Here is a 57,671-nt window from a genome sequence, read left to right as displayed (position 1 = left end):
AGCGACACTGGAACCGGCCGAGACCGAGGCCACCCTGTTCCACGTGCTGCAGAAGCCGACACCGGAGATCGTCCGGGCGGCGATCGCCCCCAGCGGCTGGGGTGAGGGCGTGGACGTGCTGGTCGGCGCGGAGGAGGTGGAGGGCCTCAACCATCCCGACCCCGGCACGAACAAGCTCAGCCGGCTGGAGAAGGCGCTGTCCACCGTGCACGACATGCTGGAGGAGGACGAGCAGCCCTACCAGCTGGTGCTGCTGGACTGCCCGCCCTCCCTGGGCCAGCTGACCCGCTCGGCGCTGGTGGCGGCGGACCGGGCGCTGCTGGTCACGGAGCCGACGATGTTCGCGGTCTCGGGTGTGCAGCGGGCGTTCGAGGCGGTGCAGGCGGAACGGGAGGAGCACAACCCGGACCTGCAACCGCTGGGCGTGGTGGTCAATCGGGTACGCCCCCGCTCGCACGAGCACCAGTTCCGCATCGACGAGCTGCGGGACATTTTCGGCCCGCTGGTGATGCCGGTGGCGCTGCCGGACCGGCTGGCCGTGCAGCAGGCGCAGGGCGCGTGCATGCCCATCCACATGTGGAACACGCCGGGTGCCCGCGAAGTGGCGTTGGCGTTCAATCTGCTGCTGGCGCGGGTGTTGCGGTCCAGCCGGCGGCGTACCCGGTCGGTGTTCGCGCAGGCCGAGGAACAGGCCCCGGAGGTCGAGGAGACCGAGATCGAGGAGACCGAAGTCGAGGAGGCCGTGGAGGAAACGCCGGCCGCGCCCGACGCCGGTCCGGTCGGCCGGCCGCAGTTCATGGAACCGCACCTGCCCTGATGCCCGAGGGCGACACGGTTTTCCTCACGGCTCACCGGCTGAACGACGCGTTGGCCGGAAAGGCGTTGACGCGCGGGGAGATTCGCCACCCCGCACTGTCCACAGTGGACCTTGCCGGCCGGGAGGTGGCCGAGGTCGGCTCGGTGGGCAAACACATCTTCACGCGCCTCGCCGACGGCCTCAGCCTGCACAGCCACCTGCGCATGGACGGCAGCTGGCACCTGTACCGCCCCGACGAGCGCTGGCGCCGGCCGTCCCACCAGGTCCGAGCCGTTCTGTCCACTTCGGACCGTAGCGCGGTCGGTTTTCTCCTGCACGACCTGGAGTTGCTGCCGACCGCCGAGGAGTCCCGGCTCGTGGGCCACCTCGGACCGGACCTGCTGCACCCGTCCTGGAACGCGGAGATGGCGGCCGAGGCCGTGCGACGGCTGGCCGCCGAGCCGTCCCGGCAGATCGGGCTGGCGCTGCTCGATCAACGGGTGATGGCCGGGGTGGGAAATCTCTACAAGGCCGAGGTCTGCTTCCTGCTCGGCGTCTCTCCCTGGTCGCCGGTGTCGGCGACCGATCCGGTTCGCGCGGTCGAGCTGAGCCACAAGTTGTTGCTACGCAACGCATGGCGCCCGGAGCAGTCCACCACCGGCGAGCTGGCCCGCGGCCGCCAGCACTGGGTGTACGAGCGGCAGGGCAAGCGATGCCTGCGCTGCGGCCAGGCGGTCGTGCGGGCGATGCAGGGCAGCGGGGTGCAGCAGCGGCCCACCTGGTACTGCCCGCGCTGCCAACCCGGCCCGACCGCGTGACTGCTCCGCCCGGATGGCGAGCAGCACCACACCGAACTTCGCCGCCCCGGGTCCGCCGGCTTTGCTACCGTGGGGCGATTGCCGTGAGGAGGCGTGAGGCATGGATCCGATCCTGATCGCGATCGCCGGCGCGTTGGCCAAGGAGGCCGTGCCCGCCGGCGCGAAGTACCTCGGCCAACTCGTGCAGCGGGTCAAGGAGAAGTTCGCCCAGACCCCGGGCACCGGCGTCGTGCTGGCCACGGCGCAGCGGGATCCCGAAGACCCGAAGATGATCGAGATGCTGGCCGGGGTGCTGGACGAGACCGAGCAGGCCGATCCGGCCTTCGGCGCGGAGCTGCGCACGCTGTGGGAGACGGCGAAGACGGAGATCACGGTCATCCACACCGGCGATGTCATCACCAACAACTTCAGCGGCCGGGCCGACGGCTTTTTCATCCAGGCCGGCAAGATCAGCGGCGGCGTCGACAAGCACGACCACTGACCACAGTGGTCGAACCACCCTGGGTGCGGGTTCCCGTCGGCCCGCACGCGCCGACCTGGCGCACCGTGGCCGCCCAGCGCCAGGTGCTGGCGGTCGTGCACAACGTCACGGCGCTGACGCGGCTGCTGGACGTGCTCGCGGTGTTCGAGGCCGATCCGCGGGTGCAGGTGGTGTTCACCTGGACCAGGTCCTCGCCGTTCATCGACGGCGTGCCCGAGGCGATCACGGCCGTGGGCGGCGTTTTTGTGCCCTGGGAACAGGCCGTGCAGCTGCCCTTCGATCTGGCCATATCGGCCAGCCAGGGCGGTGACCTGCACGAACTGCTGGCCCCACTGGTCATTGTCGGCCACGGAATGGGGTACAATAAATACTCGCCTCGAAAAGCGAAAAGCGAAAAGCGAAAAGCGAAAAGCGATTCGCGGTCGGCGGCGGCCGGACCGGACCGCGGAGCCGAGAGCTGGCCGCGGGCCTCGTTCGGGCTGGGCGCGGAGCAGTTGCTGCGGGACGGGGAGCCGATCGCCGAGGCCTTCGTGCTCACCCACGACGAGCAGCTGACCCGACTCGCCCGGTCCTGCCGGCCGGCGGTGGAGAACGCCGTGGTGGCCGGGGATCCCTGCTTCGACCGGCTGCTGGCCAGCCGGCCGTGGCGGGCGGCATACCGGGCGGCCCTCGGCATCGGTGACAGCAACGTCGGTGACGGCGCCATCGGCGACGGCCGGCGGCTGGTGGTGGTCAGCTCGACCTGGGGCGACAGCTCGCTGTTCGGGGCCCGGCCGGAGCTGTTCTCCCGGGTGGTCGCGGAGCTCCCGGTGGACTCGCACCGCGTGGTCGCCGTGCTGCACCCGAACATCTGGCACGGCCACGGCGCCTGGCAGGTCCGCAGCTGGCTGGCCGAGGCCATGCGGTCGGGCCTGATGGTGGTGCCGCCGATGGACGGCTGGCGGGCGGCCCTGGTCGCCGCCGACTGCGTGATCGGCGATCACGGCTCGACCACCTTCTACGGGGCCGCGCTGGGGATTCCGGTGCTGCTGGGCCAGTTTCCGGAGGGCGCCGTCGACCCGTCCTCCCCGGTCGGGCAGCTCGGGGCGGTCGCCCCGGCGCTGGCCGACGACATTCCGGTGGCGGCGCAGGTCGACGCGGCGATCCGGCGGCCGGTGGACTTCGGCGCGGTGACCGAGCTGACGACGTCCCACCCCGGCAAGGCACTGTTGCGGTTGAGGGCCGCCTGCTACGGCATTCTCGGGCTCGACGAGCCGACGCGCGAGCCCGCGGTGCTGGCCGTGCCCTCGCCGACCCCGGTCGAGCCCTATCCGAAGGATGGCGCGCTGGTCGTTCAGGCCGTCGTCGAGGGTCATGCCGTGCACGTCACCCGGTTGCCAGCGGCCGTCACGCTCGGCACCAAGTGGGAGCCGGCCGACTCGCACCTGGTCGCATTTGAGTCCTCTGTGGACACTCGTTGGGTCAACATGGCCGATGTGGTCATCGGTTCCGGCCGGCACCCGGGCGCGCGGGTGGTCGCCCGTGTCGACGGGAACGACTGCGTGGCCCACGTTCGCGACGCCGGCACGATCCGGCTGACCGGCCCGGATCCGACGGTGCTGGCCTCGGCCGCGCATGCCTGGCATCTCGCCGGCCGACCTCTGTCGGAGCTGCCCTCGGCGCGGGTGACCGTCAGCTGAGGTCGTCGACCCGTTGCCGGGCAACGGGTTCGCGCGGATGCTCCAACACGTGCAGGATGGCGTGGGCCTTGCGGGCCTGCTCCAACGCCGCGACCCGGTCGCCCGCCCGCTCGTACGCCTGGCTGAGCAGGCCGCGCACGACCGCTTCCTGGAACATGCGGCGCATCTCCACCATCACCGGCAGCGCCCGCCCGAGCTCGGCGGCGGCCTTGGCCGGCTCGCCGGCGCGCAGGAACGTCTCGCCGATGCTGGTCAGGACCCGGGCCTCGTTGTAACGGTCGCCGTTGTCCTGCATATGCTTGAGCGCCTCGCCGAGGCCGGCGAACGCCTCGTCGTAGCGGCCCAGCGCGGACAGGAAACGGGCCCGGTGGTGGCCGAGCAACGCGCGCTGCTGCGCTTGGCTGGCAAGGGGAATCGCCCGCTCGACACAGTCCAGCGCCGCCGCGTGCTCGCCAAGACCGTAGTGCGCCAACGCCAGGGACTCCAGGTCGGTGGCCAGGCCCTGGTGGTGATCGGCCGGCTCCACCGCGACCGCCGCGGCGAACTCCTCTTTGGCGGCGGCGAAATCGTCCAGCTCGTAGTGGCGGAACCCCAGCTGGCACCGCATCCGCGCCTCGGCCCGCGCATCGCCGCGCCGATGGGCCGCGCGGATCGCGACCTCGTTGACGGTCTTCCAGTCGGTGTAGAGCTTGCGGCCGAAGTGCAGGCCCCACAACGCTTCCGCCAGCGCCAGCACCGCGTCGTCCATTTCGGACTCGTACGCCGCGGTCGCCACCTGCACGAAGTTGGCCCGATCCGGCTCCAACAGGTCCATCGCCTGGGCCTCGTCACCCTCGAAGGCCGGCACGTCCCGATACCGCGGGCTCAGCCGCCACCGCCGCGCCGAGATCACTTTGTCCGCGGCGATCGCCCGATCCACGTACCACCACACCATGGCCTGAAGCGCCGCCAACTGCTCGGCCGCGCTGTCGGTGCGGTGCAGCTGCTGCAACGCGTGCCCATGGGCGAGCGAGTTGAAGGAGTAGCGGCCGCCGTGCGCGGCCCGCAGCAGGCCGGCGTCCTCCAGGGTGCCGAGCAGATCCTCGCCGTCGGGGTCCAGGGCCTCGGCCAGTTCCCCGGCGAAATCGGCGCCGGGATGCATGGCCAGCAGCCGGTACAGGCGCGCCGCCGCGGGCGGCAGACTCTGGTACGACACTTCGTAGATCGCCCTGCCTTCCCTGGCCAACAGCTTGATCACGGCACTGCTATCAGACAGTTTGCGCTCCGCCTGCTGTTCCGTCAGCCGCTTGTCGGCGATCACCCGACTGAGCACCCGCAACGCCTCCGGCAACCGGCCGCAGACCGCGATCAGCCGCTTGTTGCGCACACCCAGCAACGTGTAGGCGTCCTCGTCCTCGAACTCGCCCAGCGGCACGGACGGCAGCCCCAGCCCGCTCAGCGGCCGGTGGCTGGTGATCACGACCCGGCTCCGGCCGCCGGGCAGCAGCACCTCCGCCTGGGCCTCGGTCAGGGCGTCGTCCAGGAGCAGGGCCACCGGGTTGGCCTCGGTGAACGTGCGGAACAGCCCCACCTTGCCGGTCAGCGTGCGGGGGAGGTTGGATCCCTTGATGCCCAACAGGATCAGCAGATCCTCCAACACCAGCTCCGGATCGGTGGCGCCGAGCGTGGCGTGCAGCAGCCGGCCCTCCGCGCGATAGAGCAGCCGCCGGCCCAGCCAGGTCTTGCCCACGCCCGGCTCGCCGTGCAGCACGATTCCGGGGGCGTCGCCGTACAGCTGCACCTCGTCGGTCCGGTCGACCAGATCCGGCGCGGTGAACATGCGGGGGATCGGCCACTGCTCGCCCGTGTTCAGGTAGAGGTCGCGGCACTGGACCAGGTATTCGGCGCTGCCGCTGAACTCGTTGTGCACTCCCCCATTCACGACGATCTAGGCTACTCCCGGCGTCGGCTGCGTCACACCACCGGTGGTCGCCGTCCGTGCGCGGCCCGTGACCAGGCACGATAGGGGCCGTGGTGTACAAGCAGCTGGTCCGCAGAACGTTGTTCCGGTTCGGTGGGGGCGACCCCGAGGTGGCCCACGAACGCACGATGGGCGTGCTGCGGCGGGTCGCCGGGATGCCACCGGTGCTGTCGGCGCTGCGCGCCCGGTACGGCGTGGTCGCGCCGCGCACCGTGTTCGGCGTGCACTTCCCCAACCCGGTCGGGCTGGCCGCCGGCATGGACAAGGACGGCGTCGCCCTGCCGGCGTGGCCGGCCCTCGGGTTCGGCTTCGTCGAGGTCGGCACGGTCACCCGGCACGCCCAGCCCGGCAACGACCGGCCGCGCCTGTTCCGGCTGCCCGACAGCGAGGCCGTGATCAACCGGATGGGCTTCAACAACCGGGGGGCGCAAGCGCTTGCCGACCGGCTGGCCCGGCTCGGGCCGCTGAGTGTGCCGCTGGGCATCAGCCTGGGCAAGTCCAAGGTCACGCCGGTGGAGCGGGCCGTCGAGGACTACCGGCACTCGATGCGGGTGCTCGGCCCGCACGGCGACTACTTCGCCGTGAACATCAGCTCCCCCAACACCCCCGGCCTGCGGTCGCTCCAGGACCGGGCCGCGCTCAACGAGCTGCTGGCCGGCGTGCAGGAGGAGAACGCCGGCAACCGGCCGCTGCTGGTCAAGATCGCCCCCGACCTGACCGACAGCGCCATCGGCGAGCTGCTGGAGGTCTGCGGCGAGCACGAGATCAGCGGCGTCATCGCCACCAACACCACCCTGAGCCGTGACGGCCTCAAGGCCGCCGACCAGGCCAAGGCCGCCCAGGCCGGCGGCCTGTCCGGACGTCCACTGGCCGCGCGGGCGCTGGAGGTGGTTCGGCTGGTGCACAAGGAAACCGGCGGCCGGCTGCCGGTCATCGGCGTCGGCGGCATCTTCGACCCGGACTCGGCCCAGCGCATGATCGACGCCGGCGCCGACCTCGTGCAGGTCTACACCGGCTTCATCTACGAGGGCCCCGGCCTCATCCGCCGCATCAACCGCTCCCTGCGCTGACCCCCTCGACGCTTGGAAGGGGGCTTTCCTGCACTCGGAGTGGAGGAAAGCCCCCTTCCAAGCGACAGGGGCTTGGCGTGTTGACGGGTGGGCGGGAGACGCGTGTGGCGCCTGCCCCGGGAGAGCCGGGCAGGCGCCACACGGGCTTGGCGCTACTGGATCAGATCAGGCCCAGGAAGAGCAGGCCGTTGGGCGTGCCCAGACCGGTGACGTTGTCGTAGCCACGGGTGGTCTGGATGGTCTGGTCCGGGTGGTTGAACGAGCGGACCGTGCGGTTGAAGCCGTTGCTGTCGTCGATGCCGTTGACGTAGTCGACACGGACCTCACCGGCGCCGGTGACCGGCTTGACGTCGCTCACCGCGGGGGTGTGCGACAGGGCCTTGTACAGCCACGGGTTGATGAACCCGTGCCGGCCGCCGAGCTGGTCGGCGACGGCCATCAGGCCGGCCAGCAGCGGGGAGGCGAGGCTGGTGCCGCCGATGCGGTACTCGCTGTACTTCACCGTGCCGTCGGGGAAGGTCTGGTGCAGGCCGATCAGCATGCCGGTGGTCGGGTCGGCGTCCATGGAGATGTCCGGCACGACACGGCCGCGGTTGTTGCCGGTCTGGTTCTGCTTGGCCAGCGCGTCCGGCACGACGCCCTTCTGGTAGTTCGGCTCCGGGAACAGCACCGAGGTGCCGCCGCCCGCGCCGTACAGCCACGCGCCCGGAGCGGCCGGGCTCCACGCGCCGGCGGTGAGCGTGGACTTGCCGGTGGACCAGCCGGTCTCCAGGTTCTTGCGGCCGTCCTTGCCGATGCCCAGGCTGGTGCCGCCGACGGCGGTCACCCACGGGCTGGAGGCGGAGAAGTCCGCGGCCGGGGCCGGCAGGCGGTGGCTCTCGTCGCCGTTGTCACCGGAGGAGAAGTACACGCCGATGCCCTCGGCCGCCGCCTGGATGGCGATGGACTCGAACGCCTGCACCTCGTCGGCCGGGATGTCCTCGCCGGTGTTGCCATACGAGTTGGAGACGATCTGGGCCAGGTTCTTGGACACGATCGTGTTCAGCGCCTTGTCCAGGCCCTCGTCGGAGCAGTCCGCGCCGCCAACGTAGAGGATCTTCGCGGCCGGGGCCATGGCGTGCACGGCCTCGACGTCCAGGCTCTGCTCGCCGTACCAGCCGGAGGCGTCGCACTGGTCGGGGTCCTCGGAGCCCGGCGTGGGCGGGAAGACGATCTGGCTGTACTGGCTCTTGGTCAGCGGGTGCGACGGGTCGTGGCGCTTGGCGTACTCGGCCGCGTCCTCGTACAGCGTCGGCGAGGCGAAGGCGTCCACGATCGCCACGGTCACGCCGCGCCCGTCGAAGCCGGCGCGGGCGGCCAGGTCGAGCTGGCTGGCCGAACGCAGCTGGGACGGGGTGTAGCCGCAGACCGCGTACGGCAGCTGCTTGCCGGCGTAGGCCGGGTCGGTGGTGTCGACCTTCTGGCCGAAGTAGTCCGAGCACGGGCCGGCGTTGACGAAGGCGGCCGGCGGCGGGGCCACCGCCGGGGACGTCGTCTTGGGCTGCGCCACCGCGTCGGGCGTGGCGTCGCCGGCCGCGCCGACGCTGGCCGGCTTGAGCAGGGAGACGGCCTGGTCGATGTTGATCACACCGGAGACGTACGGCGCGACGCTGGCCGGGACCGACAGGTTGCGGTCCTGGGAGCGCAGGGTCTGGCCCTTCACCCGGTACTCGCCCAGGGTGACGCCGAACGCCTTCTGCACCTGGTCGACGGAGCCGGTGGCCTCGACGTAGGCGTTGTTGGCGGGCGCCTCACCGGCGGCGAAGCCGGCGGCGGTGAGCCAGTCGCGCACCGCGGTGACCGCGCCCGCGGTCGGCGCGAAGCGGGTGCGCACCTGGTCGGTGCTGAGGAACTTGCGGTACGACGGGCTGCTCGGGTCGGACACGGCGTTGGCCGCGGCCTCGAGGCCGGCCTGGTCGGCCAGCTTGAGGTACACCCGGAAGGTCAGCTTCTTCGCCGTGTCGACATTGCCGACCTTGGCGTTCGGACTGGCCCAGGTCGGGTGCGAGTCCGGAATGGCGGACTGGCCGGCCGCGGCGGCGGACGGCACGAGGCTGGCCATGCCAGCCCCGGTCATCGCCAGCGCGAGCAGCAGCGCAGGTGTTCTTCGCACGAAATCGGCCCCTTCTGAAGTCCCCGTGACAAACCAGTCACGGAGGTAGATTTCAGCCCCCGACCGAGAAAGGGTCCCGCAGCCCTCCCCTTCGGGTAGCAGGAAGGCTAACCCTGAGCAGAAGCTGAGGAAACAGGCAGATTTTCAATGTGATGCGGGTTTTTAACAGAACCGATCACACCCGGCGGCGGGCCGCGTGCAGCGTTCGGAGCAGGGGATGTCCTACCACGATCAGCAGTGAGCCCCAGGCGATCCCGCCCAGCGCCACGCCGCCGATCGACATCGTGAGGTTGCCGACGCCGGCCACCAGGGCGGCCCCCGCGATCATCAGATTGACCGGGTTGAGCAGGTCGACGCGATTGTCCACCCAGATCCGCACGCCGACCAACGCGATCAGTCCGTACAACAGCAACATCGCGCCGCCGAGAACTCCGGTGGGCATCGTGTTGAGCAGCGTGCCGAATTTCGGGCAGAAAGACAGCCCGATCGCGCACACGGCGGCCACCGCGTAGGCGGCGGTCGAGTAGACCTTGGTGGCGGTCATCACGCCGATGTTCTCGGCGTACGTCGTGGTGCCCGATCCGCCGCCGACGCCGGCCAGCGCGGTCGACAGGCCGTTGGCGATCAGCGCGTCGCCGACGTTGCCGTCGAGGTTGCGGCCGGTGACCGAGGCGACCGCCTTGACGTGGCCTACGTTCTCCGCGACCAGCACCACCACGACCGGCAGCACCGTGAGCACCACGTTGGGCCGCAGTTCCGGCGCGGTCAGCTGGGGGAAGCCGAACCAGGCGGCGTTGGCCAGGTCGTTGAGACGGTCCGAGTCGATGCCGCCGAACAGCGCCGCGGCCAGCCAGCCCGACAGCATGCCGACCAGCACCGAGGCCCGGGAGAGCAGGCCACGCCCGAGGATCCCGCAGAGCAGGATCACGGCCAGCGTGAACACCGCCAGCCCGGGCTGGGCCTCGAAGTTGCGGGTCGCCGTCGGGGCGAGGTTGAGGCCGATCAGCATCACCACCGCGCCGGTGACCACCGGCGGCATCAGCGACTCCAGCAGCCGCACGCCCAGCGCCTTGACCGCGATGCCGACGAACACCAGCAGCACGCCCACCGCGAGCACGCCGCCCAGCTGCGCCGGCAGGCCCTCCAGCCGGGAGGCGGTCAGCGGCGAGATGAAGGCGAAGGACGAGCCCAGGTAGCTGGGGATCCGGTTGCGGGTGACCAGCAGGAACAGCAGCGTGCCGAGGCCGGAGAACAGCAGCGTGGTGGCGACCGGGAAGCCCGTGCTGGCCGGGACCAGGACGGTGGCGCCGAACATGGCGGCGACGTGCTGGAGGCCGAACCCGACGGTCAGCGGCCAGCTCAGCCGCTCGTCGGGGGCCACCACCTCGCCGTCCGTCACGCGGCGGCCGTCGCCGTGCACGGTCCACAACGCCACGTCCGACCTCCCCGAAGGTCCGGCTGGCCCGCGAGGGCCCGGCTCCACTGGCTCGTCCGATCCTGCCACGCCGGGTAGCGGTCTCGGCTAGATAACAAAGTGATAATCACACGGATGCTCGAAGAATCTCCACCGACCCCCACGCTGCGCCGCCGAACTTGTCACCCAGAGTCACGGATCGCGAGAAAGTGGCGGCGACACGCCCGAACAGCGCAATGGTTCGCCCCTGGTCGGCGGAGAGGATTCGGGCAACCCGGACTGCCCGGCCCGGGTTCGCCGAGGCCGCCCCGCTGTCCCGCCCGGGCGATCAGCCCCTCCGACCCGGTGTCATGAAGGGCCCCTTACTGACGTTGAACGAGAGGAAAGGTCCCTTCACAACACCCAACAGGCCGGGTCAGGACAGGGAGTCGGGGCCGGCGAGTTCGCGCAGGGCCGAAGCGAGGCCGGAGAGGCGGTCGCTGGCGTCGAGCAGGGCGGCGTCGGGCGATGCGGCACTGCTGGCGATGACGGCCTGGCCGGCGGTGCCGATGAGGGCGACGTAGCCGTCGATGCCCTCGGTGAGGCGGCGCCGGAGTTCGGCGATGCCCTGGTCGAGGGGGCCGCACTGGGAAGGGGGCGCGATGGCTCGGGCCCGTTCCACCGCGGACAGCTGGGCGGCGACGGCGCGTAACGCGGTGGCGGCCTCGGTGGCGGACTCCTGGGCATGGGCCAGGGACTCGGCCGGCAACGGGGCCAGCCCGCCGGGACGCGGCGTGCCGAGCTGGACCAGCAGCTCGGCCAGGCTGGCCTCGGCCTCGGCCAGCCGGCGCATGGGCTCCCGGGCGGCGGACCCGGCCGGGGGCAGCCGGACCGGCGGCGGCAGGGCCGGGGGCAGCGGCTGGCGGTTCAGCGTGATCAGCTTCCGCACGGAGCCGGTGGTGCAGTAGGCGAACACCGCGGTCACGATCAACGCGGTGACGCCGGTGAAGCTCAGCAGCTGGGCGTGCTCGACGCCGATCCACAGCCCGCCGAGCGCGGTGCCTCCGCTCCACGCGGCGGTGGCGCGCCTGGCCCGGCGACGACGGCGCAGCAGCTTGGCGCGGGGGTCGCGCCAGCCGTGCACCTTGGTCCGGACGGTGTCGGCGACCGGACCGCGCAGTTGTTCGCTCACGGACTGGCCGAGCTTGATCAGCTCCCCCAGGTCACGCCTGCGCGGTCCGGCCGCCATCGTCCTACTCCCCCGTGATCAAGCTCAGGACTGCTTCTCCTGCGCCACCCGCTGCGCGATCTCGGCCTGGATGTTCGCGGCCGGGCTGGCCGCGGCCGGGGCGCCGCTGGTGACCTCGCCGGCCACCGAGCCGCCGCGCAGCGAGGCGCGGATCTGCTCCAGCCGGGCGTTGCCGGCCATCTCGGTGGTGGACGCCTGGACCTCGAGCATGCGGCCCTGCACCGAGTTGCTGGCCAGCTCGGCCGAGCCCAGCGCGGTGGAGTACCGCTTCTCGATCTTGTCCCGGACCTCGTCCAGCGAGGGCACGTTGCCGGGGGCGGCCAGCTCGCTCATCTGGTTGAGCGACTTGGACACCTGCTCCTGCATCTTGGCCTGCTCCAGCTGGCTGAGCAGCTTGGTGCGCTCGGCCAGCTTCTGCTGGAGCATCATCGAGTTGCGCTCGACGGCCGTCTTGGCCTGCGACGCGGCCTGCAGGGCCTGGTCGTGCAGGGTCTTGAGGTCCTCGATGTTCTGCTCGGCGGTCACCAGCTGGGTGGCGAACGACTGGGCGGCCTGCTCGAACTGGGTCGCCTTGGCCTCGTCGCCCTTGGCCCGGGACTCATCGGCCAGCACCAGCGACTGCCGGGCCGACGCCTGGAGCTTCTCCACCTCGCCCAGCTGCCGGTTCAGCTTCATCTCCAGCTGCCGCTGGTTGCCGATCACCGCGGCGGCCTGCTGGGACAGCGCCTGGTGCTGCTTCTGAGCCTCCTCGATGGCCTGTTGGATCTGCACCTTCGGATCGGCGTTCTCGTCAATCTTGGCGGAGAACGCCGCCATCAGGTACTTCCAAGCCTTCACGAAAGGGTTGGCCATCTCCTCCGCCTGCCTTCTGCTAACTCCTGGATGTGCGAGAACGCCGCGACCAGGCCAACGAGCCGGTGGCGGTGCGGGTTCCATCGTGTCAGGTGAGCTGGGCCGCTACCACCGACACCACCGAATATCAGGGTCGCCCCTGAGCGGTAAGGTCCGGCAGCTGGGCCGCCAGCACCCGGACCTCGGCCAGGTTGGCCCGCAGTTCGACCAGCTCACGGGCCCGGACCGGGTCGGCCGGGTGGTCCGAATCACGAACTCGTTCCAACCCGGTGACACACGCGTGCGCGCGTGTCGTCAGGGCGTCCCTGGTGGCCCTGAGTCGCGCCACGGTAGCGAGACGATCACTCACCGCACGGTGGGCGGCGCTCAGCTCGGGACCGCCGGCCGCGTCAACGGCCAGCCGGGCGGCCAACTGGTCCCGGGTCCGGCGCAGCCTGGCGGCGGGCAACGCCGCCAGCGCGCGATCGATCGTCTGGATCTCGGTCGCTGCGGCGCGCAGCTCGGCCAGCACGCGCTCGGCGTCGTCACCACATGGACGGTCGGCCAGCTGGCCGACCACGAGTTCGGCGCGCGCCACCCACGGGACGTCGTGCGGGCGTTCCCGGATCGGCCGGCCCGTCCGGGCGACGGGCCTGCGCCTGGTCAGCACCAGCAGCGATCCGGCGGCGGCCACCAGCAGCAGGAGCACCGCCAGCAGCGCCACCAGCTCGAATTCGTCCAGGGTGGAGCGCCTCCTCCCGTACCTACGCGGCGACCACGACCTCTCCCCGCGGCGGGGCGAGGGTGGGCAGTCGGTGCGTGAGCGCCGGCTGGAGTCGGATGTCGCTGAGCTGGTCGCCGACCGACTCGCCGAGCAGCCGGCCGCCCTCGTAGGGGGCGCCCGCCGTCTCACGCGGCTTGGCGGCGTCCTGCGCGGTGGGCGCGTTCGCGACCGCGGCCAGCGCGCTCATGTCGGAGGCGACTGTGTGCAGCAGATCGGCCATGGGCAGGTCCAGCGCGTCGCAGATGGCCGCCAGCAGCTCGCTGGAGGCTTCCTTGCGGCCGCGTTCCACCTCGGACAGGTAGCCCAGGCTGACCCGTGCGGAGCGGGACACCTCACGCAGCGTGCGGTGTTGAGTGGTGCGAGTGTGGCGAAGCCGATCACCGATCGCCTCGCGAAGCAGCACTGTCATCGCGCGCCTCCTTCCAGCCGGGCCCGTACCGACCACGTTACCCAGACGGCACCCCCGGTGGCACCGACTTCTCGCCTCGTACGCCCAAGGCGAACGAGTGAATCAACCCGGATGTTCCCCGGCCGCCGGTGACCAGGCAAGATCCCCGACAGGGCTTTGACCTGGGCTTGAGTGGCTCCAGAAGAGCATCCTCCCGATCTTGGAACGCGTCGCGGCCGGCTTGGGTTCACCACTCCATCGAGCGGCTTGCCACACTTTGGGACGGCCGATAGGGGCACGTTTGGCTACCCGCGGTTCACCCCAGATGGTGACGCAGCAGCTCCAGCGCCGCGGTCACGCTGCCCGAACGGACCTCGTTCCGGCTCCCGGCCAGGCTCAGCCGGCGCACCTGGGACCCGGTCGGGCCGGCCACCGCCACGTACACCGTGCCCGGCTCGACGCCGTCCTGCGGATCCGGCCCGGCGACGCCGGTCAGACCCAGGCCCCAAGTCGCCGCGCAGCGCTCCCGCGCCCCGGCGGCGAGCTGGGCGGCCACGTCCGGGTGCACCGCCCCGTGCTCGGCCAGCAGCGCCTCGTCCACGCCGGCGAGCTTGGCCTTCAGCTCGGTGGCGTACACGATCAGGCCGCCCCGCAGCACCGAACTTGCCCCCGGCACCGAGGCCAGCTCCGCCGCCACCAGACCAGCCGTCAGCGACTCCGCCGTCGCCACCGTCTGCCGCAACTCGCGCAGCCGGGCCACCAGGTCCGCCGTCACGGCGCTCCCGCGACCGAGCGGCGGCCCACCGCCCGCAGCCGGAAGGCCCTGACCACGTAGTCCACGCCGGTCACCACGGTGAGCAGCAGGGCGACGCCCATCGTCACCCAGCGCACGAACAGCAGCCACGGCGGCAGCGGCAGCAGGTAGAAGCCGATCGCCACGATCTGCATCAGCGTCTTGGCCTTGCCGCCACGGCTGGCCGGGATCACGCCGTGCCGGATCACCCAGAACCGGAGCAGGGTCACGCCCAGCTCGCGGACGGCGATCACGATCGTCACCCACCACGGCAGGTCGCCCAGGATCGACAGCCCGACCAGGGCCGAGCCGGTGAGCGCCTTGTCGGCGATCGGGTCGGCGATCTTGCCGAAGTCGGTGACCAGGCCGTGCTTGCGGGCCAGGTCGCCGTCGATGCGGTCGGTGATCGAGGCGATCACGAACAGGCCGAACGCCACCATCCGCCACAGCAGGTCCGCGCCGCCGCCGGTGAACAGCGCCAGCAGGAAGAACGGCACGATGACCAGCCGCGACACCGTCAACACGTTGGCGATGTTGAACAGCGGCACGGCTCTCGGCTCCTCGGCCCCCGAGGAGCTCATCGTGGCAGCACTTCGATCGGGCGAACGATGAGGTCCACCCCCTCGCTGTCGATGACCTCGGCACGGACCAGGTCGCCGACCTTCAGGCCTTCGGCCTCGACGACCACGCACTCGCCGTCGACCTCGGGCGCCTGGTGGGCGGCCCGGCCGACGCAGTCGCTGTCCTCATCCTCCTCGTGCTCGACCAGCACCACCACCTGCTGGCCGATCCGGTCCTCGGCCCGCTGCGCGGTCAGCTCCTCGACCAGCGCCGAGAACCGGGCCACCCGCTCGGCCACGGTGTCCGCGTCCAGCTTGCCGTCCAGGGTGAGGGCCTCGGTGCCGTCCTCGTCCGAGTAGCCGAACACGCCCACCGCGTCCAGCCGGCCCTCGGTCAGGAAGCGCTCCAGCTCCTTGAGGTCGTCCTCGGTCTCGCCGGGGAAGCCCACGATCACGTTGGTGCGGATGCCGGCGTTCGGGCTCAGCTCGCGGATCTGCTCGATCAGGGCCAGGAAGGAGTCGGTGGAGCCGAAGCGGCGCATCCGGCGCAGCACGGCCTCGCTGGAGTGCTGGAAGGACAGGTCGAAGTAGTCGGCCACGCCCGGCGTCGTCGCGATCGCCTTGACCAGGCCCGGGCGGGTCTCGGCCGGCTGCAGGTAGGAGACCCGGACCCGGTCGATGCCCGGCACCTGGGCCAGCTGCGGGATCAGCGTCTCCAGCGCCCGGACGTCGCCGAGGTCCTTGCCGTACGAGGTGGAGTTCTCGCTCACCAGGAACAGCTCGCGGACGCCCTGGGTGGCCAGCCACGCCGCCTCGCCCAGGATCTCCTCCGGGGAGCGGGACACGAAGGCGCCGCGGAAGCTCGGGATCGCGCAGAACGAGCAGCGGCGGTCGCAGCCCGAGGCGATCTTCAGCGGGGCCACCGGCGCGTTGTCCAGGCGGGTGCGCAGCACCTGCGGACCCCAGGCCGTGCCATGACCCGGCAGCGCCACCTCCGGGGCCTTCTGCGGCCGCTGCACCGGGCTGATCGGCAGCAGCGTGCGCCGGTCCACCGGCTTGTGCGAGTCCAGTTTGCGGCCGGCCAGCACGTCGTCCAGCCGCTCGCCCAGGGTCGGGTAGTGGTCGAAGCCCAGCACCGCGTCGGCCTCGGGCAGGCTCTCGGCCAGCTCCGCGCCGTAGCGCTCGGCCAGGCAGCCCACCGCCACCACCTTCGCCCCGGAGTCCGAGGCCGCCAGCAGCGTGTCCACCGAGTCCTTCTTGGCCGACTCCACGAAGCCGCAGGTGTTGACCAGCACGACGTCCGCGCCGCCCTCGTCCGGGTCGACCAGCTGCCAGCCGTCGGCCGTCAGCCGCCCGGCCATCTCCTCGGAGTCGACCTCATTACGGGCGCAACCGAGGGTGAGCAGGGCGACACGGCGGGACGTGGAGGGGGAAGACACGTGCTCAAGGGTATCTGGCTTCACGCGCACTTCAGTCCGGGAGGACCTGCCGGACCAGTTTCCACACTCCCGTGGACGGGTTCCGATCATGGTCCCGCCCGGTCGGGTCCAGCCGCTCGCCGCGTCGCGTCGCGTCCGCCACCCCCGGCTCGTACTGCGCGAACTCGACGCGGCACTTGTCGTAGCCGGGCACGTGTTTGATCAACTTGGGTCGCAGGTCCCGATAGCTGGGGCTGGCGACCCGGTGCTCCGTGAAATGCAGCAGAAGCCACAGCTCGAAGCACGGGTTCGACACCGCCAGCCGCACCCCCAGCTCGTCGGCCAGCCGGGCGGCCTTGGCGATGTCGAACTCGTCGGTGTCCACGACGCACCACACCTCGTCGTAGTCGCCGCCGACGCGTTGCGCATGACGGACGAGTTGATCGGGCGCGACCCCTTTGGCGATCACCCTCACCCGGACGGTCGGATCCCGTCGAGACCTCCGCAACCCGTCGAAATAATCCAGCTCGGTCCGGGTGCCACCACACACGATCAGGATCTCGCGGTGCAGCCGAAGCGAGACGTTGCCGTCCCTGGCTGTGTCACGACGCACGGCGGCTCGGCGCTGCGTCGGCGAACTGCCACTCGTTCATGTCCGGCACACCGTCGTAACTGCCGAAAAGGTAGCGTTTCTGCATGCTCTCCCCCTTGCGGGGACGGAATTCCGCCAGTGCGGAGAGCCGGCTCGCCCCGTCGATTCCCTTTTCCACGAACCACACCTGGTCGCGTCGGAGCACTTCCTCCCCCGGCTCGACGCCGAGCAACGGGGAACCAAGCAGTGCGGCGTCGTGCGTGATCAGCACGAGCTGCGCCCGACGGGGGTTGGTCTCCGGCTTCTGGAACAGCCGGACCACCTGCGCCGTCAGCAGCGGGTGCAGGTTGGTGTCGACCTCGTCCAGGACCAGTGTCTGCCCCCCGTCCAGCGCGTCGAGCAGGGCGGGGACGAGGTGGACCCAGTCCCTGGTCCCACCCGACTGCTCATCGAACGACAGCGGCTGAGACCACTTCGAGTGCGTGAACCACAACTCCTGGCCGGCGGCTGGAACCGGGTGGCCTTCACGCTCTATCAGGTCACGCAGACGGGCCTCGGCCGGAGACAGCGGCTTCACCTCGATGCCGACGATGCCCAGGTCCGCGTGGCGAACCAGATCGACAACGCGATCCCGCCCAGCCGGATCCTGAAGCATCTGCTTGATGCGGGCCAGGTCCCGCCGCCGCACGTCGCGGGACTGGAAGGCCAGCTTGTCCGTCAGGAAGCGGTGGGCCGGCGCGACCTGCGCGACGTTGGACTGCGCGGCCACGCTCAGGAAGAGGGCGTTGGGCCGCACGAGGGCCTTGAGCACCTCGAGCTTGGCCCGCAGATCGCCGACCGTGGTGCCGACCTTGATGCCGCCGTCCTCACGCTCGAAGACGACCCGCTTGCGCTTCTCCGGGTAGCTGTAGAGCCATTCCTCCCGCACGACCCGGTCGTCCACGACGAAGCCGTACGTGTGGCGCACGCCCTCGGCGATGAACTCCGCGACGAACCCCGACGGCTGCTCAGCCGCCTTCGGGTCGAGCTTGAACGGCCGGCGCGGCACGCGGCCATCCGGCCGCCAGCGGCCGAAGGAGTCGCGCACCGCCGACGACATGAACTCCAGCGCGCCGAACAGGTTCGACTTGCCCGACGCGTTCGCGCCGTAGACCGCCGCGACGGGGACCGCCGGCTCGTCCCCGTAGACCGGCGTCAACTGCAACTCCTGCTCGTCCCGGATCGACCGGTGGTTGACCACCCGAAAGCCCAAAAGCATCTCTGACACCTCCCTGAAGAAAGCTTCAGGTCGTTTTGCGCAGACAATCCGCGCGAACTGGCTCGAAGCCTAGCAGATGGGCTGGTCAGGGCTCCTCCGACTTGATGCCGACCGAGAGGGCCGCCGAAATGTCGACATCTCGACACGGCGATGGCGGGCCCCGCGACCGGGGCCCGCCATCGACAGGGGTGTCGGGTCAGCCGACCGACTGGACGATGACCGAGGAGCGGCCGACGACGGCGCCGTCGGCGAGGACCAGGGTCAGCTCACCGCGGAGCACCCGGCCGGCGCCGGGCTGTGCGCCGGCGGTGACGGCGCCGGTGACGGTCCAGGAGCTGCCGGACGGACGGGCGGTGGTGGTGTCGTTGACGGTGACCGCGCCGAGCGACGGGGCGACGTAGGTGTCGCTGTAGTCGTAGGCGGTGGAGCCGGCCGGCACGGCATAGCCGTCGATCTCCACCCGCCAGAGCCCGGCGGCGGGGTTGGCGATGGTGACCTGTTCCTCGGCGGTGGAGCCGCCGCTGGTGCCGGCCTGCACACACGAGCCGCCGGTGCAGTCGTAGACGATCATGTCGATGTCGGCCCCGCGGTCGGCGGGGTTGCCGGTGCGGGCGGTGAACGAGGTGGCGCCGGCCGGCACGGTCACGTCGAACGTCTGCACGGCGCCGTTGGCGATGGTCGGCCGGGTCACGGCCGAGCTGCCGAGCGGACCGCCGGTGAGGCGGCCGGTGATGGCGGCGAGCTGGTTGGACACGCTGTAGCTGCGCGCCACCGGGCTGCCCAGCGGGGCCGACGCGATGGTGTCGGCCTCCGGGCTGATCTTGGTGCCGATCAGCGAGGTGGTCAGCGTGAACGGGATGACGGCGGCGTCGGAGGTGCGCCGCGCCTCGACGGCGATCTCCCACACGCCCGGCATCGGGTTGACGACCGTGCGGCTGGTCGGCGTGCCGCCGGCGCACCCGGCACCCGCGTCGGGCAGGTAGCAGCTGGTGGAGGCGTTGGAGTCCAGCGGAACGCCGGTCGGGTCGTTGCGCAGGAACCGGACCTGCCCGGTGCTCGCGGCCAGGTCGACCTTGAGCGCGGAGGCGCCGGCCGGCACCCGGACGAACACGCTGGTGCTCTCGTTGCGGCTGGCGTTGGCCTGGTGGCTCAACGAATAGCCGTTGGCGGCGGTGAAGTCGTTGACCGCGATCACGGTGTTCAGGGTGAGCAGCGTGGTGCCGCCGACCTTGAGCAGCGCCGAGTGCACGCCCTCGCCGCGCGGATCAATCTTGACGTCGAAGGCCACCGGCTTGTTCAGCGGCAGCACCACGGAGCCGGCGGAGCGGAAGGTGCCGTCGTTGCCGGTCCACTGCACGTCGTAGCGGGTGTTCCGGTTGGGGCCGGAGGTCCGGGTCAGCGTGTAGGTGCGGGTGTAGGACTTGCCGGCGGTGACGCCCTCGCGGTCGTAGATGCCGACGCCCTGGCCCGGGGTCTTGAGCTGCCCGGCGAGCACGGTGTTGACCGGCACGGTCGCGGTCACCGACACCGGGGAGACGTTGTCCTGCAAGCGGTGGAAGGCAGCGGAGACGTCCAGCAGGCCGGCGCCCTGCTCGTACGCGCCGACGCCGGGCACGAACTTCGCGGTGGACTTGATCGCCTCGCGCAGCGCGGCGACCGGCGGCCGCTGCCCGTGGTGGGTGGCCTTGTACGCGCTGATCAGCAGGGCCGCCGCGCCGGCGGCCTGCGGGGCGGCCATCGAGGTGCCGTTGAACATGGCGTACCCGTTGGGCAGCGGGAAGGTGCCGGCGACCGGGCCGCCCGGCTGCCAGCCGGGGATGGTGGAGATGGCCGATCCGGGGGCGACGATGTCCGGCTTGAAGCCGCCGTTCTCGGCCGGGCCGCGGGAGGAGAACGGGTGCAGGCCCTGCTTGGCCGCGGTCACCGAGCCGTAGTTGGACAGCCAGGTGGCGTCGGTGATGTAGGAGCCGACGCTGATCGCGTCGGTGGCCACCGACGGGTCGCCGACGGTGTTGGCGCCGGCGCCGCTGTTGCCGGCGGAGATGAAGACCTGCACGTTGTACTGGGCGATGGTCCGGTTGTAGAGGTCGGCGCGGGCGTTGTTGCCGTCGTTGAGGGCCGGCAGGCCGCCGATGGAGATGTTGATCGCGTCGGCGCCGTTGCGGGCGGCGTAGAGCAGGCCGTCGATCAGGCCGCTGGCGGTGCAGGACGAGCTGGTCAGGCACACCTTGACCGCCATCAGCTTGGCCCCGGGGGCCGCGCCGGCCATCTTGCCGCCGAACAGCGAGTTGCCGGCGACGATGCCGGAGACGTGGGTGCCGTGGGCCGCGCCGGCGATGCCGATGTTGACCAGGGCGGTGCCGCCGTTGTCGTAGATCGAGCGGTCGGTCTGCACCACGAAGGGCACCGGGCCCAGGTGGCCGACCTGCTGGGCGACCTTGTAGTCGATCATCGGGGCGTTGTTGGTGAAGTCACCGTCCCCGTCGACGTCGACGCGGACCTCCTTGGTGGTCACGTCCTGGAGCACGCCGAAGGAGTCGGTCTTGTCGCCGTCCCGGTTGAGGTCGCCGGCCAGCTCGCCGCCGCGCAGGTCGCCGGCGGTCTCGGCCAGCGTGCCGACGGTGTACGGACCGCCGGTGGCCGGCGCGGTCCAGGTGCGGCCGCCGGCGGTGAACTTGCCGGTGTAGCGGGTCTTGGACATCGCGACCCAGGTGCCGTCGCCGGAGTCGGTGGAGTTGGCGTTGTACCAGTCGACGATCTTGCGCTCGCCGGTCGTGGTCTTGGCCAGGGCCGGGGTGTCCAGGTCGATGCCGGAGTCGAGGATCGCGACAGTGGCGCCGCGGCCGTCCCACTTGGGCACCTGCTGCGCGAACTGGGCCGCGCCGGTGTCCCCGGTCGGCAGGTACGGGTTGACCCGCGGCGTGTCCTTGCCCGGGGCCTTCTGCGGCAGCGGCGCGCTCGTGCCCTCCGGCCGCGGGTCGTCCTGCTTGATCAGGCCGTCCACGTCCACGGACTTCACGGCGCCGAGCTCGGCCGCCTTCTCGGCCTTGCCCCGGGGGACCTCGACCTTGATGTAGTCCACGTCCTTGGCGGCGGTCTGCACCACGCCGCCGAGGTCGCGCAGCTGCTGGGCCGCCTGGTCGGTGCGGCCCGGCTCGGCCGCGACCACCAGCGTCACGGTCGGCTTGCCGGCGCGCTCCGCCTCGGCGAGCAGCTCCCGGTCCTGCTTGTCCAGCTGTTTGGCCGAGCCCGGCGGGGTGGGGGCGGCCGCGGCGCTGGCAGCAGGGGTGGCCAACGCGAAGGCGCTCGCACCGAGCACGCCGGCCAGCGCGATGGCGCCGGCCCGACGTCTGAGGTGTGCGGTCACGGGGGAATCCCTTTCCTGGGGGACAAACGCCCCAGAAGCACACCTTTCGCGACAGGCCCCCACAATCGGACATAAGGCGCATCTTCCGCCGATCGTCGTGAACCGGTCGGCCGAATGGTCGCCTCGGCCGGCCCGTTCGATGTCATGAAGGGCCCCTTCCTGACGTTGAACGTCAGGAAGGGGCCCTTCATGACATTCCTCAGCCCGGCAGGTCGACGGCGTGCAGCGTCTGCAACTCCTCGTCGGCCAGGTTGTCGAGGTCGACGTCGGGCCCGGCCAGCCGCACGGCCTGGCGCGCCACGGTGCGTTCCAGCAGGCCCCGCGCGGAGCGGCCGTTGGCGAAGCCGACGCCCCGGTCGATGGCGGCGACGGCGGCCGGCAGGGCGGCGCGAAGGTCGTCGGAGAGCAGGTAGCTCTGGCTGCTGGCCATGACCTCGAAGATGCCGACCAGTTCCTCGTCGGTGTAGTCGGGGAACTCGACGGTGGCCCCGAACCGGGACCGCAGGCCGGAGTTGGCGTCCAGGAAGCGGTCCATGTCGGCGGGATAGCCGGCCGCGATCACCAGCAGGTCGTCGCGGTGGTTCTCCATCTGCACGAGGATCTCGGCGATGGCCTCGGGACCGTAGTCGTGCTCGCCGCCGCCGGCCAGGGTGTACGCCTCGTCGATGAACAGCACGCCGCCGATGGCCTGCTCGCACACGGCCCGGGTCTTGGCGGCGGTCTGGCCGAGGTACTCGGCGATCAGGTCGGGGCGGCCGGTCTCCACGAGATGCCCGGACGACAGCACGCCCAACTCCCGGAACAGCTGGGCGATCAGCCGGGCCACGGTGGTCTTGGCGGTGCCTGGATTGCCGGTGAACACCAGATGCCGGCTGCGGGCGGCGACCTTGAGCCCGGCCGAGCGGCGGCGGGCGTCGACCCGCGTCTCGGCGACGAGCGTGCGCACCTGCTCCTTCACCGGGGCGAGGCCGATCATGCCGTCCAACTCGGCCAGCAGGTCGGCCAGGCTGCGCCGCCGACCGCCGTCGCCCTGCTGCACGCCGCTGTCCTCGGGGGCCGGCAAGTCGTCGGCCACCAACATGTTCAGCGCCGACGCGTCGACGTCGCCGGCGGCCGCGAGCCGTCCGGACTGCTTGGTGATGGCGGCTTCCAACAGCTGCCGCGCCGACCGGCCATTGGCGAAGCCGCGGCCGCGCGGGATACGGGTGATCCGCTGCGGCAGCGCGGCGACGAGGTCCTCGGCCAGCCGATAGCCCTGGCCGGTCGCCATCGCCTGGAAGATCCGGGCCAGCTCGTCGTTGCTGTAGTCGGGGAACTCGACGCGGTTGGCGAACCGGGACCGCAGGCCGGGGTTGGCCGCCATGAACTCGTCCATCTCCTGGGGATAGCCGGCGGCGATGACGATCAGGTCGTCCCGGTGGTTCTCCATCTGCACCAACAGTTCCGCCACCGCCTCCGCCGCGAAGTCCTGCTCCCCCTTGCCGACCAGCGTGTACGCCTCGTCGATGAACAGGATGCCGCCGATCGCGCTCTCGCACACGGCCCGGGTCTTCGGCGCGGTCTGGCCGATGTGCTCGGCGACCAGATCGGACCGCTGCGCCTCCACCACATGCCCGCCGCTGACCACGCCGAGCTCCCGGTAGATCTGCGCGATCAGCCGGGCCACGGTGGTCTTGGCCGTGCCGGGATTGCCGGTGAACACCAGATGCCGGCTGCGTTCCCCAGTTTTCATGCCGGCCGCGCGGCGCTTGGCGTCGATGTCCATCTCGGCGACCATCGCCTTCACCCGCTGCTTCACGGGCTCCAGGCCGATCATGCCGTCCAATTCGGACAGCAGCTCCGGCAGCGTCCGGCGCCGACCGCCACTTCCCTGCGCCACACCGGCTTCGTCGGGCGCGGGCAGGTCGGCGGCGGTCAGCGCGTTGAGCGTCGCCGCGTCGGCCCGACCGATCCCGGCCAGCCGCGCCGACTGCTGGGTGAGCGTCGCCTCCAGCAGCTGCCGCGCCGACCGGCCGTTGGCGAAACCCCGGCCGCGCGGGATGAGCCGGATCCGGTCCGGCAGCGCCGCGACCAGGTCGTCGGAGGTGGTGTAGCCCTGGCCGTGGGCCATCGCGAGAAAGATCCTGGCCAGTTCCTCGTTGCTGTAGTCCGGGAACTCCACCCGGTTGGCGAAGCGCGAGCGCAGGCCCGGGTTGGTCTCCATGAACTCGTCCATCAGCTTCGGGTAGCCGGCGACGATCACGATCATGTCGGCGCGGTGGTTCTCCATCTGCACCAACAGTTCCGCCACGGCCTCGGCCCCGAAATCGCCCTGGTCGCCGGTCAGCGTGTACGCCTCGTCGACGAACAGGATGCCGCCCAGCGCGTCCTCGCAGACCGCCCGCGTCTTGGGCGCGGTGGCCCCGATGTGCTCGGCGACCAGATCGGACCGCTGCGCCTCGATCACGTGCCCCGAAGTGACGACGCCGAGCTCCCGGTAGATCTCGCCGATCAGCCGGGCCACGGTGGTCTTGGCGGTGCCGGGATTGCCGGTGAAGACCAGATGCCGGCTGCGCGGCGACACCGGCAGCCCCTGGGCCCGGCGCTGCCGGTCGACGTCCATCTCGGCGACCATCGCGCGGACCCGGCGCTTCACCGGCTCCAGGCCGATCATACCGTCCAATTCGGACAGCAGGTCGGGCAGGCCGCGCTGCGCCCCGCCATCGCCCATCCGGATGCCGATGTCCCCGGGGGCCGGAATGTCGTTGGCCAGCAACATGTTCAACGACGCGACGTCAGAGTTCGGGTCGGCCGCCAGCCGTGCCGACTGGCGGCTGATGGTCGCCTCCAGCAGCTGCCGCGCCGACCGGCCGTTGGCGAAGCCCTTGCCCCGGCTGACCCGGCTCATCCGCACCGGCAGCCCGGCCAGCAGGTCCGGCCCCAGCTCGTAGCCCTGGGACTTGGCCATCAGCTGGAAGATGCGGGCCAGTTCCTCGTTGCTGTAGTCGGGGAACTCGATGCGGGTCTGGAACCGCGAGCGCAGGCCCGGGTTGGAGTCCAGGAAGGTGCTCATCTCGCGCGGGTAGCCGGCCACGATGACGATCAGGTCGTCGCGGTGGTTCTCCATCTGCGCCAACAGTTCCGCGACCGCCTCGGGGCCGTAGTCCTCGTCACCGCCCTGCACCAGGTTGTAGGCCTCGTCGATGAAAAGAACGCCGCCGTAGGCCTGCTCGATCAGCTTGCGGGTCTTGCCGGAGGTCTCGCCGATGTACTCGCCGACCAGATCGGCCCGCATGCACTCGACCAGCTGCCCGCCGGCCAGCACGCCCAGTTCCCGGTACAGCTCGGCGATCACCCGGGCCATGGTCGTCTTGGCCGTGCCGGGGTTGCCGGTGAACACCAGATGCCGGCTGCGCTGCGGGATCGGCATGCCGGCCGCGCGCCGCCGCTCGTCCACCTGCAACTCGGAGACCAGGTTGTTGACCTGGCGTTTCACCGAGTCCAGGCCGACCATGGCGTTCAGCTCGGCGAGCAGCTCGGCGGCCGACTTCCGGTCCCCGCCGGCGGCCGCCTGCCGCAGTTCGGCCAGGTCGGCCTCGTCCACGCGGACCAGGCCGGGCATGGCGCTGCGCATGATCGCGTTCTGGCAGGCCGTCTCCAGCAGGGCCTCGACGCGGCGGGCCCCGCCCATCGTGCGGTGCGAGCGGCCGCCGGTGACCAGATCGGCCAGGCCGGCGCGGGCCGCCGGCGACATCGACACCTGGCGTTCGCCGGCCAGCACGTCCAGCAGGGCCTCGGCCGCCGGGCGCTGCTCGAAGTCCGGCAGGTGGTAGACCAGCGCCCGCTGGGCCACCGCCGGGGCGGCGTCGGTCAGCTGCTTGAGGAAGGCCGGGCTGCCGGCCAGCACCAGCACCGCGCACTCGTCCTGGTCGTGCGCCACCTCGACGATGATGTCGATCATGCTGGCCCGGTCGCCCGCGTCGGCCAGCAGCGCGTCGGCGTTCTCGATCATCAGCACCGGCGTCTTCTGGCACGCCGCGCTGATCGCCGCCCGCACCACCGCCTCGAGCGGCTTCTCCTGCTCCTTGGCCGACAGGATCAGGCTGGCCGCCGTCTTGATCACCGGCTCCGGCTCGCTGATCGCCTCGGTCGCCTTCATGAACGGCGCGAAGGCGCGCATCAGCCGGCGCTGGCCGCTGTGCTGCGGGCCGACCAGCAGGATGACCGGATTGGCCTGGCCCGCGGTGTTCTCGGCGTGGCGGATGCCGTCGGCCCAGAGGATCACTCGCTTGGCCTTCTCGAAGAAGGCCGCCACCGGCTCGCCGGTGCGCACGAAGTGCCCGCCGCCGTAGAGCGGGTCGGCCACCGCGAGCGGCCCCTGCGGCTGGGGCACTCCCTGCTGGGGCAACGGAGGTGGCTGGACCTGGGGCAGCCCCTGGTGAGGCAGGGGCGGCGGCTGGACCGGTTGCGGCGCGGGGAACTGCTGGAACGGCTGGGACACCGGCTGCTGCGTCGGAAACGGCTGCGAGACCGGGTACTGCTGCTGGGCCGGGAAGGGCTGCTGGGCCGGGAAGGGCTGCGACACCGGCGGTTCCGGGTACAGCGAGCCCGGCTGCGGCACCGGCTGGGACACCGGCTGCTGCGGCATGGGCTGCGGCTGCTGGGGCATGGGCTGCTGGGGCGGCCCGCCGGGCAACTGCGACGGGCGGGCGGTGGCGCGGAAGGCCGGGTCCGGCGGCGGGGCCATTGGCCGCCACTGGCCGACGCCGCGCCACCACAGCCACGGCTGGCCCGGGTTGAGCAGCCACCAGGCGCCGTCCGCGGTGGTCAGCACCGTCGTGCGCCCCACCGAAGCCGCTCGCTCGGCCTCCGCGAACGGGTCCCAACCCGCGCCGGTCATCGCTCCCCCCCTCCGCTGACTTGGGTCTGCCCGGCAGCTTACGGCGGTCGGAGTTCACCGCCGACGATGGCGTGCAACGTGCAACGACTAGGTTTGAGCACGTGGACAACGTTCTCGTGCGGCGGGCTCGCATCGCCGACGTGCGCACGATCAAGGCGCTCGTCGACCACTACGCGGGCAAGGTGTTGCTGACCAAGCAGTTGGTCACACTCTTCGAGTCCGTGCAGGAGTTCTGGGTGGCCGAGCTGGACGGCCGGGTGGTCGGCTGCGGGGCGCTGCACGTGCTGTGGGAGGACCTGGCCGAGATCCGCACCGTCGCCGTGGACCCGCTGGCCGCCGGCCGGGGCGTCGGGCACGCCATCGTCGGGCAGCTGGTGGCGCTGGCCCGGGAGCTGGGGCTGGCCCGGATCTTCGTGCTCACCTTCGAGACCCGGTTCTTCAGCCGGCACGGCTTCGTGGAGATCGAGGGCACGCCGGTGTCGCCCGAGGTCTACGACGAGATGCTGCGCTCGTTCGACGAGGGTGTGGCCGAGTTCCTGGACCTGACCTATGTGAAGCCGAACACCCTCGGCAACAGCCGAATGCTGCTCCAACTCTTCTAGTTACGACTAGAAGAGTATTGACTGACCAAGTCGTGGCGCGCGAGGATGGTCGCGTGTCCGTGGAGGAGCTCGCCGCCGAGGTCGGCCTGCCGACCAGCACGATCCGCATGTACCAGACCAAGGGTCTGCTGCACGCGCCGCGCCGCGTGGGCCGGACCGCGCGCTACGACGTCAGCCATGTGCAGCGGATCCGGCTCGTGCAGCGCCTCCAGGACCGCGGCTTCTCGCTGCCCGCCATCGCCCAGCTGATCGAGGCGCGGGACCGCGGCGACTCCGTCGCCGACGTGCTCGGGCTCGCGCCCGACGGCCCCGAGGACTGGATTCCCATCGGCGTCAACGAGATCCGGGCGCTGGTCTCCGTCCCCGAGCTGCGGCCATCGCTGCTGCGCCGGGCCACCCAGCTCGGCCTGGTCAAGTGGCGGCACGGCCGACCGCACACCCGGCGCTGGGCCCTGGAGAGCGGCTCCCGGCTGCGCCAACTGGCCATCGGACCGCAGGAGGTGCTCAGCCAGTACGAGAGCCTGCGGGAGACCACCGACCGCGTGGCCGCCGACTTCGTCGACGTCTTCGAACGCCACCTGTGGCCCAGCATCGCCGCCACCAGCGGGCAGGCCGACCAGCTCGACAAGGTCCGCTCCCTGCTCATCGAGCTCACCAGCACCGCCGAGTCCGTCGTCGTCGGCGCCCTGCGGGAATCCATCCGCGACGCCACCGAACAGTTCGCCTACAAGTACGGCCTGCTGGAGGACGACCCGGCCTGGTTGCAGGAGCCGGTGCCCACCCTCGCCGAACGGCTCACCGAGCCCGGCGGCGAGGAGCCGGACATCGAAGGATTCCTCGCGGGGGAGGAATAGCGGTCGGGTGCGTCGTCACCAGGGGGGACGACGCACCCGCCGGCTCACGGGTGCCCGATCCGGTCCAGCAGACCGAGCAGCTCGCCGACCAGCTCCTGATCGCCGGCATGCAGCCGCACCCGGGCAACGGCCAGGTCGTAGCACTCGCCGTCGGCCTGCTTGCCGATCACCCAGACGACAACCACCGTGCCGTCCGCCTCGATGCGGTAGACGACCCGGTAGTCCCGGTCGCCGACCACGAGTTTGCGGAAGGTGGCCAGGTTTCCGGCGGCGCGGCTGCCCAGCGGAGCGCCGCGCTTGTCCGGCTCCGTCTCCAGCTTCTTCAACGCCTTGAGCACTTGGAGCCGCGCCGAGCCGTCCAGGTCTCGAAGATCTTCTTTGGCTTCGGTGGTCAGCAGGACCCTCGCCACTGCTCAGTCCTCGTCCAGGTCCGCCGAGTCGATCCCGAACTCCGCCGCCACGTCGTCGAGGCTGTGTCGAGCGCCGTCGTCGGTGATGGTCCGCGCCAGGGCCAGGGCCAACAGGCGGAGGTCGTCCTCGAGCTCGTCGAGGCGTTGCAGCCGGGCGGCGTCCTGCGGGCTCACGATCGCGGCCAGCGGCTTGTTGTTCCGCATCACCAGCTTGCTGCGGCCCTCGTTCGCCTCGTTGAGCAACCGGGACAGCGAGCTGTTGGCCTCGGTCACACTCACCAGGTCATCGGTGTTGACGTTCACGGCACCTCCCCCATGAACAGTACCCGAATCCTGGCTCGAATTCTAGCAATCCAGGGGGTGGTCGGTTTCCCGTCGGGGTGGCCAACGGCGCCGATAGTCTGCTCGGATGGCCAGCGGTGGCAGGAAGACCTCGATCACCGGGGATGTGTCCGGATCGGTCGTGGCCGGCGTCGTGCACGGGGACGTGACGGTCAACTATCACTCGCCGCCCGCGTCGGCCTCGGCGCCAAGCGAGCCGTGGGCGAGGCTGGTGCACGGTTCGAAGGTGTGGCGGGAGGGCCAGGACCGCGCCGCCGCCGTGGCCGTCGCGACGCATCTGGCTTCGTTGCACCAGGATCTGCCCGACGACCCGTGGCTGGACCGCGGCCTGGTCGAGCGCTTCACCCGGCGCGTGAGCTGGCTGGCCCGCAAGCTCGACGTGGAGTTCGGCCAGGCCGAGGCGACGCTGCTGACCCTGATCCCGTTGCTGCACCAGGTGTTGTGGGCCCGCGCCGCCGTCGACCGTGCCGACGGCCCGCCACAGTCGTTCTACCAGGAGCACAGTCGCCTGGCCGCCCGGATGGAGGGCCACGACGAGGTCCGCTGGTGGCTGTTCCACCGGTGGCTGTGGCTACAGGCCGAGGTGCTCAAGCCGGAGTCCGTCGCCGGCCTGCTCACCGGCGTCGACGTCCCGCCCGTGCTCGCCGCCGCCCGGGTCAGCGGTCTGCTGCAAGGCCTTCGCATCGAGCCGAACGCCTTGTGCGGCCCGGAGATGCGGCAGCGGGAGACCCTGGGCGGCGGCACCGAGGACGAGGAGGAGGTCCGCACCCCGCTGCTCGCCCTGCTGCTGGCCGTCGCCTACAGCATGTCCATCGACATCACCGGCCTGTCCGACATCATCGTCTGGCACACCCCGGTGGATTTCGAGCGCCTGCACGAGACCATCGCCGAAGCCGGCTGGGTTCCCCGCGCCGACTGCCCCGTGCTGTCCGCCGCCTGCCACCACGCCTCCGTGGTCGAGGCCCTTCGCGACCACACCGTCCGCCTCGACACCCTGCTGCACGCCGTGCGCAAGGCCGCCGACGAGCACAGCGTGCTCACACCCCTGCGCGCCCTGCCCGAACGCGCCTCCAGCGACGACGTCCGTCCCGCCACCGGTCCCGACGGCAAGCCTGTTTTCAGCGGCTGGTCTCGGTTCCGTATGGACGAGCAGCGGGTGCAGGAGCTGCTCATGGGCGAGCAGCTCTACCGGGACCGGTCGCTGGCCATACGGGAGCTGTACCAGAACGCGCTCGACGCCTGCCGCTATCGCCGGGCCCGTGAGGAGTTCCTGCGCCGCACCACCGACCGCTCCGCCGACTGGACCGGCCGCATCGCCTTCTCCCAGGGCGTCGACTCTTCGGGCCGCCCCTACCTCGACTGCGCCGACAACGGCGTCGGCATGGGCATCTCCGAACTCACCGGAGTCTTCGCCCAGGCCGGCGCCCGCTTCGCCGACCTCGCCGAGTTCCGCGACGAACAGGTCGACTGGTCCCGCCTCGATCCCCCGGTGGAGCTCTTTCCCAACAGCCGCTTCGGCATCGGGGTGCTGAGCTACTTCATGCTGGCCGACGAGATCACCATCACCACCTGCCGCATGCCCCGCGACGGCGGCCTCCCCGGTCCGGTCCACGAGGTCGCCATCACCGGCCCCGGCCACCTCTTCGAGATCCGCAAGATCGCCGACCATGGCAAGCCCGGCACCACCGTCCGCCTCCACCTCCGCGCGGGCATTCGCACCTCCTGCGTGGAGACCCTGAACCGCCTGCTGGCCATCGCCGAGTTCGACACGGTTGCCCACCACGGCGAACTCCGGTCCACCTGGACGGCCGGCGTCTTCGAGCAACGCCCCGGCCAGGATGGCATGGCCACCGGCGATATCGTGCCCAGCGCCGACGGCCACGTCATCTGGTGCGAGCAGGGCGGCGGGCTGCTCGTCGACGGTCTGAGGGTGGACCACGTGACCAATGAGCCGGGCTACAAACAGCCGGGGGCACTGGCGAACCTGACCGGACCGCTGGCGCCACGCCTCTCGGTCGATCGCACCACAGTGCTCGACCCTGTCGGCCGTCTGGTCACCGAACTGCAAGTGAGAGCGGTCCCCGATCTCGTCGCCGCGAACACCCTGTTGGACGGGGATTGGCTCAGCGACAGGGGATTCGACAACCCGACGCTCGTCGACCTGATCGCTGACAAGGCTCCGAGCCATCGTAGTTTCCCCGGCGACCGGTTCATCGTGAGCTGGCCGCCGAAACCGAACGGCCTCAACACCGTCACCGGGCATCCCCTCGACCACATCTTTCTCTGGCGTCTCATCGCCAATGGCGACGTGGGCGAGCTGGCCGACTGGGTGCCGGAAATCGCCGACGCCGGCACTGTGCTGCCACCGCGTGCGTCCGATCTGCGGATCCTGTGCGACGTGGGCCGCAGCTGGGCGATTACCGCACACCTTCGAGCGCCGGGCCACATTCTCGCGGCCGCGATCGACCTGGGGTACTCACCCCGGTCCGTGGCCGCCCGGCTGACCGAGCTCGGTATCGACGGCATCGACATCGACCGCTTTCCGACCGATCGCTTCCGGTCCTACGCGGTGGAAATGGATCTGTTCGGCAAGGACCTCGGGCCGAACGCCTCGCGTTTTTCGGACCGAGCAGTGTCCCTGAACACCGTCACCGCTGTCGCGACAAAGCACGGCATCGCCGTGTCGCGAGCGATGGACATCGTGTCGGCCTATGGGCTTGCTGTGGGCCCACCGCCCAAGAGCGCGTCGGACAAGCTCGCTGAGCTCACCGACGCCGTCCTACCGGACTGGCTGGCCAGCGCCGGCGCGCAAATTCTGGCGGGCATCGACGATGTGCGAGCGCCGCTCCCGCTGGGGCATGTGCTCAACCAGGCGAGGGCATTGGACATGTCCGTCGCCGAGATCGAGCGAATCCTACGGACGCTGGGGCTGACGCCACCGGATCTGCCGCCGACCGTCGCGATGGAGGACATCCGGTTGGTAAGCGTCGACCTCGACGGCGACGCGCCGTGGCTCGACATCCGGCGGCCAGTCCGGTTGCACCACCTGATCAAGGCGCATGCCGTGCTGAACCAGTCGCCGTTCTGGGCCGCGGACCGGCTCGCGCAGCTCGGATTCACCGTGCAGTCGGAGAACCTGCCCTACTACCCGGAATACCGCGATCTGACGCTGCTCCGGGACGACGAGTTCAACGGCGGATTCCTCGATCCGGAGCAGCCGGTGCCGTTGTCCCGGCTGGTGTCGCTGAGCAAGCAGTTGACCAGCCCGCTCAACCAGATCGTCGGTCGGCTCCGGGAGCTCGGCATGCACCTGCCGAGTCCGGCCGCCACGATTCGGAACGCGTTGGCGAAGGTGCCGTTGGCGAAGTAGTCACTCCTGCTCGTCGTCGGGTTCCTCGGGCATGCCGCCGCCGCGGATGGTGTAGAGGACGCCGTCGAGTTCGTCGGGCTTGATGAGGACCTCGCGGGCCTTGGAGCCTTCGGAGGGGCCGACGACGCCGCGGGTCTCCAGCAGGTCCATGAGGCGGCCGGCCTTGGCGAAGCCGACGCGGAGTTTGCGCTGGAGCATGGAGGTGGAGCCGAACTGACTGGTGACGATGAGCTCGGTGGCCTGGAGCAGGAGATCCAGGTCGTCGCCGATGTCGGCGTCGATCTCCTTCTTCTCACCGGCCTTGGCCGAGGTGACGCCGTCGGTGTAGTCGGGCTGGGCCTGGTCCCGGGTGAAGGAGACGATGGTGTTGATCTCGTCGTCACCCACGTAGGCGCCCTGGATGCGCACGGGCTTGGCCGCGCCCATGGGCAGGTAGAGGCCGTCGCCCATGCCGATGAGCTTCTCGGCGCCGGGCTGGTCGAGGATGACCCGGGAGTCGGTCAGCGACGAGGTGGCGAAGGCCAGGCGGGAAGGGACGTTGGTCTTGATGAGGCCGGTGACCACGTCGACGGAGGGGCGCTGGGTGGCCAGCACGAGGTGGATGCCGGCGGCCCGGGCCTTCTGGGTGATGCGGACGATGGCGTCCTCGACGTCGCGGGGAGCGGTCATCATCAGGTCGGCGAGCTCGTCGACGATGGCCAGGATGTAGGGCCGGGGCCGGTACTCCCGCTCGGAGCCGGGCGGGGCGGTGATCTCGCCGGACCGGACCTTGCGGTTGAAGTCGTCGATGTGCCGGACCTTGTTGACCTGCATGTCCTGGTAGCGCTGCTCCATCTCCTCCACCAGCCAGGCCAGCGCGGCGGCGGCCTTCTTGGGCTGGGTGATGATGGGCGTGATCAGGTGCGGAATGCCTTCGTACGGCGTGAGTTCGACCATCTTCGGGTCGATGAGGATCATCCGGCACTCGTCGGGCGTGGCCCGGGCCAGCAGCGACACCAGCATCGAGTTGACGAAGCTGGACTTGCCGGAGCCGGTGGAGCCGGCGACCAGCAGGTGGGGCATCTTGGCCAGGTTGGCGGTGACGAAGTGGCCCTCGATGTCCTTGCCCAGCCCCACGACCAGCGGGTGTTGATCGGCCACAGTGGACGGTGCGCGCAGCACGTCGCCCAGCCGCACCATCTCCCGGTCGCTGTTGGGCACCTCGATGCCGACGGCGGACTTGCCGGGGATGGGCGCCAGCAGGCGCACGTTGTCGGTGGCGGCGGCGTAGGCGATGTTCTTGGTCAGGGCGGTGATCTTCTCGACCTTCACGCCCGGCCCGAGCTCCACCTCGTACCGGGTGACGGTCGGCCCCCGGGTGAAGCCGGTGACCTGGGCGTCGATGGAGAACTGCTCCAGCACGCCGGTGATGGCCTCGATCATGGAGTCGTTGGCGCGGCTGCGGGCCTTGGGCGGATCCCCGTCCTGCAACAGGTCCAGCCCCGGCAGCGTGTAGTCGCCCTCGACGGCCCGCGGCGCGGCCGGCTTCTCCGAGACAGCAGGAGCCTTTCGTGTCTTGGGCAAGGATTTCGGCGCGACTGGCTCCGGCTCGTCCTCGGTCGGCAGCTCCAGCTGCTTGGGCGCCTCCACGTCGGCGGCCTGGCGGCGGCGCGAGGGCCGGCGCAGCCTGACAGCGGAGCTGTCCTTCTCGGTGACGTCCTCGGTGGGCGTGGCCTCCGATGCCTTGGGCGCGGTGGACGCCGGCGTGGCCGACTGGTCGACCAACGCCCGCAGCCGGTTGGGCACCTCCCGCACGGGAGTGCCGGTGAGCAGCAGCACGCCGTACACGGCGACCAGCCCGAGCAGCGGCACGGCGACCCAGCCGGTGAGGCCCTGGGCCAGGAAGTGCCCGGCGAGCCAGCCGAGCGCGCCGCCGGCGTCGCCGCTCTCCGAGGCGAGTTCGGGCGCGCCGAGCAGCAGGTGCAGCAGCCCCAGCGCGGACAGGCCGAGCAGGACCATGCCGAAGACGATGCGCGGCCGGGCCTCGGGCAGCGGGTCGGAGCGCATCAGCACGATGCCGATGAACAGCAGCACGAACGGCAGCACGTAGGCGGCGGCGCCGATGACGCTGCGCACGGCGACGTCCAGCCAGCTGCCGACGGGCCCGCCGGCGTGCCACCAGACGCCGGCGGCGAAGATCACGCCGAGCCCGATCATCACCAGCGCGAGGCCGTCGCGGCGGTGCGCGGGATCGAGTTCCTTGGTGCGGCCGACGGCCCGGGTGATGCTGCCCAGGCCCTTGGCGACCACGCCCCAGCTGGCCTTGGCCGGCGTGGCCGTGCCCCGCTTCGAGGACGTCGCCTTGCCCCGGGGCTTGGTCGCCGGGCGCGGCTTGGCCGTGGTTCGCCCCCGCGTGGAGGTCCGCTTCGAAGTCGTCGTCCGGCCGGCCATGCCCCCGAGGGTAGCCCTTTCACTTCCGTCACATACGTCACGGCGGGGCAAGTCGCTGATCGAGACCGGCCCGGTGCCGACCGCCCGACTCCGCGCCACCGCCGGCCAAGGTCGCCCCCGACGCTTGGAAGGGGGCTTTCCTCCACTCGGAGTGGAGGAAAGCCCCCTTCCAAGCGTGAAATCAGACCGGGATGACGGTGGGGATGATCATCGGGCGGCGGCGGTAGGACTCGGCGACCCAGCGGCCGACGACCCGGCGCACCGACTGGGCGATGCGGTGGGTGTCGGTGATGCCCTCGGCCTCGGTCCGGGACAGCTCCATCTCCACCAGCGGCACGACCTGGTCCAGCGCCTTGGGGTCGTCGGAGAAGCCCCGGCCGGAGATGGTCGGCGGGGCGACGGCCCGGCCGGTGGCGGTGTCCACGGCCACGGTGATGCTGATGAAGCCGCCCTCGCCGAGGATGAGCCGGTCGGACAGGGTGGACTCGCCGACGTCGCCGACGGACAGGCCGTCCACGTAGACGTGCCCGACCTCGACCCGGCCGGAGATGGCGGCCTTGCCGTCGATCAGGTCGACGACCACGCCGTCCTCGGCGATGACCACCTGCTCGGCGGCGACGCCGGTGCGGATGGCCAGCTCGGCGTTGGCCCGCAGGTGCTTCCACTCGCCGTGCACGGGCATGACGTTGCTGGGCCGCACCGCGTTGTAGAGGAACAGCAGCTCGCCGGCGGCGGCGTGGCCGGAGACGTGCACCTTGGCGTTGCCCTGGTGCACCACGTGCGCGCCCAGCCGGACCAGGCCGTTGACCACGCCGAACACCGCGGTCTCGTTGCCGGGGATCATGGAGCTGGCCAGCACCACGGTGTCGCCGGAGCGGATGGAGATCTGCCGGTGCTCGCCGCGGGCCATCCGGGACAGCGCCGACAGCGGCTCCCCCTGCGACCCGGTCGAGACGAACAGCACCTCGTCCTCGGGCATCAGCATGGCCTGGTCCAGGTCGACCAGCAGGCCGTCGGGCACGTGCAGCAGGCCCAGCTCGGCGGCGATGCCCATGTTGCGGACCATGGACCGGCCGACCAGCGCGACCTTGCGGCCGTGCTTCACGGCCACGTCCAGGATCTGCTGCACGCGGTGCACGTGGCTGGCGAAGCAGGCCACGATCACCCGCTGGGTGGCCCGGCGGATCACCTGGTCCAGCACCGGCCCGATCTCGCGCTCGGGGGTGACGAAGCCGGGCACCTCGGCGTTGGTGGAGTCGACCAGGAACAGGTCGACGCCTTCGTCGCCGAGCCGGTGGAAGCCGGCCAGGTCGGTGAGCCGGCCGTCCAGCGGCAGCTGGTCCAGCTTGATGTCGCCGGTGTGCAGCACCAGGCCGGCCGCGGTGCGGATGGCGATGGCGATGGCGTCCGGGATGGAGTGGTTGACGGCGAAGTACTCCAGCTCGAACGGCCCGTGCTGGGTGCGCTCGCCCTCGACCACCTCGACCAGCCGCGGCGTGAGCCGGTGCTCCTTGCACTTGGCGGCCAGCAGCGCCAGCGTGAACTTGGAGCCGACCACCGGCACGTCGGGCCGGTTGCGCAGCAGGAACGGCGCGGCGCCGATGTGGTCCTCGTGGCCGTGCGTGAGCACGATGGCCTCGATGTCGTCGAGCCGGTCCTCGATCGCCCGGAAGTCGGGCAGGATCAGGTCGACGCCGGGCTGCATGTCCTCGGGGAACAGCACGCCGCAGTCCACGATGAGCAGCCGGCCGGCGTGCTCGAACACGGTCATGTTGCGGCCGACCTCGCCGATGCCGCCCAGGGCGACGATGCGCAGGCCGCCTTCGGCCAGCGGCGGGGGGTTGTTGTGCGGTCGAGCGGGAATGATCACGTCGGTCATGCGGCCACCTCCAGGCCGGCAGTGCGCAGGACGTCGGCCAGCGCGGCGGTCTGTTCCGGGGTCGCGGCCGGCAGCGGCAGGCGAGGGTCGCCCACCTCCAGGCCGGTCAGCCGGAGAGCGGTCTTGGCGAAGATCACGCCGCCGCCGATGGCGCCCATGGCGCGGTGCAGCGGCAGCAGCTGGTTGTGCACGGCCCGAGCGGCGGCCAGGTCGCCGGCGTCGACGGCGTCCGCCATGGCCCGCAGCCGGTCGCCGACGACGTGCCCGATCACGCTCACCATGCCGACCGCCCCCAGGGCGAGCCAGGCCAGGTTGAGCGGGTCGTCGCCCGAGTAGTAGGCGAGGTCGGTGTCGGCCATCACCTCGCTGCCGGCCAGCAGGTCGCCCTTGGCGTCCTTCACGGCCACGATCCTGGGGTGCTCGGCCAGCCGGCGCAGCGTGTCGACCTCGATCGGCACGATCGTGCGCGGCGGGATGTCGTAGAGCATCACCGGCAGGCCGGTGGCGTCGGCCACCGCCGTGAAGTGGGCGTAGACGCCGGCCTGCGGCGGCCGCGAGTAGTACGGCGTCACGGTCAGCACGCCGTGCGCGCCGGCCTTCTCGATGGCCTGCACCTGGCGCACCGAGTGCGCGGTGTCGTAGCTGCCGGCCCCGGAGACCACGGTCGCGCGGTCGCCGACCGCGTCCACCACGGCCCGGACAAGCTCGACCTTCTCGCTCTCGGTGGTGGTCGGCGACTCGCCGGTGGTGCCGTTCACCACGATGCCGTCATGGCCCCGGTCGACCAGGCGGTTCGCCAGCTCCTGGGCTTTGGCCAGGTCGAGTCCGCCGTTCCGGTCGAACGGCGTGATCATGGCGGTGAGCACCCGGCCGAAGGGCCGTCCTGGTGCCGCGGTGGGACTCCCGGTCATGGCGATGACGCTACCGGAGACCCACCCACGACCAGGACATGGAGGTCAGCTGCCCGGCCACCGTCCCGGCGAGCGCAGTCAGATGCCTCGGTTGAGTCCGGTGACCCGGGCGATCGCGGCCTGCTCGCCCTCGAACTCCAGGCGCGTCTGGTCCCGTCCGGACAGGAACAGCACCAGCTCGCCGGGCTCGCCGGTGATGGTGACGGTGTTGGGGCCGCGCTTGGCCACGACCTCGCTGCCGTTGGGGCGGCGCAGCACCACGCCGACGGGGCTGGTGCGGAAGGTGAGCTTGCTGCTGCGGGACAGCATCTTCCACAGCGCGGCGTCGCGGACCGGCTCGGGCGGCCGGGGCTCCCAGCCGGGCTGGGCCCGGCGCAGGTCCTCCAGGTGCACGAACAGCTCGACGGTGTTGGCCAGCTCGTCGAAGCCGGGGATGCCGAACGGGGACAGCTTGGGCGGGCCGCTGCGCACCAGGTCGACCAGCTTCGGCCACGGCTTGGCCGCGTAGGAGTCCTGCACGCGCTGGGTGTGCGGGGCGAAGGCCTTGATCATGATGCCGGGCGAGGCGTCGATGCGGCGTTCCCGCACGGCCAGGTGCGCGGCCAGGTCGCGGGCGTTCCAGCCCTCGCACAGCGTGGGCGCGTCCGGGCCGAGGTCCTCGAACGCCTCGCAGATCAGCCGGCGCTCCTCGGCGGCGACGCCCACGGCTCAGCCCTCCGTCACGAACGGGCTGGACGCCACCTCGGTGCCGTCGGGCAGCGTGGAGATGGTGAAGTCCTCGAACACGTTGCCGGCGGCCGACTTCAGCTGGCGCAGGCACTCGATGGCCAGCGCGCGGATCTCGACGTCGGCGGCCTCGCTGGCCCGCATGGCGATGAAGTGCCGCCAGGCCCGGTAGTTGCCGGTGACCACGATGCGGGTCTCGGTGGCGTTGGGCAGCACCGCGCGGGCCGCCTGCCGGGCCTGCTTGCGGCGCAGCGTGCCGCTGGGCACGTCGGCGAACTTCTTCTCCAGGCCCTCCAGCAGCTCGGTGTACGCCTTGACGCTGGCCTCGGCGGCGGCCAGGAACTTGGCGTGCAGCTCGGGGTCCTCGGCGATGACGTCCGGCTCGACCATGGCGGCGTCGCGCTCGGGCACGTAGCGCTGGGACAGCTGCGAGTAGGAGAAGTGCCGGTGCCGGATCAGCTCGTGGGTCAGCGACCGGGACAGGCCCGACAGGTAGAAGCTGACCGAGCCGTGCTCCAGCACGGACAGGTGGCCGATCTCGATGATGTGCCGGATGTAGCCGGCGTTGGTCGCGGTCGCCGGGTTCGGCTTGGACCAGGACTGGTAGCACGCGCGGCCGGCGAACTCGGCCAGCGCCTGGCCGCCGTCCTCGTCGGTCGTCCACGGCACGTCCGCCGGCGGGAAGAACTCCGTCTTGGCGATGAGCTGCACCTTCAGCGGCACCGTCTCGGTCACGAGCCTTGTCTCCTACTCCCCGGTGGCGGTTCTCCCGAGCGTAGACGACCGGGACCGTGACATCATGGCGACACCATCAATGACGTCATCTCCCTTGACTGACGTCACAGGTGATGTCACAGTGGCGTCATGGATCTCACGCCGTACATCGCAACGTTGCGCGAGGACCTCACGACCGCCGCCGCAGCCGGGGACGACCAGACCCGACGCACCGCGGCCGTGCTGTCCGCCGCGCTGGAGCCGGCCGTCCGGCTGGCCATCATGAACGCGCTGTCCGACCTCGCCGCCGAGGTCACCGCGTCGCTCGACGACCACGTCGTCAGCCTGCGGCTGGACGGCCGAGACGTGCAGGTGGTGGTCACGCCGACCACCGCGCCGTCCGCACCCGACGAGCCCGCCGCCGAGGACGCCTTCGTCGGCGACCCGACCGGCGACATCAGCCGCATCACCGTGCGGATGATGGAGGAGCTCAAGGCCAAGGCCGAGCAGGCCGCGTCCGCGCAGGGCCAGTCGCTCAACGCCTTCGTCGCGCAGGCCGTGCAGGGGGCGCTGAACAACCAGCGTCGCGGCGGCCACGGCCGGGCCCGCAACCGCGGCGGCCAGTGGTGGGACGGGAGCCAGAACTGGGGCGGCCGCGGCTGGCCCGGGTGGAACGACCAGGGCGGCGAGGGCGGCCAGGGCCAGGGCAATCAGGGGCAGGGCAATCAGGGGCAGGGCGGCTCGCGCGTCAGCGGTTGGGTCGAGGGCTGAGGGGTGGAGACGATGACCGAGAACGCGCCCGGGGAGACCGGGCTCGTCCGCGAGCAGGAGTTCGAGGCGGCCGGTCCGATCGAGATCGACGTCGCCGTGGGGGCCGGCCGGATCGAGGTGCGGCTGTCCGAGCGGTCGGGGGTGCGCGTGACCGTGCGTCACGACGAGGAGGCCTCCGACCAGTGGATTCCCGGCCTGTCCGGGCTGCTCAACTGGGTCAGCGGGCAGTTCGGCACGCCGGCCGAGAACTCGCCTGACGACGCCGTGCGGCAGACCCGGATCGACCTGACCGGCAGCCGGCTGGTCGTGCGCACGCCCAAGCCGCTGCCCATGCGCGGGGTGCCGCTGGCGATCACCGTCGAGGCGCCCAACGGCTCGCACGTGGAGTCCAAGAGCGGCTCCGCGTCGCTGGTCACCACCGGCTCGGCCGGGCGGCTCAACGTCATCAGCGGCACCGGTGACGTCAGCGTCGACCGCGCCGACGGCGTCGCCAGCGTCAACAGCGGCTCGGCCGCCGTGCGGCTGGGGCCGATGCTGGGCGGCGTGCGGGTCAAGTCCGGCTCCGGCGACATCGAGGTGTCGTCGGTGGGCGGGCGCAGCGCCCTGTTCACCGGCTCCGGCGACGTCTGGCTGGGGGCCGTGCAGTCTGACGTCATGGTGCGCACCGGCACTGGTGACATCACCGTGGCCGACGCCGCCTGCGGCGCCATCGAGCTCGTCACCGGGAGCGGGGAACTGCGGGTCGCCGTGCGCTCCGGCACCGCCGCGATGGTCGACCTGGTGTCCCACGCCGGTCAGGCCCGCAGCGAGCTGGACGTGTCCGCCACGCCGCCCAGCCGGGAGGCCAAGCTCACCATCCGGGGCCGCACCGGCTCCGGGAACGCCGTCATCACCCCCGCGGTCGGCTGATCGCGCGTCCGTCAGGGGAGAACGGGCCCGTCACGGCGGCCCATGGCTCGGGGCCGCCCACGGAGGGGATGGGCGGGTCCGAGCCCGCCGCCGACGCCCGACGAAAAAAAGGGGGAGAAATAGCCACAGCCTCGGGGCCGTCCATGAAAGGTGGGCGGCCCCGAGGCTGTGTCTCCCCTCCCCCTGCGCGGTCATTCTTACATGGGAGGTTTCCCGGGCACCAGGGATTCGCACCCCTAGAAACCCGGGAAGATCTCCCGACCGCGGCCGGCTAGGCCGGGAACGGCTGCGGGCTGTCCAACGCCGCCAGCGGCGGGATCGGCTGGGTCTGGCCGGCGGCCACCGGCGGGATCGGCACCGGATCAGCCGCCGGGACGGGCACCACGTAGTCCGCGACCGGCGGGATCGGCTGCGGAACATCCAGCCGGCCAGGCGGTTCGCCCTCGCTCCCGGACACGACGTTCTTCGTCGGCGGGCCGCCCTCGAAGGGCCGCGCGGCAAACGACCCCGGCGGCTCTCCCTCCCGGCCTTGCGCGACAAGCGTGTCCGGCGGCTCGCCTTCCCTGGACTGCACGGCGAACGGACCGGGCGGGTCGCCTTCCCGGCCTTGCGCGGTGGCGATGTTCTTGGTCGGCGGGCCGCCCTCGAACGGCACGGCATTGCCGTCCTGCCCCGGCATCAGGTCAGCGAGCCGGGAGCACGCGGGGATGGGGCACGGCTGGTGTGCAACGGCGACCGCTGCAACGGACAGTGCTGGCACAGGTTGGGGTGTGGCGGCAGCCGGCCCGGCGACGGCGAGCGCCACGCCGCCGGCGCCGGCCAGCACGAACAGCAACTTGCGGGTGGAGATCATGCACCGATGCTGCGGCCGGCGCGGTTCCCGGCGGTAGGGAGCGGATTCCCGGACCTACCGGGAGAATCTCCCGGTCAGACCAGGGCCCCGAGGCGCGAGGCGAGATCACCCCGCTCTCCGGCGACAACGCCGTCGAGGCCGAGCCAGTCGGCCATCAGCCGCAGCTCCTCGGCCAGCTCGTGGGCGACGTGGGCGTGGTCGACCCCGGGCTGGGCGAAGGCGCCGGGCACCCGGAGCACGCCGGCGACCCGGTCGGCCTTGAGGTCGACCCGGGCCACGAGGTCCTCGCCGAGCAGGAAGGGGAACACGTAGTAGCCGTGCACCCGCTTGGCCTCGGGCACGTAGATCTCGATGCGGTAGAAGAAGTCGAACAGCCGCTCGGTGCGGTCCCGCTCCCAGATCAGCGGATCGAACGGGCAGAGCAGCGCCCGGGCCTCGACCCGCCGGGGCGTGCGGGCGTCGACGTGCCGGTACGCCTGGTGCCGCCAGCCCTCCACGGTGACGGGCTCCAGCACGCCCTCCTCGACCAGCTCGGCGACGGCCTGCCGCGAGCGCTGGGGCTTGAGCCGGTAGTAGTCCCGCAGATCGGGCTCGGTGGCCACGCCGAGCGCGACGGCGGACTTGGCGATGAGCTGCCGGTACGCGTCCTCGGCCGACACCTCGGGCGCGGCCAGCACCTCGGGCGGCAGCACGCGTTCGGGGAGGTCGTAGTAGCGCTCGAAACCCCGCCGCGTGCCGGTGGTGAGCTCGCCGGTGGCGAAGAGGTACTCGCAGGCGTGCTTCACGTCCGACCGGTTCCACCAGCCGCCCGGCCCCCGCTCGCGCTCGACCTTGAGCCCCAGCTGGTCCTCCAGCGCGCCGGCGGTGATCGGACCGAGCTCCTTCACCGCGGTCAGCACGTCCTCGGCGATGTGGTGCCCGCCCGAGCTCTGCCAGTACTTGCTCGGCTCCTCCTTGTGCCGCCGCATCCGCCACCGCAGCAGCGGCCAGTCCGCCACCGGCACCAGGCTCGCCTCGTGCGCCCAGTACTCGACCAGCAGCCGCGGCTTGCGGGCGCTGTGCGACCAGGCCGCCTCGTCCAGCAGCTCCATCGGATAGTTGCCGAGCCGACTGAACAGCGGGGCGTAGTGCGCGCGCACCGCGACGTTCACCGAGTCGAGCTGGAGCACCTGGGTCCGGGCGAGCACCCCTTGCAGGTGTCGCCTGGTCACCGGGCCGGACGGCCGGGGCTGCGTGAACCCCTGCGCGGCGAGGACGGTCCGCCGGGCCGCCAGTGAGGACATGTTGGGCACGAGACCGATGCTGCCACGCACCCCTGACAGTCCTGGTGCCGCGCGTGCCGTGCGGGGCTCTCCGGGGCGAAGGCCCTCGTCAGCCGAGCGGTTCGGCCTTGGCGACGGCGGCGGTCAGCTCCTTGATGACCGGGGTGTAGCGCTGGTAGCTGAACGGGGTTTCGGCGTGCCACGGGGCGATCTGCCCGGCCTTCACCGCGGGCAGGCCGGCGAAGGTGGGGTGGGTCAGCAGCTGGTCGAGCGGCAGGGCCTGGGTGCGGGCGTCGTAGAGGATCAGGTCGGCGGGGTACTTGGCGGCCTGTTCCCAGCTCATGACCTCGAAGTACGCGCTGTTGACGCCCTTGGCGGGACCGGTGACGGGCACGCCGAGCTTGACGTAGTACGACAGGTCGGCGTACTTGGCCGGCACGGCGACGTCGAAGTTCTGGGCGGAGTCGGAGACGGCGATGATCCGCAGCGTGGGCTTGGCCTTGGCGGCGGCGGCCAGGTCGGCGGCGGCCGCGTCGAAGGCCGCCTTGGCGGCGGAGACGGCCGCCGGGTCCGCCCCCAGTGCGGCGCCGAGCTGCACGTAGCGCTCGATGACGTCGACCGCGGTCTTCTCGTGCAGGCTGATGCCGACGGTCTTGACCAGGGCGTCGACCCGGTCCTTGACGTCGTCGGTGATGTACCACAGCGCCGGCGGCACGTAGATGCCGCTGACCAGCAGGTCGGGCCGCAGCGCGGCGAGCTTCTCGACGTTGAACTCGCCGTAGGTGGTGCCGACCGACTGCACGGCGGCGAGGTCGACCGCCCCGACCTGTGGATCGTTGCTGCCGTCCTTGCGCTTCTGCGGCCCGAACACGCCGACGGCGTGCACGCCGAGGTCCCACAGCGCGGCGGCGGCCCCGGACTGGGCGACGATCCGGGCGGGCCGGTGGTCGAGGTCGACCTTGCGGCCCCGGTCGTCGGTGAACGTCCAGGCGCCGCCGGACGTTTCGGCGGCCGTGGGCCGGCCGCAGGCGGCGAGCAGCCCGGCGGCCGCGGCCCCGAGCAAGAAGTTCCGTCGCTTCACATTGGTTAGGCTAACCTAAACAAACCGGAGGCCCGACGACCGCTAGGTTGCTGGGTCGTGGCTGAAGCGTCTGTACGACCCGCCGTCCCCGCCGACGTCGAGGAGATCGCCCGGATCCAGCGCGACACCTGGCGTGCCGCCTACGCGGAGCTGCTGCCCGCCGAGGTGCTGGCCGGCCTGGACAACGTGGACGCGGTCCGCGAGCTGGTCGAGCAGTCCACGGCGGTGGTGCACGTGGCGACCGAGGGCGAGTGGACGGTGGGCTTCTGCGTGGCCGGCCTGGCCCCGGACAGCGAGGTGGCGGAGGCCGACGGCACGCTGCCGACGGACGCGGCGACCACAGGCCTGGTGGCGACGCTGCTGGTGGAGCCGCGCTGGGGCCGTCGGGGCCACGGCGGCCGACTGCTCGCGGCGGCGGCGCAGGCGCTGCGGGGCCAGGGCGCGACCCGGGGCGTGAGCTGGGTGCCGGAGGCCGACCGCGCCTCGCTGGCGTTCTACGCCTCGGTCGGCTGGCAGTCCGACGGCGTGGTGCGCACGTTGGACGCGGGCGGTCGGCCGCTGCGGGAAGCCCGCGTCACCGGGTCGTTGGACCTCAAACTGACCAGTTCCTGAATCGGGACAACCCTTTCGGCGTCATCGGAGTCGTACCCCCCGACCAGACCGAGCGTGGGGAAGGACAACCGAGTGCGCCTCATCGACTACCCCCGGCGCGACCGGCGGGGCGTGCGCCGCTGGCTGCCGTCCTGGAAGCTGGTGCTGGGGACCTCGGCGACGTTCGCGGTGCTGCTGGTGGCCGGGTTCTTCGTGGCGCTGGACCGGACCGAGATCCCCAGGCCCAACGAGGACGCGGTGCAGCAGGCCACGATCTTCACCTACGCCGACGCCTCCACCCAGATCACCCACATCGGCACCAACCGCCGTCCGGTCACCTTCGACCAGATTCCCCTGGTGGTGCGCCAGGCCGTGCTCGCCGCCGAGGACCGCACCTTCTACAGCGACCCCGGCGTCTCCCCGCTGGGTCTGCTGCGGGCGCTGAAGAACGACCTGACCAGCAGCGGCGACGGCAACCTGCAGGGCGGCTCGACGATCACCCAGCAGTTCGTCAAGAACTACTACCTCACCCAGCAGCAGACGTTGTCGCGCAAGCTCAACGAGGTGATGGTGGCGATCAAGCTGGACCAGGTGAAGTCCAAGGACTCCATCCTCACCGACTACCTCAACACCATCTACTTCGCCCGCGGCGCCTACGGCATCGAGTCGGCCGCGCTGGCCTACTTCGGGGTGAGCGTCTCGCAGCTGACCGATCCGGCCAAGGCCGCCTACATCGCCGCGGTCATCCAGTCCCCGTACTACTACGCGACCGCCGACAAGGATCCCAAGGCGGCCAAGGCATTGCACGACCGGTGGGACTACGTGCTGGACGGCATGGTCGGCGAGCACGAGCTGTCGGCCCAGCAGCGGGCGTCGATGACCTTCCCGACGCCGGTCAAGTACGAGCCGGACGACATGGGCGGCATGAACGGCTACATGGTCGACGCGGCCATGCAGAACCTGGACCGCATGCACGCGCAGGACCCGACCGTGCCGGACTCCACCACGGTGGCCCAGGGCGGCTACATCGTGGTGACCACGTTCCGCCAGGACTACATGCAGGCGGCCAAGAAGGCCGTGGACGACCGGATGTCCACTTTGGACCCCAACCGGCCACAGGACCGCAACGTGCACGTCGGCATGGCCTCGGTGGACGACAAGACCGGAGCTGTGCTCGGTTTCTTCGGCGGCGGCGACTATCTCAAGCAGGGCTTCAACGACGCGTTCTCGGCCGCCGGCCCGATCGGCGAGGACCTGGAGCAGGCACTGGGTGGCGTCGTGCCGACCGACCACTACCAGGACGCCGGCATCGACTACATCCCCGGCACGAAGGCGCTGGCCACCACGCCGCTGCGGGCCGCGTCGGCGCTGAGCGCGATGGGCGACGGCTACCAGTACAACCAGCCGTTCGAGGTCTCCGAGATCATGCAGAACGGCGTGGTGGTGTGGCGGGCCCAGCCGCAGACCCAGAACTTCTGGGGCGAGAAGGGCACCGTCTCGCCGGTGCGGCAGCTGGCCCAGTTCAAGAGCGCGCTGCGCGGCGCCGACGTGCCGAAGTGGTGGGCCTGGTCGATGCTGGACCTCAACGGCGTGACCACCGCGGCCACCATGTTCGCCACCCCGCCCGACGGCAAGGGCAACCGGGCCCTGCTGGGCATGACCGGCGGCTACGAGACCAACCTGGACAGCGTCCTCTACAGCTACGTCGGGGACATCCGAAAGTAGTACCAGGGGTGGACTTAAGCCCACCAGGAATGGGCCCGTAGCACGACTCCGGCGCCACGGCCACTCCGGTAGCCTCGATTCGGTCAGAGATCATCCGAATTGGGGGAGGGAGACGCCATGCTGATGTGGCTGGCGATCTCCCTCGGTGTCGCGGTGGGTTCGGCGCTGTGCCCCCTGGTCAGCGTGGAGCTGTTCCTGATCGCCATGGTCGCCGACGGGCACCACCCGCCGATCGCCTGCTGGATCCTGGGCGCGGTGGTGGCGATCGGCCAGGTGGTCGGCAAACTGCTCTACTTCTTCGCCGCCCGCGGCCACATCAAGCTGCCGAAGTGGTTGCAGCCCAAGGACAAGCCCAGCCGGCAGACCTGGTGGACGACCGCGTGGGCGCGGATCACCACCTGGTTCACAGCGTTGCAGGCCCGGTGTGAGCGCCACCCCAAGCTGATGATCGCCACCACCGGCGTGAGCTCGGTGGTCGGCATGCCGCCGTTCATGGCGACCACGGTCCTGGCCGGCGTGGCCCGGATGTCGGTGATCGCCTTCGTCGGCGTCACGCTGGCCGGCCGGTTCATCCGGTTCACCGCGCTGGCAGCGTCACCGAACCTGCTGACCCACGTGCTGCCCCACTTCGCGTGATCAGGTCCTGGATGCCGACGACGGCGGCCCCGCGGGCCCACTCGTCGAACGGCAGCGGCCGCACCACCAGCTCGCACGTCGCCGCCGAGCCGAAGGCCTGCGCGGCCAGGGCCTGCCGGATCTGGTCGGCGTATAGGTCGTAGCCGCCGACGGCCTCGCCGGTCAGCACGATCCGCTCCGGCCCGACCAGGTTGGCCACCGCCGCCAGGGCCAGACCCAGGGCCCGGCCGGCCCGTTCGAACACGGCGTGCACGGCCGGGTCGCCGGCCCGGCCCAGCTCGATCGCCTCGGGCATGCTCAGCGGGCGGCCGACCACCGCCGAGCAGCCGGCCAGCACCACCCGGTCCGCGGCCAGCGCCTCCACGCAGCCCCGGCCGCCGCAGTAGCACTCGGGCCCGTCCACGTCGATGGCCACGTGGCCGAGCTCGCCGGCCGGCAGCAGCAGGTCGTTGACGACCAGGCCGCAGCCGATGCCGGTGCCCGCCGTGACCAGCGCGAACGAGGACACGCCGACGCCCGCGCCAAACCAGTGCTCGGCCACGGTCAGCGCCCGGACGTCGTTCTCGATCAACGTGGGCAGGCCGGTAGCCGTCGAGACCAGGCCGGCCAGCGGCACGTCGCGCCAGTTCAGGAAGGGCGAGAAGCGGACCATGCCGGTGTCCCGCAGCACGTCGCCGGCCAGCGAGACGCCGAGGCAGGCCACCTCGTGCCCGGCGGCCAGCCGGCGGGCGACCTCGCCGATCACGTCGACCACGTCGGCGACGGCGGTCGAGGTCAGCGGCCGGTGCACGACCTCCCGGGTGCCCCCGCACAGGTCGGTGCGCACCGCGATGACCTCGTCGGCCGTGAGCTTCACGCCGAGGAAGAACGTCCGGTCGGCGACCACCTGCACGGGCATCGCCGGCCGGCCGAGCCGTGAGGGCAGGCGCTCGTCAGGACGCTCGGTGAGGTAGCCGGCGTCGACCAGCGGACGCACCGCCTTGGTCACGGCCGCCGGCGACAACCCGGTGCGCGCGGTGACCTCGACGCGGGAGATCGGACCGTGCCGCAGCACCACGGCGAACACCTGAACCGCTGCTGGCACGACATTGACCATAGCAAACATTATTTCCTTCAGAAATTAACGACCTTGACACCCGGCCGGCGCCGGAGTTTGCTGCCACCAGCCCGCCGCCGCCGTGAGTTGAAGCCCAACCGATGCGGAGTCCACTGCCCATGCGCCGTTCTCGCGTGATCATCCTGTTCGCCGCGCTGTGTGCCGTGCTCGCTGGGGTCGCACCCGCCCAAGCAGCGAGAACGCCCGACAAACCCGTGGCGAACACACCGTACCTGGGGTGGAGCAGCTGGAGCCTCCAGTCGACCAAGTACCCGGGGGTGAACACCCAGGGCGACTACAGCTGGCTGACCGAGCAGCACGTGCTCCAGCAGGCCCAGGTGATGGCGACCAAGCTCAAGTCGCACGGCTACTCCTACGTCAACATCGACGCCGGCTGGTGGCGCAAGTGGGACTGGACGCCCGAGTACGACCAGTACGCCCGGCCGCTGACCGACGCCGCGCGCTTCCCCGACGGCATGGCCGCGACCATTGGCAAGATCCACTCCCTGGGGCTCAAGGCCGGCACCTACATGCCGGTGGGCATGGAGAAGGAGGCCTACAACGGCGGCAACTCCCCCATCTACGGCGCGCCCGGCTGCTACACCCGTGACGTGGTCTACCCCGACCTGCGCACCACCAACGGCTGGGACAGCTCGTACAAGCTGAACTTCGACAACCCCTGCGCCGCCAAGTGGATCGACTCCATCGCGCAGATGTTCGCCAAATGGGGCGTGGACTTCCTCAAGCTCGACGGCGTCGGCCCCGGCTCCGACAAGTCCGGCCCCAACTACGACAACACCGCCGACGTAGCCGCGTGGTCCAAGTCCCTGGTCCGCACCGGCCGCAACATCCAGTTCCTGGTGTCCTGGTCGCTCAACCACGACAACATCGCCACCTGGCAGCGCTACACCAACGGCTGGCGGGTCGACACCGACGTCGAGTGCTACTGCGACACCCTCGTCACCTGGCAGAACTCCCTGGTCAAGCGGTTCGACGACGTCGTGCCCTGGGTCGGCGACGCCGGCCGCGGCGGCTGGAACAACCTCGACTCCGTCGACGTCGGCAACGGGCAGATGGACGGCCTGACCAACGACGAGCGGCAGCTCTACATGACCTTCTGGGCCATCGAGGCCGCCCCGCTCTACACCGGCGACGACCTCACCAAGCTCGACTCCTACGGCCTGTCCCTGCTGACCAACGACGAGGTCATCGCCATCGACCAGGCCGGCCGCGTCGCCAAGCCCGTCGTCGCCCACACCCCGCAGCAGACCTGGTGGACCCGCAACGCCGACGGCTCCTACACCGTCGCCCTGTTCAACCTGGACACCTCACCCGCCACCGTCACCGCCAACTGGTCCGACTTCGGCTTCCACGGCAAGGCAGGAGTCCGCGACGTCTGGGCGAACAAGCAACTCGGCCGCTATACCGACTCCTTCACCGCCACCCTCGCCCCCCACTCCACCAAGCTCCTCAAGATCTGGCGCTGAACCCCGGCGAGTCCCGCCCACAGACATACCGAACTGCTGAGTCCGTTTCAGCAGTTCGGTATGTCGCTAAGCGGGACTCGCGGAGGTTGGGGTTTGGCGGCGATCGGGGAGACTTGGCGGTATGTGGAGACGTGGCCGCCGCCGGCAAGCGGTGGCAGCGAACGCGATCGTGGACGTGGTCCACGAATCCATCCTGTTCATGCGGGCCATGGCCCACACCGGCGAGGCCATGTGTGACGACGTCTTCCCCGGAACCGACTGCCACGAGCAGATACGCGAGTTGGCGGATCTGTGCGACAACCTGGTGCCAGCCCTGAGACCAGACGGCTCACGCCGGCCTGTTGTTGCCCTCCAGTACGTGTGGGACACCCGCACTGAAGGGCAACAGCAGTGGATTCGCCGCTGTCTGGCCGGTCGTGGCGTGCGTGTCGAGAATCTGATCGACACGCGGGACGACCGCCGGCGAGTCCTGCCGACGTGAGGTCAGGCCTTCTTCTGGGCTACGCCGCCGAAGAAGAGGAAGCGTTCGGGGTGTTCCTCGGCTTCGCCTTCGTCGGGGCGCCACTCGGGGACGTAGACGGCGCCGGGGGCGATGAGGTCGAAGTCGCCGAACAGGGCGGTGATCTGGGCGCGGGAGCGGTTGATGGCGGTGTTGGTGCTCTTGGAGTAGAGATTCACCAGGCCCTCCTCCTGCTCCTTGGGCCGGTGGTCGCCGGTGGCGTGGCTGATGGCCAGCATGCTGCCGGGGGCGAGCTTGGCCCGGTAGCGGTCGATCAGCGGGGTGAGGTCGGCGGGCTCGGGCACGAAGTGCAGGACGGCCAGCATGAGCAGCAGGACGGGCTGGTCGAAGTCGATCATCTCGCGGACGCCGGCGTGGTTGAGGACCTCGCCAGGGGAACGGAGGTCGGCGTCGATGACCCGGGCCTGCGGCACATCGGCCAGCATGAGCTCGCTGTGCGCGACGGCGACGGCCTCGTTGTCCACGTAGACGGTGCGGCTGGCCGGGCTGGCCTGCAACGCGATCTCGTGCACGTTGCCGGCGGTCGGAATGCCGGAGCCGATGTCCAGGAACTGGCGGATGCCCTGCTCGGCGGCGAAGGTCACGACCCGGCGCAGGAACTTGCGGTTGGCCCGGCTGGACACGGTGACGCCGGGCAGCACCTGCTCGGCCCGGCGGGCGAACTCACGGTCGGCGGCGAAGTTGTGGCCACCGCCGAGAAAGGCGTCGTACACGCGTGCGGCACTCGGCTTGGTGACGTCGACCTCGGCCGGTACCCAACTCCGTAATCCCACAGTTGCCCCACGACTCTCTGCCCCGGTGTAGACCTTACCGGAGATCGGGCGGTCAGCCACCGAGCTCGATCGCCTTGCGCATGGCCTCCCGGGCCCGGCCCCGGTCGCCGGCCACGTCGTAGGCATGGGCCAGCCGGAACCAGGCCTTCCAGTCCTCGGGCGACTGCTCCACCTCGACCCGCCGCTGCGCGAACCACTCGTCGGCGGCGTCCCGGTCGACCCGCCCGGACGGCCGGCGCGGCAGCCCGGAGGTGTCCGGCAGCCCGCCCTCGGCGGCCAGCCGCCTGGCCAGCCGATCGATCTTGATGCCGTTCTGCCACTGCACGACGACATACCAGACGCCGATCAGCGGCAGGGCCAGCACGGCCACGCCGAGGCCGACGCCGACCACGCCGCCGGCCTGGATCAGCAGCACGGCGCGGTCGGCGAGCAGCACGAAGTAGACGACCAGGGCGGCCGTCAGGGCGATCGCCGTCCACAGTGCTCTCATAATTGGGCCCTCACAGCCCGAGCAGCGAGTCCAGGCCGACGGTCAGGCCGGGCCGCGTCGCCACGTTGCGCACCGCCAGCAGCACGCCGGGCATGAACGACTTGCGGTCCATCGAGTCGTGCCGGATGGTCAGCGTCTCGCCCTCGCTGCCGAACAGCACTTCCTGGTGCGCGATGAGACCGGACAGCCGGATCGAGTGCACCCGCACGTCGTCCACCAGCGCGCCGCGGGCCCCGTCGAGCTCCTGGCTGGTGGCGTCCGGGCTGGCCGCCAGGCCGGCCTCGGCCCGGGCGGCGGCGATCAGCTGCGCGGTGCGCGCGGCGGTGCCGGACGGGGCGTCGGCCTTGCGCGGGTGGTGCAGCTCGATGACCTCGACCGACTCGTAGTACTTGGCCGCCAGCTGGGAGAACTTCATCGTCAGCACCGCGCCGATGGCGAAGTTCGGGGCGATCAGCACGCCGAGGCCGGGCGAGACGTCCAGCCAGCGGCGCAGCGTGGCCAGCCGCTCCTCGGTGAAGCCGGTGGTGCCGACCACGCAGTGGATGCCGGCGTGCACCGCGAACTCGAGGTTGCCCATCACCACGTCGGGGTGGGTGAAGTCGACGACGACCTCGGCCCCGGCGTCGGTCAGCGCCTCCAGCTTGTCGCCCTGGTCGAGGGCGGCGACCAGCTCCGTGTCGGCCGCCCCTTCGACGGCCGCGCACACCTGGGCGCCCATCTTGCCCTTGGCCCCGAGCACCCCGACCCTGACACTCACTTGATCACCTCATGCACCTCGGCCGGCAGGTCGTCACGGTGATCGTAGGGTCCGACCACGGACCCCGAGACCGGCCGCCGCAGCAACTCCTTGGCCAGCGCCGCGACCTGCTCCTCGGTGACCTCGTCGATCTTGGCCAGGGTCTGCTCCACGGTCAGGTGGTCGCCGTAGTTCAGCTCCCCCTTGCCGATGCGCGACATCCGCGAGCTGGTGTCCTCCAGGCCCAGCACCAGGCCGCCGCGCAGCTGGCCCTTGCCGCGGGCCACCTCGGCCGCGGTCAGGCCGTGGCGGGCCACATCGTCCAGCACGCCGCGGACCACGCCGGCGACCTCGCCCAGCTTGTCCGGGGTGCAGCCGGCGTACACGCACAGGTTGCCGGTGTCGGCGTACGCGGCCGTGGACGAATACACCTGGTAGGCCAGGCCCCGGCGCTCCCGGACCTCCTGGAACAGCCGCGAGCTCATGCCGCCGCCCAGCGCCGCGTTGAGCACGCCCAGCACGAACCGGCGGTCATCGTGCCGGTCCAGGCCGCGCATGCCCAGCATGAGGTGGGCCTGCTCGGTGTCGTCGGGGCACAGCACCAGCTCGCGGCGCACCGGGATGCGGGCCCGGCCGGCGCGGGGCACGGCCGGGGCGGCGTCGCCCTTGAGCCGGTCGCCCAGCAGCTTGCGGGTCAGCCGCAGCACCTGCGTGTGCTCGACGTTGCCGGCCACGGCCAGCACCATGCGGGGCAGCGTGTAGCGCTTCCTGTAGAAGCCGAACAGCGCGTCCCGGCTCATCGCCCCGATGGACTGCTCGGTGCCCAGCACCGGCCGGCCCAGCGGGTGATCGCCCATCAGGGCCTCGCAGAACGCCTCGTGCAGCAGGTCCTCGGGGTCGTCGTCGCGCATGGCGATCTCCTCGAGCACGACGCTGCGCTCGGTCTCCATGTCGCGCTCGGCGCAGACCGCGTGGAACACCACGTCGCTGACCAGGTCCAGGGCCAGCGGCAGGTCCTCGTCCAGCACGTGCGCGTAGAAGCAGGTGTGCTCCTTGGAGGTGAACGCGTTCAGCTCGCCGCCGACCGCGTCGATCTCCTCGGAGATCCCGGCCGATGTGCGCCGGTCGGTGCCCTTGAACAGCAGGTGCTCCAGGTAGTGCGCGGCGCCGGCGACCGGCGGCAGCTCGTCCCGGGAGCCCACGTTGACCCAGATGCCCACCGACGCCGAGCGCACGCCGGGGATCTGCTCGGTGACCACACGCAGGCCACCCGGCAGCACGCTGCGCCGGACCGCGCCGCCGCCGGCGGTGCGCTCCAGGGTCAGCGTGCTGCCCGGACGTTGCAGATAGCCAGGACGGCCGCGGGAAACCCCCGCGGCCGTCCTCGTCGTGCGTGCGCTCACTGGGCGGCCGGCTCCGAGGCCCCGGAATCGGACACAGCGGCGGCGGCGGGGGCGTCGGTCGAAGCGGGGGCCGCCTCGTCCTCCTCCTTGACCAGCACCAGGCTGATCTTGCCGCGGTTGTCGATGTCGGCGATCTCCACGCGGAGCTTGTCGCCGACCTTGACCACGTCCTCGACCTTGGCGATGCGCTTGCCGTTGCCCAGCTTGGAGATGTGCACCAGGCCGTCGCGGCCGGGCAGCAGCGAGACGAACGCGCCGAAGGCGGCGGTCTTGACGACCGTGCCCAGGAAGCGCTCGCCCACCTTGGGCAGCTGCGGGTTGGCGATCGCGTTGATCAGGCCGATGGCCGCCTCGGCCGACGGGCCGTCGGCCGCGCCGACGTAGATCGTGCCGTCGTCCTCGATGGAGATGTCGGCGCCGGTCTGCTCGGTGATCGAGTTGATCATCTTGCCCTTGGGGCCGATGACCTCGCCGATCTTGTCGACCGGGATGTTGATCGCGGTGACCCGCGGCGCGAACGGGGACATCTCGTCCGGCCGGTCGATGGCCTCCTCGATGACCTCGAGAATGGTCAGGCGCGCGTCGCGGGCCTGACCCAGCGCCTGGGCCAGCACCTCGGACGGGATGCCGTCCAGCTTGGTGTCCAGCTGGAGCGCGGTCACGAAGTCCTTGGTGCCGGCGACCTTGAAGTCCATGTCGCCGAACGCGTCCTCGGCGCCCAGGATGTCGGTCAGCGCGACGTAGCGGGTCTCGCCGTCGACCTCGTCGGACACCAGGCCCATGGCGATGCCGGCGACCGGGGCCTTCAGCGGCACGCCGGCGTTGAGCAGCGACATGGTGGAGGCGCAGACCGAGCCCATCGAGGTGGAGCCGTTGGAGCCCAGCGCCTCGGAGACCTGGCGGATCGCGTACGGGAACTCGTCCCGCTTGGGCAGCACCGGCACCAGCGCCCGCTCGGCCAGCGCGCCGTGGCCGATCTCGCGCCGCTTGGGCGAGCCGACCCGGCCGGTCTCACCGGTGGAGAAGGGCGGGAAGTTGTAGTGGTGCAGGTAGCGCTTGTGCGTCTCCGGGGACAGCGAGTCGATCTGCTGCTCCATGCGCAGCATGTTCAGCGTGGTGACGCCCAGGATCTGGGTCTCGCCCCGCTCGAACAGCGCCGAGCCGTGGGCCCGCGGGATGAGCGCGACCTCGGCCGAGAGCTGGCGGATGTCGGTCAGGCCGCGGCCGTCGATGCGGATCTTGTCGCGCAGCACGCGCTGGCGGACCAGCTTCTTGGTCAGCGACCGGAAGGCGGCGCCGATCTCCTTCTCGCGGCCCTCGAACTGCTCGGAGAGCTTCTCCAGCGCCGCGGCCTTGACCTCGTCCAGCCGGGACTCGCGCTCCTGCTTGCCGGCGATGGTCAGCGCCTGGGCCAGCTCGCCGGACACCGCGGCCTCGACGGCCTCGAAGGCGTCGGCCTGGTAGGGCAGGTACTGCGGGAACTCGGCGGTCGGCTTGGCGGCCTTCTCGGCCAGCTCCTGCTGGGCCACGCACAGCGCCCGAATGAACGGCTTGGCCGCCTCGAGGCCGGAGGCGACGACCTGCTCGTTGGGGGCCTGCGCGCCCGCGCCGACCAGGTCGATCACGTGCTCGGTGGCCTCGGCCTCGACCATCATGATGGCGACGTCGTCACCGACGATGCGGCCGGCCACGACCATGTCGAAGGTGGCCCGCTCCAGCAGCTCGTAGGTCGGGAAGGCGACCCACTGGCCGTCGATCAGGGCGACGCGCACGCCGCCGATCGGGCCGGAGAACGGCAGGCCGGCCAGCTGGGTGGAGGCGGACGCGGCGTTGATCGCGACCACGTCGTACAGGTCGGCCGGGTTCAGGCTCTGCACGGTGATGACGACCTGGATCTCGTTGCGCAGGCCGTCCACGAAGGACGGGCGCAGCGGGCGGTCGATCAGCCGGCAGGTGAGGATGGCGTCGGTGGAGGGACGGCCCTCGCGGCGGAAGAAGGCGCCGGGGATGCGGCCGACGGCGTACATCCGCTCCTCGACGTCCACCGTCAGCGGGAAGAAGTCGAACTGGTCCTTCGGGTGCTTCGACGCCGTGGTGGCGCTGAGCAGCATCGTCTCGTCGTCCAGGTAGGCGACGGCGCTGCCGGCGGCCTGGCGGGCGAAGCGGCCCGTCTCGAAGCGCACCGTGCGCTTGCCGAACGCGCCGTTGTCGATGACGGCGGTGGTCTCGTGGACCTCGAAATCGGTCATGTAGTTGGTTCTCCTCGTCACAGGGAGACGCCCGCGGTCCCTGGCGACGAGGCCGGTCTTCGATCGAAGTCCACGGGATGCTCCCGGGGACCACTACCGAGGACCGGCGTACCCGTGTTCGCCGTGCGCCCGCTGGCGCGTGTCCCGTTGTTCTCTTGTGGTGGTTACGTGCGGAGAGGGGGAGCGGCCGGTGACCGCTCCCCCTCGCTGCTCATCGACGCAGGCCGAGCCGCTGGATCAGCGACCGGTAACGCTCGATGTCGGTCTTGGTCAGGTAGTTCAGCAGACGGCGGCGGCGGCCGACCATCAGCAGCAGGCCACGACGCGAGTGGTGGTCGTGCTTGTGGAAACGCAGGTGCTCGGTGAGGTCGCTGATGCGCTTGCTCAGCAGCGCGATCTGGGCCTCGGGAGATCCGGTGTCCCCATCCTTCAAGCCGTACTCGGCGAGAATGGTCTTCTTCTGCTCGGTGGACAGTGCCACTGGTGTTCACTCTCTTCTGTCGCGGTCGTCCCGTGAGGCCCCCTGGTGAAAGGGGGTTGTCGGTACCGGCCGCCACGGACCGCAGCCGGACCCAAACACCGAGGTTAGCAGGTGTTCGTGACACGCTGCGCGGTGCCCTTCGGCGTCGCGGCTCGGCCGCCGGGCAGCCGGGCGCCTCGCGCCCTGTGCGCGGGCATCACCGCACCGGGTATCCGCCGATGCCATTCTCACCCGGAAGAGGGATCTCGTCGAGTGATTTAGACCTGGGGGAAGGCGGCGCGGCGGAGCAGCTCGGCCAGCCAGGGGTGGTTGTCGCGGACGGTCTCGGCGGCGCGGGTCAGCTCCTCGGGCCGGGCGACCCGGCGCAGGGCCTGCACGGCGGCGACGTCGGCGCGGCTGTCGTGCACGGGCAGGGCGTCGCGGTCCACGGTCGGGCGGGACTCGCGCACGTCGTCGAGGGCCTGCTGGATGGCCGGGCGGTCGCCGGAGGCCACGCCGGGGGTGAGGATCTTGCGTTCGAGCATGATCAGCCGGGCCAGCACCGCCGGGTTGCCGATCTTGGCGCGGCGGCCGCTCATCACCTGGCTGAGCATGGGCGCGCTGATGCCCAGCACGTCGGCCAGGTAGGCCTGGGAGATGTCGAACGCCACCACGAGCCGGCGCACCCGGTCGCCGAGCGGCTCGCCGTACCACTCACGTTGCAGCGCCAGGTTGCGCTGGACGATCTTGTGGTCCTCCAAGGGTCCCCCTTGCCCGACGACATGTCCGGTTTGCATTCGCACGCGGGCCGATCGTAGCTGATGGCGCGGGGTGGGAAGGGCCGTTCAGGCCAGCAGGCGGCGGGCCTGTTCCACGTCCTGCCGCATCTGCACGACAAGATCGTCGCTGGAGTCGAACTTCAGCTGCCCGCGCAGCCGGGCCACGAAGTCCAGGGCCACCCGCTGGCCGTAGAAGTCCTCGTTGACGTCCATCACGAACGCCTCCACCCGGCGCTCCCGCCCGGAGAAGGTCGGGTTGGTGCCCACCGACACGGCCGCCTGGCGGACCTTGCCGCCCTGGACGAAACGGCAGGCGTAGACCCCGTCGGCCGGCACCGCGGCGAACTTGGTCACCGACAGGTTGGCGGTCGGGAAGCCCAGGTCGCGGCCCCGGCCGTCGCCGCGCACGACGATGCCCTCCAGCCGGTGCGGACGGCCCAGCGCGTGCTCGGCCGCGACCACGTCGCCGGCGTCGATGCAGGCCCGGATGTAGGTCGAGGAGTAGATCAGGTGGTCCTCGGTGACCAGGCTCTCCCCCTCGGTGGTGAAGCCGAAGCGGCTGCCCAGGGTGCGCAGCAGGTCGACGTCGCCCTCCGCGCCCTTGCCGAAGGTGAAGTTCTCCCCCACCACGACCGCGGCCGCGTGCAACTGCTCCACCAGCAGCTCGTGCACGAACACGTCGGCCGGCATGCGGGAGAGCTCCGGGGTGAACGGCAGCACGCAGAACACGTCCACGCCGAGTTCCTCGACCAGGTCGGCCCGGCGCTCGAGCGTGGTCAGCTGGGCCGGGTGGCTGCCCGGGCGGACCACCTCGGACGGGTGCGGGTCGAACGTCATCAGCACACTCGGCAGGTCCCGCTTGGCCGCCAGCTCCACCGCCCGGTTGATCAGTTCCCGGTGCCCGCGGTGCACGCCGTCGAACACGCCGATGGTCAGTACACAGCGACCCCAGCCGCTCGGAAGATGGTCAAGTCCACGCCAGCGCTGCACGGGCGTGAGCCTACCCATGGCCCCGGCCCGGCCGCCGGACCCCCGAGTGATGGGAAGGGGGGGGTGTGGGGCGCGGGGGGGGGGGGCCCCCCCCCCCCCCCCCCCCCCACCCCCCCGCGCCGGCCCCCGCGGGGGCGGGGCCACCCCGCCCCGG

General features: G+C 71.1%; 48 protein-coding genes (1 of these 48 cut by a window edge). 15 read left to right on the top strand and 33 right to left on the bottom strand.

Annotation, left to right across the window (positions count from 1 at the left end):
- From ACIG5F_RS26990 to ACIG5F_RS26975, 4 genes are all read left to right on the top strand, one after another.
- Nucleotides 1-817 carry the 3' portion of a ParA family protein gene (locus ACIG5F_RS26990; protein ID WP_396522045.1) on the top strand. Its footprint begins 134 nt before the window's first position, so only the last 817 of its 951 coding nucleotides appear in the window; its start codon lies beyond the left edge, outside the window; it ends in the stop codon at nt 815-817.
- The gene (locus ACIG5F_RS26985) at nt 817-1,614 is read left to right on the top strand and encodes an Fpg/Nei family DNA glycosylase (RefSeq protein WP_396522043.1); all 798 of its coding nucleotides are present in this window, start codon (nt 817-819) and stop codon (nt 1,612-1,614) included. The genes ACIG5F_RS26990 and ACIG5F_RS26985 overlap by 1 nt, the downstream gene beginning before the upstream one ends.
- Before the next feature lie 100 nt (nt 1,615-1,714).
- Entirely contained in the window at nt 1,715-2,095 is a 381-nt protein-coding gene (locus tag ACIG5F_RS26980) for a hypothetical protein (RefSeq protein WP_396522041.1), read from the top strand.
- A 23-nt stretch (nt 2,096-2,118) separates the two neighbouring features.
- The gene (locus ACIG5F_RS26975) at nt 2,119-3,774 is read left to right on the top strand and encodes a hypothetical protein (RefSeq protein ID WP_396522039.1); all 1,656 of its coding nucleotides are present in this window, start codon (nt 2,119-2,121) and stop codon (nt 3,772-3,774) included.
- Here the strand turns inward: ACIG5F_RS26975 and ACIG5F_RS26970 are convergent.
- The gene (locus ACIG5F_RS26970; protein WP_396522037.1) at nt 3,767-5,695 is read right to left on the bottom strand and encodes a tetratricopeptide repeat protein; all 1,929 of its coding nucleotides are present in this window, start codon (nt 5,693-5,695) and stop codon (nt 3,767-3,769) included. The two genes, ACIG5F_RS26975 and ACIG5F_RS26970, sit on opposite strands and share 8 nt — an antisense overlap.
- Before the next feature lie 89 nt (nt 5,696-5,784).
- Here ACIG5F_RS26970 and ACIG5F_RS26965 point away from each other — a divergent pair, with 89 nt between their 5' ends.
- Complete coding sequence (locus ACIG5F_RS26965) at nt 5,785-6,804, top strand: quinone-dependent dihydroorotate dehydrogenase (protein WP_396522035.1); 1,020 nt, start codon at nt 5,785-5,787, stop codon at nt 6,802-6,804.
- Nucleotides 6,805-6,964: 160 nt separating this feature from the next.
- On the opposite strand, the gene ACIG5F_RS26960 is transcribed toward ACIG5F_RS26965, so the two are convergent.
- The 13 genes from ACIG5F_RS26960 to ACIG5F_RS26900 form a co-directional block, all read right to left on the bottom strand.
- Nucleotides 6,965-8,956, bottom strand: coding sequence for a protease pro-enzyme activation domain-containing protein (locus tag ACIG5F_RS26960; protein WP_396522034.1), 1,992 nt, complete (start codon nt 8,954-8,956; stop codon nt 6,965-6,967).
- A 175-nt stretch (nt 8,957-9,131) separates the two neighbouring features.
- The gene (locus ACIG5F_RS26955; protein WP_396522032.1) at nt 9,132-10,391 is read right to left on the bottom strand and encodes a uracil-xanthine permease family protein; all 1,260 of its coding nucleotides are present in this window, start codon (nt 10,389-10,391) and stop codon (nt 9,132-9,134) included.
- Between the two features lie 394 nt (nt 10,392-10,785).
- Nucleotides 10,786-11,598: a hypothetical protein gene (locus tag ACIG5F_RS26950; protein WP_396522030.1), complete on the bottom strand. Its 813-nt coding sequence runs from the start codon at nt 11,596-11,598 to the stop codon at nt 10,786-10,788.
- 24 nt (nt 11,599-11,622) lie between these two features.
- Nucleotides 11,623-12,450, bottom strand: coding sequence for a PspA/IM30 family protein (locus tag ACIG5F_RS26945; RefSeq protein ID WP_396522028.1), 828 nt, complete (start codon nt 12,448-12,450; stop codon nt 11,623-11,625).
- A 127-nt stretch (nt 12,451-12,577) separates the two neighbouring features.
- Entirely contained in the window at nt 12,578-13,153 is a 576-nt protein-coding gene (locus ACIG5F_RS26940) for a hypothetical protein (protein WP_396522027.1), read from the bottom strand.
- 40 nt (nt 13,154-13,193) lie between these two features.
- On the bottom strand, nt 13,194-13,622 hold the full coding sequence (locus tag ACIG5F_RS26935; RefSeq protein WP_396522025.1) for a helix-turn-helix domain-containing protein: 429 nt from the start codon (nt 13,620-13,622) through the stop codon (nt 13,194-13,196).
- Nucleotides 13,623-13,917: 295 nt separating this feature from the next.
- Nucleotides 13,918-14,376: a CinA family protein gene (locus ACIG5F_RS26930; RefSeq protein WP_396522023.1), complete on the bottom strand. Its 459-nt coding sequence runs from the start codon at nt 14,374-14,376 to the stop codon at nt 13,918-13,920.
- Nucleotides 14,373-14,975, bottom strand: a complete 603-nt coding sequence (gene pgsA / locus ACIG5F_RS26925; protein WP_396522021.1) for a CDP-diacylglycerol--glycerol-3-phosphate 3-phosphatidyltransferase — start codon at nt 14,973-14,975, stop codon at nt 14,373-14,375. The genes ACIG5F_RS26930 and pgsA overlap by 4 nt, the downstream gene beginning before the upstream one ends.
- Entirely contained in the window at nt 14,972-16,393 is a 1,422-nt protein-coding gene (gene rimO / locus ACIG5F_RS26920) for a 30S ribosomal protein S12 methylthiotransferase RimO (RefSeq protein WP_396522019.1), read from the bottom strand. The genes pgsA and rimO overlap by 4 nt, the downstream gene beginning before the upstream one ends.
- Before the next feature lie 31 nt (nt 16,394-16,424).
- Nucleotides 16,425-16,985, bottom strand: a complete 561-nt coding sequence (locus ACIG5F_RS26915) for an RloB family protein (RefSeq protein WP_396522017.1) — start codon at nt 16,983-16,985, stop codon at nt 16,425-16,427.
- Nucleotides 16,975-18,222: an ATP/GTP-binding protein gene (locus ACIG5F_RS26910; protein ID WP_396522015.1), complete on the bottom strand. Its 1,248-nt coding sequence runs from the start codon at nt 18,220-18,222 to the stop codon at nt 16,975-16,977. The genes ACIG5F_RS26915 and ACIG5F_RS26910 overlap by 11 nt, the downstream gene beginning before the upstream one ends.
- 196 nt (nt 18,223-18,418) lie before the next feature.
- Entirely contained in the window at nt 18,419-21,589 is a 3,171-nt protein-coding gene (locus ACIG5F_RS26905) for a S8 family serine peptidase (protein ID WP_396522013.1), read from the bottom strand.
- 199 nt (nt 21,590-21,788) lie between these two features.
- Complete coding sequence (locus ACIG5F_RS26900) at nt 21,789-26,468, bottom strand: AAA family ATPase (RefSeq protein WP_396522011.1); 4,680 nt, start codon at nt 26,466-26,468, stop codon at nt 21,789-21,791.
- Nucleotides 26,469-26,569: 101 nt separating this feature from the next.
- Between ACIG5F_RS26900 and ACIG5F_RS26895 the strand changes: the two genes are divergently transcribed.
- Both ACIG5F_RS26895 and ACIG5F_RS26890 read left to right on the top strand, forming a co-directional pair.
- Nucleotides 26,570-27,070 (top strand): amino-acid N-acetyltransferase, encoded by a 501-nt coding sequence (locus ACIG5F_RS26895; RefSeq protein WP_396522009.1) that lies wholly within the window; start codon nt 26,570-26,572, stop codon nt 27,068-27,070.
- Between the two features lie 53 nt (nt 27,071-27,123).
- A complete protein-coding gene (locus ACIG5F_RS26890) occupies nt 27,124-27,924 on the top strand; it encodes a MerR family transcriptional regulator (protein ID WP_396522007.1) in 801 nt (266 codons plus the stop codon).
- Between the two features lie 44 nt (nt 27,925-27,968).
- Here the strand turns inward: ACIG5F_RS26890 and ACIG5F_RS26885 are convergent, their stop codons facing one another.
- Entirely contained in the window at nt 27,969-28,334 is a 366-nt protein-coding gene (locus ACIG5F_RS26885; protein WP_396522005.1) for a type II toxin-antitoxin system RelE/ParE family toxin, read from the bottom strand.
- A 3-nt stretch (nt 28,335-28,337) separates the two neighbouring features.
- Nucleotides 28,338-28,637, bottom strand: coding sequence for a type II toxin-antitoxin system Phd/YefM family antitoxin (locus ACIG5F_RS26880; protein ID WP_396522003.1), 300 nt, complete (start codon nt 28,635-28,637; stop codon nt 28,338-28,340).
- Nucleotides 28,638-28,743: 106 nt separating this feature from the next.
- Between ACIG5F_RS26880 and ACIG5F_RS26875 the strand changes: the two genes are divergently transcribed.
- On the top strand, nt 28,744-32,046 hold the full coding sequence (locus ACIG5F_RS26875; RefSeq protein ID WP_396522001.1) for a hypothetical protein: 3,303 nt from the start codon (nt 28,744-28,746) through the stop codon (nt 32,044-32,046).
- Here the strand turns inward: ACIG5F_RS26875 and ACIG5F_RS26870 are convergent, their stop codons facing one another.
- From ACIG5F_RS26870 to thyX, 5 genes are all read right to left on the bottom strand, one after another.
- Nucleotides 32,047-34,476: a DNA translocase FtsK 4TM domain-containing protein gene (locus ACIG5F_RS26870; RefSeq protein ID WP_396521999.1), complete on the bottom strand. Its 2,430-nt coding sequence runs from the start codon at nt 34,474-34,476 to the stop codon at nt 32,047-32,049.
- A 181-nt stretch (nt 34,477-34,657) separates the two neighbouring features.
- A complete protein-coding gene (locus tag ACIG5F_RS26865) occupies nt 34,658-36,355 on the bottom strand; it encodes a ribonuclease J (RefSeq protein ID WP_396521997.1) in 1,698 nt (565 codons plus the stop codon).
- On the bottom strand, nt 36,352-37,266 hold the full coding sequence (gene dapA / locus ACIG5F_RS26860; protein ID WP_396521995.1) for a 4-hydroxy-tetrahydrodipicolinate synthase: 915 nt from the start codon (nt 37,264-37,266) through the stop codon (nt 36,352-36,354). The genes ACIG5F_RS26865 and dapA overlap by 4 nt, the downstream gene beginning before the upstream one ends.
- 78 nt (nt 37,267-37,344) lie before the next feature.
- Complete coding sequence (locus ACIG5F_RS26855; protein WP_396521993.1) at nt 37,345-37,971, bottom strand: TIGR03085 family metal-binding protein; 627 nt, start codon at nt 37,969-37,971, stop codon at nt 37,345-37,347.
- Nucleotides 37,972-37,974: 3 nt separating this feature from the next.
- Nucleotides 37,975-38,727: an FAD-dependent thymidylate synthase gene (gene thyX, locus ACIG5F_RS26850; protein ID WP_396521991.1), complete on the bottom strand. Its 753-nt coding sequence runs from the start codon at nt 38,725-38,727 to the stop codon at nt 37,975-37,977.
- Between the two features lie 129 nt (nt 38,728-38,856).
- Between thyX and ACIG5F_RS26845 the strand changes: the two genes are divergently transcribed.
- Complete coding sequence (locus ACIG5F_RS26845) at nt 38,857-39,477, top strand: toxin-antitoxin system HicB family antitoxin (protein WP_396521989.1); 621 nt, start codon at nt 38,857-38,859, stop codon at nt 39,475-39,477.
- 12 nt (nt 39,478-39,489) lie between these two features.
- Nucleotides 39,490-40,386, top strand: coding sequence for a DUF4097 family beta strand repeat-containing protein (locus ACIG5F_RS26840; RefSeq protein ID WP_396521987.1), 897 nt, complete (start codon nt 39,490-39,492; stop codon nt 40,384-40,386).
- 271 nt (nt 40,387-40,657) lie between these two features.
- Here the strand turns inward: ACIG5F_RS26840 and ACIG5F_RS26835 are convergent, their stop codons facing one another.
- From ACIG5F_RS26835 to ACIG5F_RS26825, 3 genes are all read right to left on the bottom strand, one after another.
- Nucleotides 40,658-41,239 (bottom strand): hypothetical protein, encoded by a 582-nt coding sequence (locus ACIG5F_RS26835; RefSeq protein ID WP_396521985.1) that lies wholly within the window; start codon nt 41,237-41,239, stop codon nt 40,658-40,660.
- Nucleotides 41,240-41,313: 74 nt separating this feature from the next.
- Complete coding sequence (locus ACIG5F_RS26830) at nt 41,314-42,522, bottom strand: winged helix-turn-helix domain-containing protein (protein ID WP_396521983.1); 1,209 nt, start codon at nt 42,520-42,522, stop codon at nt 41,314-41,316.
- An 88-nt stretch (nt 42,523-42,610) separates the two neighbouring features.
- Nucleotides 42,611-43,582, bottom strand: coding sequence for an ABC transporter substrate-binding protein (locus tag ACIG5F_RS26825; RefSeq protein ID WP_396521981.1), 972 nt, complete (start codon nt 43,580-43,582; stop codon nt 42,611-42,613).
- A 57-nt stretch (nt 43,583-43,639) separates the two neighbouring features.
- On the opposite strand from ACIG5F_RS26825, the gene ACIG5F_RS26820 reads away from it, so the two are divergent.
- The 3 genes from ACIG5F_RS26820 (at nt 43,640) to ACIG5F_RS26810 (ending at nt 46,534) form a co-directional block, all read left to right on the top strand.
- The gene (locus tag ACIG5F_RS26820) at nt 43,640-44,194 is read left to right on the top strand and encodes a GNAT family N-acetyltransferase (RefSeq protein ID WP_396521979.1); all 555 of its coding nucleotides are present in this window, start codon (nt 43,640-43,642) and stop codon (nt 44,192-44,194) included.
- Between the two features lie 72 nt (nt 44,195-44,266).
- Complete coding sequence (locus ACIG5F_RS26815; RefSeq protein WP_396521977.1) at nt 44,267-45,898, top strand: transglycosylase domain-containing protein; 1,632 nt, start codon at nt 44,267-44,269, stop codon at nt 45,896-45,898.
- Between the two features lie 117 nt (nt 45,899-46,015).
- On the top strand, nt 46,016-46,534 hold the full coding sequence (locus tag ACIG5F_RS26810) for a hypothetical protein (protein ID WP_396521975.1): 519 nt from the start codon (nt 46,016-46,018) through the stop codon (nt 46,532-46,534).
- Here the strand turns inward: ACIG5F_RS26810 and ACIG5F_RS26805 are convergent.
- Nucleotides 46,476-47,618 (bottom strand): ROK family protein, encoded by a 1,143-nt coding sequence (locus tag ACIG5F_RS26805; protein WP_396521973.1) that lies wholly within the window; start codon nt 47,616-47,618, stop codon nt 46,476-46,478. The two genes, ACIG5F_RS26810 and ACIG5F_RS26805, sit on opposite strands and share 59 nt — an antisense overlap.
- Nucleotides 47,619-47,845: 227 nt before the next feature.
- Here ACIG5F_RS26805 and ACIG5F_RS26800 point away from each other — a divergent pair, with 227 nt between their 5' ends.
- Nucleotides 47,846-49,117, top strand: a complete 1,272-nt coding sequence (locus ACIG5F_RS26800; RefSeq protein WP_396521971.1) for a glycoside hydrolase family 27 protein — start codon at nt 47,846-47,848, stop codon at nt 49,115-49,117.
- 169 nt (nt 49,118-49,286) lie between these two features.
- Nucleotides 49,287-49,598, top strand: a complete 312-nt coding sequence (locus ACIG5F_RS26795; protein ID WP_396521969.1) for a hypothetical protein — start codon at nt 49,287-49,289, stop codon at nt 49,596-49,598.
- Nucleotides 49,599-49,600: 2 nt separating this feature from the next.
- Here ACIG5F_RS26795 and ACIG5F_RS26790 read toward each other — a convergent pair whose 3' ends face one another.
- From ACIG5F_RS26790 to ACIG5F_RS26755, 8 genes are all read right to left on the bottom strand, one after another.
- Nucleotides 49,601-50,410, bottom strand: coding sequence for an SAM-dependent methyltransferase (locus ACIG5F_RS26790; protein WP_396521967.1), 810 nt, complete (start codon nt 50,408-50,410; stop codon nt 49,601-49,603).
- Between the two features lie 52 nt (nt 50,411-50,462).
- Nucleotides 50,463-50,900, bottom strand: a complete 438-nt coding sequence (locus ACIG5F_RS26785; protein ID WP_396521965.1) for a hypothetical protein — start codon at nt 50,898-50,900, stop codon at nt 50,463-50,465.
- A gap of 10 nt (nt 50,901-50,910) precedes the next feature.
- Entirely contained in the window at nt 50,911-51,657 is a 747-nt protein-coding gene (gene dapB, locus ACIG5F_RS26780) for a 4-hydroxy-tetrahydrodipicolinate reductase (RefSeq protein ID WP_396521963.1), read from the bottom strand.
- The gene (locus tag ACIG5F_RS26775) at nt 51,654-52,982 is read right to left on the bottom strand and encodes a M16 family metallopeptidase (RefSeq protein WP_396522068.1); all 1,329 of its coding nucleotides are present in this window, start codon (nt 52,980-52,982) and stop codon (nt 51,654-51,656) included. The genes dapB and ACIG5F_RS26775 overlap by 4 nt, the downstream gene beginning before the upstream one ends.
- A gap of 53 nt (nt 52,983-53,035) precedes the next feature.
- A complete protein-coding gene (locus ACIG5F_RS26770; protein ID WP_396521961.1) occupies nt 53,036-55,288 on the bottom strand; it encodes a polyribonucleotide nucleotidyltransferase in 2,253 nt (750 codons plus the stop codon).
- A gap of 211 nt (nt 55,289-55,499) precedes the next feature.
- Nucleotides 55,500-55,769 carry a 30S ribosomal protein S15 gene (gene rpsO, locus ACIG5F_RS26765; RefSeq protein ID WP_116174156.1) on the bottom strand — a complete coding sequence of 90 codons (270 nt, stop codon included), beginning with the start codon at nt 55,767-55,769 and terminating at the stop codon, nt 55,500-55,502.
- Between the two features lie 257 nt (nt 55,770-56,026).
- Nucleotides 56,027-56,509: an XRE family transcriptional regulator gene (locus tag ACIG5F_RS26760; RefSeq protein WP_396521958.1), complete on the bottom strand. Its 483-nt coding sequence runs from the start codon at nt 56,507-56,509 to the stop codon at nt 56,027-56,029.
- Nucleotides 56,510-56,593: 84 nt separating this feature from the next.
- A complete protein-coding gene (locus tag ACIG5F_RS26755; protein WP_396521956.1) occupies nt 56,594-57,517 on the bottom strand; it encodes a bifunctional riboflavin kinase/FAD synthetase in 924 nt (307 codons plus the stop codon).
- Between the last annotated feature and the right edge of the window lie 154 nt (nt 57,518-57,671).

Origin of the sequence: Kutzneria sp. NPDC052558 (assembly GCF_044547355.1) — a bacterium.
Classification (GTDB): Bacteria; Actinomycetota; Actinomycetes; order Mycobacteriales; family Pseudonocardiaceae; genus Kutzneria.
The sequence above is the reverse complement of the archived record's forward strand: the minus strand, read 5'-3'. Positions and strand labels throughout refer to the sequence as shown.

Bases quoted from the DNA above. Each gene is read 5' to 3' on its own strand.
- ACIG5F_RS26950 (WP_396522030.1), bottom strand. From the start codon at position 11,598: ATGGCGGCCGGACCGCGCAGGCGTGACCTGGGGGAGCTGATCAAGCTC.
- ACIG5F_RS26985 (WP_396522043.1), top strand. From the start codon at position 817: ATGCCCGAGGGCGACACGGTTTTCCTCACGGCTCACCGGCTGAACGAC.
- ACIG5F_RS26980 (WP_396522041.1), top strand. From the start codon at position 1,715: ATGGATCCGATCCTGATCGCGATCGCCGGCGCGTTGGCCAAGGAGGCC.
- ACIG5F_RS26875 (WP_396522001.1), top strand. From the start codon at position 28,744: ATGGCCAGCGGTGGCAGGAAGACCTCGATCACCGGGGATGTGTCCGGA.
- ACIG5F_RS26845 (WP_396521989.1), top strand. From the start codon at position 38,857: ATGGATCTCACGCCGTACATCGCAACGTTGCGCGAGGACCTCACGACC.
- ACIG5F_RS26785 (WP_396521965.1), bottom strand. From the start codon at position 50,900: ATGAGAGCACTGTGGACGGCGATCGCCCTGACGGCCGCCCTGGTCGTC.
- ACIG5F_RS26830 (WP_396521983.1), bottom strand. From the start codon at position 42,522: ATGTCCTCACTGGCGGCCCGGCGGACCGTCCTCGCCGCGCAGGGGTTC.
- ACIG5F_RS26900 (WP_396522011.1), bottom strand. From the start codon at position 26,468: ATGACCGGCGCGGGTTGGGACCCGTTCGCGGAGGCCGAGCGAGCGGCT.
- ACIG5F_RS26810 (WP_396521975.1), top strand. From the start codon at position 46,016: ATGCTGATGTGGCTGGCGATCTCCCTCGGTGTCGCGGTGGGTTCGGCG.
- ACIG5F_RS26910 (WP_396522015.1), bottom strand. From the start codon at position 18,222: ATGCTTTTGGGCTTTCGGGTGGTCAACCACCGGTCGATCCGGGACGAG.
- dapA (WP_396521995.1), bottom strand. From the start codon at position 37,266: ATGACCGGGAGTCCCACCGCGGCACCAGGACGGCCCTTCGGCCGGGTG.
- ACIG5F_RS26945 (WP_396522028.1), bottom strand. From the start codon at position 12,450: ATGGCCAACCCTTTCGTGAAGGCTTGGAAGTACCTGATGGCGGCGTTC.
- ACIG5F_RS26835 (WP_396521985.1), bottom strand. From the start codon at position 41,239: ATGATCTCCACCCGCAAGTTGCTGTTCGTGCTGGCCGGCGCCGGCGGC.
- ACIG5F_RS26865 (WP_396521997.1), bottom strand. From the start codon at position 36,355: ATGACCGACGTGATCATTCCCGCTCGACCGCACAACAACCCCCCGCCG.
- pgsA (WP_396522021.1), bottom strand. From the start codon at position 14,975: ATGAGCTCCTCGGGGGCCGAGGAGCCGAGAGCCGTGCCGCTGTTCAAC.
- ACIG5F_RS26935 (WP_396522025.1), bottom strand. From the start codon at position 13,622: ATGACAGTGCTGCTTCGCGAGGCGATCGGTGATCGGCTTCGCCACACT.
- ACIG5F_RS26770 (WP_396521961.1), bottom strand. From the start codon at position 55,288: ATGACCGATTTCGAGGTCCACGAGACCACCGCCGTCATCGACAACGGC.
- ACIG5F_RS26840 (WP_396521987.1), top strand. From the start codon at position 39,490: ATGACCGAGAACGCGCCCGGGGAGACCGGGCTCGTCCGCGAGCAGGAG.
- ACIG5F_RS26870 (WP_396521999.1), bottom strand. From the start codon at position 34,476: ATGGCCGGCCGGACGACGACTTCGAAGCGGACCTCCACGCGGGGGCGA.